The organism is Stenotrophomonas acidaminiphila (genome assembly GCA_002951995.1).
GTDB lineage: Bacteria > Pseudomonadota > Gammaproteobacteria > Xanthomonadales > Xanthomonadaceae > Stenotrophomonas > Stenotrophomonas acidaminiphila_A.
The window spans coordinates 3,526,139-3,583,809 of the sequence record CP019797.1; the positions used below are offsets into that span (position 1 = coordinate 3,526,139).

General features: G+C 68.2%; 27 protein-coding genes and 7 pseudogenes (2 of these 34 running past the window's edge). 7 read left to right on the forward strand and 27 right to left on the reverse strand.

Going from position 1 to position 57,671, the window contains the following annotated elements:
• The 5 genes from B1L07_15715 to B1L07_15735 form a co-directional block, all read right to left on the reverse strand.
• Positions 1 to 2,176, reverse strand: the 5' portion of a protein-coding gene (locus B1L07_15715; protein ID AUZ56286.1) for a hypothetical protein. 1,205 nt of this gene lie to the left of the window's left edge; 2,176 of the gene's 3,381 nt are visible here — the first part of the coding sequence; the start codon lies at positions 2,174 to 2,176; its stop codon lies beyond the left edge, outside the window.
• Positions 2,173 to 10,278 carry a hypothetical protein gene (locus B1L07_15720; GenBank protein ID AUZ56287.1) on the reverse strand — a complete coding sequence of 2,702 codons (8,106 nt, stop codon included), beginning with the start codon at positions 10,276 to 10,278 and terminating at the stop codon, positions 2,173 to 2,175. Before B1L07_15720 ends, B1L07_15715 begins: the two co-directional genes overlap by 4 nt.
• Before the next feature lie 300 nt (positions 10,279 to 10,578).
• Positions 10,579 to 11,295, reverse strand: coding sequence for a hypothetical protein (locus B1L07_15725; protein ID AUZ56654.1), 717 nt, complete (start codon positions 11,293 to 11,295; stop codon positions 10,579 to 10,581).
• A 194-nt stretch (positions 11,296 to 11,489) separates the two neighbouring features.
• On the reverse strand, positions 11,490 to 12,188 hold the full coding sequence (locus tag B1L07_15730; protein AUZ56655.1) for a hypothetical protein: 699 nt from the start codon (positions 12,186 to 12,188) through the stop codon (positions 11,490 to 11,492).
• Between the two features lie 198 nt (positions 12,189 to 12,386).
• The gene (locus B1L07_15735; protein ID AUZ56288.1) at positions 12,387 to 14,531 is read right to left on the reverse strand and encodes a serine protease; all 2,145 of its coding nucleotides are present in this window, start codon (positions 14,529 to 14,531) and stop codon (positions 12,387 to 12,389) included.
• A 94-nt stretch (positions 14,532 to 14,625) separates the two neighbouring features.
• On the opposite strand from B1L07_15735, the gene B1L07_15740 reads away from it, so the two are divergent.
• Entirely contained in the window at positions 14,626 to 15,918 is a 1,293-nt protein-coding gene (locus B1L07_15740) for a hypothetical protein (protein AUZ56289.1), read from the forward strand.
• A gap of 122 nt (positions 15,919 to 16,040) precedes the next feature.
• On the opposite strand, the pseudogene B1L07_15745 reads toward B1L07_15740, so the two are convergent.
• The 8 genes and pseudogenes from B1L07_15745 to B1L07_15780 all read right to left on the reverse strand — a co-directional run bounded on the left by B1L07_15745 (position 16,041) and on the right by B1L07_15780 (position 32,513).
• Positions 16,041 to 16,388: pseudogene (locus B1L07_15745) on the reverse strand (hypothetical protein).
• 16 nt (positions 16,389 to 16,404) lie between these two features.
• Positions 16,405 to 17,098 (reverse strand): annotated as a pseudogene (locus B1L07_15750) (transposase).
• Positions 17,099 to 20,395: 3,297 nt separating this feature from the next.
• On the reverse strand, positions 20,396 to 22,183 hold the full coding sequence (locus tag B1L07_15755; protein ID AUZ56290.1) for a hypothetical protein: 1,788 nt from the start codon (positions 22,181 to 22,183) through the stop codon (positions 20,396 to 20,398).
• Positions 22,144 to 23,496, reverse strand: coding sequence for a hypothetical protein (locus B1L07_15760; GenBank protein AUZ56291.1), 1,353 nt, complete (start codon positions 23,494 to 23,496; stop codon positions 22,144 to 22,146). Before B1L07_15760 ends, B1L07_15755 begins: the two co-directional genes overlap by 40 nt.
• Positions 23,497 to 23,556: 60 nt before the next feature.
• Entirely contained in the window at positions 23,557 to 24,705 is a 1,149-nt protein-coding gene (locus B1L07_15765) for a hypothetical protein (protein ID AUZ56292.1), read from the reverse strand.
• 829 nt (positions 24,706 to 25,534) lie between these two features.
• Positions 25,535 to 26,478: pseudogene (locus B1L07_15770) on the reverse strand (IS481 family transposase).
• 379 nt (positions 26,479 to 26,857) lie between these two features.
• A pseudogene (locus B1L07_15775) lies at positions 26,858 to 30,636 on the reverse strand (pathogenicity protein).
• 92 nt (positions 30,637 to 30,728) lie between these two features.
• A complete protein-coding gene (locus tag B1L07_15780) occupies positions 30,729 to 32,513 on the reverse strand; it encodes a hypothetical protein (protein ID AUZ56293.1) in 1,785 nt (594 codons plus the stop codon).
• Positions 32,514 to 32,713: 200 nt separating this feature from the next.
• Here B1L07_15780 and B1L07_15785 point away from each other — a divergent pair, with 200 nt between their 5' ends.
• Positions 32,714 to 35,488 carry a TonB-dependent receptor gene (locus B1L07_15785; protein ID AUZ56294.1) on the forward strand — a complete coding sequence of 925 codons (2,775 nt, stop codon included), beginning with the start codon at positions 32,714 to 32,716 and terminating at the stop codon, positions 35,486 to 35,488.
• A gap of 51 nt (positions 35,489 to 35,539) precedes the next feature.
• Here B1L07_15785 and B1L07_15790 read toward each other — a convergent pair whose 3' ends face one another.
• The 3 genes from B1L07_15790 to B1L07_15800 are packed head-to-tail and all read right to left on the reverse strand — an operon-like array spanning position 35,540 to position 40,086.
• Positions 35,540 to 37,102 (reverse strand): sulfotransferase family protein, encoded by a 1,563-nt coding sequence (locus tag B1L07_15790; GenBank protein ID AUZ56295.1) that lies wholly within the window; start codon positions 37,100 to 37,102, stop codon positions 35,540 to 35,542.
• Between the two features lie 3 nt (positions 37,103 to 37,105).
• A complete protein-coding gene (locus B1L07_15795) occupies positions 37,106 to 39,178 on the reverse strand; it encodes a glycine--tRNA ligase subunit beta (GenBank protein AUZ56296.1) in 2,073 nt (690 codons plus the stop codon).
• Entirely contained in the window at positions 39,175 to 40,086 is a 912-nt protein-coding gene (locus B1L07_15800; GenBank protein AUZ56297.1) for a glycine--tRNA ligase subunit alpha, read from the reverse strand. Before B1L07_15800 ends, B1L07_15795 begins: the two co-directional genes overlap by 4 nt.
• Before the next feature lie 76 nt (positions 40,087 to 40,162).
• Here B1L07_15800 and B1L07_15805 point away from each other — a divergent pair, with 76 nt between their 5' ends.
• From B1L07_15805 to B1L07_15815, 3 genes are all read left to right on the forward strand, one after another.
• The gene (locus B1L07_15805) at positions 40,163 to 41,977 is read left to right on the forward strand and encodes a type II secretion system protein E (GenBank protein AUZ56298.1); all 1,815 of its coding nucleotides are present in this window, start codon (positions 40,163 to 40,165) and stop codon (positions 41,975 to 41,977) included.
• 16 nt (positions 41,978 to 41,993) lie between these two features.
• The gene (locus B1L07_15810; protein ID AUZ56299.1) at positions 41,994 to 42,692 is read left to right on the forward strand and encodes a GMP synthase; all 699 of its coding nucleotides are present in this window, start codon (positions 41,994 to 41,996) and stop codon (positions 42,690 to 42,692) included.
• 140 nt (positions 42,693 to 42,832) lie between these two features.
• Positions 42,833 to 43,726, forward strand: coding sequence for a hypothetical protein (locus tag B1L07_15815; GenBank protein AUZ56300.1), 894 nt, complete (start codon positions 42,833 to 42,835; stop codon positions 43,724 to 43,726).
• An 11-nt stretch (positions 43,727 to 43,737) separates the two neighbouring features.
• On the opposite strand, the gene B1L07_15820 is transcribed toward B1L07_15815, so the two are convergent.
• The 7 genes and pseudogenes from B1L07_15820 to B1L07_15850 form a co-directional block, all read right to left on the reverse strand.
• Positions 43,738 to 44,721, reverse strand: coding sequence for a diguanylate cyclase response regulator (locus B1L07_15820; GenBank protein ID AUZ56301.1), 984 nt, complete (start codon positions 44,719 to 44,721; stop codon positions 43,738 to 43,740).
• Positions 44,672 to 46,144 carry a hypothetical protein gene (locus tag B1L07_15825; protein ID AUZ56302.1) on the reverse strand — a complete coding sequence of 491 codons (1,473 nt, stop codon included), beginning with the start codon at positions 46,142 to 46,144 and terminating at the stop codon, positions 44,672 to 44,674. The genes B1L07_15820 and B1L07_15825 overlap by 50 nt, the downstream gene beginning before the upstream one ends.
• Positions 46,129 to 49,733, reverse strand: a pseudogene (locus B1L07_15830) (hypothetical protein). The gene B1L07_15825 and the pseudogene B1L07_15830 overlap by 16 nt, the downstream one beginning before the upstream one ends.
• A gap of 96 nt (positions 49,734 to 49,829) precedes the next feature.
• Positions 49,830 to 50,587, reverse strand: a pseudogene (locus B1L07_15835) (twin arginine-targeting protein translocase TatC).
• On the reverse strand, positions 50,584 to 51,018 hold the full coding sequence (locus B1L07_15840; protein ID AUZ56303.1) for a twin arginine-targeting protein translocase TatB: 435 nt from the start codon (positions 51,016 to 51,018) through the stop codon (positions 50,584 to 50,586). The pseudogene B1L07_15835 and the gene B1L07_15840 overlap by 4 nt, the downstream one beginning before the upstream one ends.
• 16 nt (positions 51,019 to 51,034) lie before the next feature.
• A complete protein-coding gene (gene tatA / locus B1L07_15845) occupies positions 51,035 to 51,262 on the reverse strand; it encodes a Sec-independent protein translocase TatA (GenBank protein ID AUZ56304.1) in 228 nt (75 codons plus the stop codon).
• 75 nt (positions 51,263 to 51,337) lie between these two features.
• Positions 51,338 to 52,236: pseudogene (locus B1L07_15850) on the reverse strand (ligand-binding protein SH3).
• 304 nt (positions 52,237 to 52,540) lie between these two features.
• Between B1L07_15850 and B1L07_15855 the strand changes: the two are divergent.
• Both B1L07_15855 and B1L07_15860 read left to right on the forward strand, forming a co-directional pair.
• Positions 52,541 to 53,503, forward strand: a complete 963-nt coding sequence (locus tag B1L07_15855) for a ferrochelatase (protein AUZ56305.1) — start codon at positions 52,541 to 52,543, stop codon at positions 53,501 to 53,503.
• The gene (locus B1L07_15860) at positions 53,500 to 54,357 is read left to right on the forward strand and encodes an alpha/beta hydrolase (GenBank protein ID AUZ56306.1); all 858 of its coding nucleotides are present in this window, start codon (positions 53,500 to 53,502) and stop codon (positions 54,355 to 54,357) included. Before B1L07_15855 ends, B1L07_15860 begins: the two co-directional genes overlap by 4 nt.
• Positions 54,358 to 54,398: 41 nt before the next feature.
• Here B1L07_15860 and B1L07_15865 read toward each other — a convergent pair whose 3' ends face one another.
• From B1L07_15865 to B1L07_15880, 4 genes are all read right to left on the reverse strand, one after another.
• Positions 54,399 to 55,187 carry a hypothetical protein gene (locus tag B1L07_15865; protein ID AUZ56307.1) on the reverse strand — a complete coding sequence of 263 codons (789 nt, stop codon included), beginning with the start codon at positions 55,185 to 55,187 and terminating at the stop codon, positions 54,399 to 54,401.
• A gap of 52 nt (positions 55,188 to 55,239) precedes the next feature.
• Positions 55,240 to 56,148 (reverse strand): recombination-associated protein RdgC, encoded by a 909-nt coding sequence (locus B1L07_15870; protein AUZ56308.1) that lies wholly within the window; start codon positions 56,146 to 56,148, stop codon positions 55,240 to 55,242.
• Positions 56,149 to 56,242: 94 nt separating this feature from the next.
• Positions 56,243 to 57,184 (reverse strand): tRNA 2-thiocytidine(32) synthetase TtcA, encoded by a 942-nt coding sequence (locus tag B1L07_15875; protein ID AUZ56309.1) that lies wholly within the window; start codon positions 57,182 to 57,184, stop codon positions 56,243 to 56,245.
• Between the two features lie 57 nt (positions 57,185 to 57,241).
• On the reverse strand, positions 57,242 to 57,671 hold the 3' portion of the coding sequence (locus B1L07_15880; protein ID AUZ56310.1) for a hypothetical protein. The gene runs 431 nt beyond the window's last position; only the last 430 of its 861 coding nucleotides appear in the window; the start codon falls outside the window, past its right edge; its stop codon occupies positions 57,242 to 57,244.

The following is a 57,671-nucleotide window of genomic DNA, read 5'->3' on the forward strand; positions in this document are numbered from 1 at the left end:
AGCCCAGGCCGATGCGGGCGCTGTCCGATTCCAGCCTAGTGCCGATCGGCAGGTCACTGGTGATGGGGCTGCCGGACGACGGGCCGTTGATGACCATCAGGCCGGTAGCCGGGTCCAGCGCCTGCTGGCCGTAGCCCAGCGCGCCGCCGCCGGCACCGGTGGCGAAGCCGCCGGTCAGGCCGCCGGTCTGCCCGAACGGCGCGCCCATCGACCACGGCGAGGTCACCCCGATGGTCTCGCGGATGCTGCGCAGGCCGACGTCCAGGGTCAGCCGTTCGGTGGCGCCCACGCGCACGCCGGCGCCGCCGGCATCGCGCTTGCCGCCATCGGGATTGCGGTCCTCGCTGCGCAGGCCTTCGACATACAGCTCCAGGCGCGGTCCGACCGCGTAGCCCAGCCGCGCGTTGTACTCGCCGCGGCCGCCATACAGCGGCGACGCCGGGTTGTTGAACGCCGGGTCGGTGCGGGCGGCGAACAGGCGCGCATCGAACCGGTCGCCGTCATGCGCGAACTCCACGCGCCAGGCATCGCCTTCGACCTCGCCCACCACGTCCTTCAGGCCCTGCGAGGTGAACTGGTTGAGCGAACTGGTATTGACCTCGCTGTGGGTGCGCGCGAACTCGGCCACCAGCATCGTGTTCTCGCCGAAGCGGTAGGCGGCGTTGGCGCTGCCCATGCGGAACTCGGCGTACGGGTTGCGGTCTTCCACCGCCGAGGCGCCCACCTCCAGCCGGTCGGTCAGCTTGAACTGGCCGTCGGCGCCGAACACCCAGAACTTCTCGGTCTGCTGGTCCAGCTCGTAGGTGATGCGCAGCGACACCGGGTTGAGGTCGCTGTCGAAGGACGGCATGAACTGGTTGAGCAGGATGCGTCCGGAGAACGGCTCGAAGCTGTAGTCGACGAGCCTGGCCAAGGGGCGGACCGAGACGATGCGGGTGGGCTGGTTGCGGTCGCGCACGATCACTTCCACCCGCTCGCTGCCTTCCAGCACCGCGTTGTTGCGCAGCGCGTACGGGCCACTGCCCTGGCTGCGGAACTCCTCGATGACCTGGCGCAGCGAGTCCTCGATGGCGAACACGTTGCCGCGCGCGCGCGCGCTTTCGAAATGCCAGCCCAGGCCGGTGGCGGTGCGGTTGTAGGTGCCCAGGCTGCGCTGCGGGATCGGCCCGCTGCCGCCGATGCCGGTGCTCGTGGCCAGCGTGTCGCCGGTCTGGAAATCGCCGTACAGCAGGTAGCTGCGCTTGTTGTCGATGCGCACGTACAGGCGCTCGGCCGAGCGCGCGTCGAAACCGCGCAGCGACGCATCGCCATACACCGGGTAGAACTCTTCGGGCTGGATGTCGCGCAGCAGGCGGCCGCGCACGTCCTTGTCCGAGTCGTAGGCGGCGGTGAGCAGGTACTCGCCCTTGATCCGGCCCTTGACGAAGAACGCGGTGCGCGCGGCGGCATTGGCCTTGCCGTTGTTGAACTGCTTCTCCCAGCGGCGGATGTCGCGGTCGAAGGCGTCGTGGTGCTGCACCGGCGAGATCAGCCCGGCGTTGGACTTGTTGCGGAAGTTGACGATGCCTTCGATCAGGCCGGTGGCCAGCAGCTCGCGCATTTCCGGCAGGAAGCCGATCACGCCCTCGGCGGCCTGGCCGCCGGCGGTGATGCGCAGCACCACGTCCTGCGGCTCGTGCGGGGCCAGCAGGTCGAACTCGGCCACGCCGTCGCGCACCACCAGCTGCACGCCGGGGGTGACCTTGTCGGCATCGGCGGCGCCGGGGCCGAACTCGTCGGTGCGCGAGCCCGGCAGGCGGATGCGGCCGCCGCTGTGCTCGATGGTGGCGTAGGCGGTACCGGACAGCGGCCTGCCCTGCCCGTCGAGCAGCTGCACGCGCACATGCACCGGCGTCTGCCCGTCGGCGGGCACGCCGTCACGATCGACCTCGACGCGGACCCGATCCACGCCGCCGTTGCGGCTGTAGTCCAGCGCGCCCGGACGGGCGGCGACCACTTCCGGCGCCGCGTCCACGCTCGCCGGCGAGCGCGGGTACAGGGTCGAGGCGTCGCCCAGCACCGGGGTGAAACGGGTGCTGCTGCCCACGTTCTGGGCCAGGGCCGGGGTTGCGGCCGTGGCCAGCGCGCAGGCCAGCAGGCTCAGGCGCGGCATCGCGCGCACGCGACGGCGGCTCATGGCTGCACCTCCTGCGAAGCCGATGCGGTGGGCGGGTTGGGTCTGGGTTCCACGATCGGTCTCTGGTTGGCCGAATCCGTGGCCTGCTGCGGCGCACGGACGGGTTTGCTTTCGAAACGCAGCGGCGACTGGCCCGGCTCGCTCTCCGGTGCGCGCACTTCGCCCTGGGTACGGCGCGCCTTGACCTGCTCCAGCAGCGGGTTGGCGCAGCTGCCCTCGATGAAGTCGGCGCGGTGCAGCTCACCGTTCTTCAGGTCCAGGAACAGGCTGTCGGCGTCGCCCAGGTTGCGGTTGCTGCTGGTGGTCAGGCGCGAGCCGACCGGCAGGGTCGACGCATCGACCTTCAGCGTGTGGCTGTTCGGCGGCAGCCCGCAGTAGCTGTACTTGCCTTCCGAATCGGACACCAGCCAGGTGCCGTCGGAGAAGTACAGGCGCACCCCGGGGATGCCCAGTTCTTCCTGGTCCTGCACGTGGTTGTTGTTGCAGTCCACGAACACCTTGCCCAGCACGCAGGCCTCGTCGGTGAACACGCCGCCGGTGACGCGCACGCGGTACTGGGCGTGGTTGGACGGGGTCGAGCCCGGCAGCGGGTTCAGGCCCACCGGGTCGATGCAGCCGCCGGCAATGGAGCAGCCGTGCGCCTGCGCGCGGTTGATGCCGTCGCCCTGCAGCGCGCCCACGCCGATGCGCGCGCGGTAGGTCAGCAGCAGCTGGCCGCCGGCGGCGATCGGGCCCAGGTCGAAGCCCAGGCGCGGCCCCGGCCTGCCCAGCGGTTCGTCCAGCGCACGGCCGTCGACGCGGGCGCTGCCGTCGAGGTAGGTGAAGCCACGCGGCAGCACGTCGACGATGTTCACCGTGCGCGCGGCGCTGCCGGACACGTGGCGCACCTCGATGGTGTACTGCACGGTGTCGCCGATCTCGGCCATGGCGCGGTCGCCGCGCTTGCTGATCACCAGTTGCGTGTCTTCCGGCGCGTCCTGCACCTCGTTCGGCACCCGGCACAGGTTCTGGCTGATCTGCGGGTCACACAGGTCGAGCTGGCCGGGGGTTTCCTCGAACTGCTTCCACTGCTCGTCGGAGGGCTTGCGCTGCGGATCCTCGCCGCCGCCGGACACGATCACCGCGTTGTTCACGGTGCCCTGGCCCACGGCTTCCGGCAGCACGTCCACCGGCACCTTGATCGCGCCCGGATGGCTCGCGCCGGCAGCCAGTTCGCGCGCGCTGGCGCATGCGAAGCGGCGCTCGCCCACGCTGCCGGTACAGGCCCAGCCGTCACCGGCGGGCAGGCCCGACAGCACGATGCCGGCCGGCAGGTGTTCGCTGACCACGTACTCGGCGTCGGTGGCGCGCTCGCCGATGTTGCGCACCCGGATCAGGTAGCTGGCCGGCTGGCCCACGGTGAACACGGCGCTGTCGGCGGCCTTGCTGACCACCACGTCCGGCCATGCCTTCACCAGTTCGCTCGGCAGGCGGCAGGCGTTGTGCACCACCTCGGCCCCGCACACCGGCAGGATGCCGACGTCGCCGCCTTCCAGCGCCTGCGCTTCTTCCGGCGTCGGGCGGTGCGATTCCGGCTCGCCGCCGCCGGCGACCAGCACCGCATTGTTGACGGTGCCGGCGCTGGCATCGGCGCCCACCCGCACCGGCGCGCTGAGGGTCGCGGCCGAGGTCTGCCCGGCGGCCAGCACGGTGCTGCTGCGGCAGCTGAAGCGGGTGTCGCCGGCACTGCCGGTGCAGCTCCAGCCGTCGCCCGTGGGGACAGCGGCCAGGGTCACGCCCTGCGGCAGGCGGTCGACCACCTCGTACTCGCCGCTGGTCGCGGCCAGGCCGGCATTGCGCACCACGAGGCGGTAGCTCGCGGTGCCGCCGGTGACCAGGGTCGCCGGCTCCACCGACTTGCTGACCCGCAGGTCGGGCACGTCGGTGTTGAGCTCGCCGAAGTTGTTGGACTGCGAGTGGATGCCCGGCTCCAGCGTCAGCCCGCTGATCACCGAGACCGGCTCGCTCTTCGGCGTGCCGTCGCCACCGGTGGTTCCCGGCACCGTCTGCCCGCTCTGCGTCTGCGGCGGCTGGTTGGGCTGGGTCAGCTTGTAGCGGCCCGGGCGCAGGTCGGGGAAGTAGTAGCGGCCGTCACCGTCGGTGACCGCGGTCACGCGGACCGGGTTGCCGAGGTCGTCCACGCCTTCCAGCACGATCTCCTGGCCGGGGATGCCGGTTTCACCGGCGTCAACGCGCCCGTTGTCGTTGTCGTCGTACCAGACCTGGCCGGCGATGGATGCCGGCGGGATCTCGCCGAAGTTGTTGGCCACCGAGTTCTCGTTGGCGCCCAGCACGATGCCGCTGATCGCCGACGGCGTGGTCGCCACCGCGGTGGCGTCGCCGCCATGGCTGCCGGCGCGGGTACGGCCATTGAAGGTGCCGGCCGGCTGTTCCGGCTCGGTCACGGTGTAGGTGCCCGGCGCCAGCCCGTCGAACAGGTAGTCGCCGTTTTCGTCGGTCCGCACCTCGGCCACCACGGGCATACCCTGGGCGTCGGTGCCGGTCAGGCGCACGGTGACGCCGGCAATGCCGGTCTCGCCGACGGAGATGACGCCATCGTTGTTGCGGTCCAGCCACACCCGCCCGGCGATCGAGCCGTTCATCGGGATCTCGCCGAAGTTGTTCTGCACCGCGTGCTGGTTCTCGCCCAGCACGATGTTGCCGATCGCCGACGGCGTGGTGGCCTTGCCGGTCGCGGTGGCGCCGGCCAGCGGCACGCCGCCGATGTTGCCCGCCACGGTCTTGCCATTGAGCGTCAGCGGCGGCTGGTTCGGCTCGGTGAGCGCATAGGTGCCCGCCGGCAGGTCGGCGAACAGGTAGCTGCCGTCGGTGCCGGTGGTGGTGGTCCGGGTGATCGCGTTGCCGTTGACGTCGGTACCGGTCAGTTCGACCGTGACTCCGGCGATGCCCTGCTCGCCCACGTCGATGACGCCATTGTCGTTGCCGTCCAGCCATACCCGGCCGGCGACGGTGCTGCGGGTCGGGATCTCGGCGAACAGGTTCTCCAGCGACTTCTGGCCCGGGGCCACGGTGATGGCGGCGATCTGCGACGGGGTGGTGTTCACCCCGGTCGCGGTGCCGGTGGTGATGCCGCCGACGGTGCCGGCGGTGGTGATGCCGTTGGCGGTGCCGGCCGGCTGGTTCGGCTGGTGCAGGGTGTAGGTGCCCGGCAGCAGCTGGGTGAACGAGAACGTGCCGTCGTTGGCGGTGGTCGTGGTGGTGACCACGGTACCGCCGGCATCGCGCAGCTCGATGGTCTGGCCACCGATGCCGCCGTCGCTGCCGTTCTGCACGCCGTCGTTGTCGTAATCCATGAACACGCGGCCGTGGATCTCGGCGCCTTCCTGCTCGCCGAAGTCGTAGTTCTCGCCGTTGCCGGTGAGCCGGATGCCGCTGATGCGGTCGGTGGTGGGCGCGTCGCCGGCCACGCCGGTCTGCGCGCTGCCGGCGCTGCAGCCGGCGCCACCGCAGGTGCCGGGCTTGACCGCGCTGGGGCGGTTGAGGTGGCCGGCCGGCAGTACTTCGCGCACGGCATAGGTCCTGGCCGGGTCCAGGCCCACGAACTTGTAGAAGCCGTTGGCATCGGTCAGCGCGGTACCGGTCGGGCCGGTGACGGGCACGTAGTCGCCGCCGACCAGCTCCAGCAGTTCCAGGGTGGCGCCGGCGATGGGCTCGTCGGTACCCGGGTCGCGCACGTCGTTGACGTTCTTGTCCAGGAACACGTGGCCGGACAGCGTGTACAGCGTGACCTCGGGGAAGTCGAACTGCACGCCCTGGCCGCCGCTGCCCAGCACCACGCCGCTGATGACGCCACCGCTGGCGACGATGCCGGCGCTGCCCTTGTCGGTCACGCCGGTGCTGGCGCCGTTGCGCACGCTGCGCGCGCTGTTGGGCTGCGGCATGCCGTTGTTGTAGCCGCCGGACACGGTGCCCTGGTCCTGGCTGAGGGTGTAACCGGCGGCATCGGACGGCGCCAGGCCGTTGAACGCATAGTCGCCGTTGGCGTCGGTGGTGACGGTGACGTCGATCGCGTTGCCGTACACATCGGTGCCGGTCAGGCGCACGCTGACATTGGCCAGGCCGGTGTCGCCGGCGTCGGTGTCACCGTTGTTGTTCTGGTCCAGGAACACGCGGCCGGCGATGCTGGCGTTGCGCACCTGCACCGGGCCGTCCTGCTCGTTGTTGTTGGGGTTGCTGTCCTTGGCCAGGTCCTCGTTGGCCGCGTCCTTGCCCGGCTGCACGGCCGCGTGGTTGTCCACGTCGGTCAGCCACGGCCCGGCGTACACGCCCGCCTTGGGACGCGCATGCAGGGTCAGGGTGTAGCCGCTGCCCGCCGGGAAGTTGCCGTTGACGTGGCAGGTCACCTGCTGCACCGGGGTCGCGGCGGTGACGCTGGCCACGCCGTTGGAGACGTAGCAGACGTCGGCCGCGTCCGGCGCCGGCGGGCCGGGCTGCACGGCCAGGGTGCCGCCGGCCGCGGCCAGTGTGGCGCCACCGGTGGCGCTGCCCACGCCCGGGGCGGTGCCGGGAATCCACTCGAAGCCGGACGGCAGCGTATCCACCACGCGCATCTGGGTGGAGGTGGAAATGCCGTTGTTGCGCAGCACGATCTGCCACGGCACGGCCTGGCCAACGTCGGCCGGCGAGACCATGGCGGTCTTGCTCACCACTTCCAGGTCGGTGCTCGGGAACAGCACGTTGTTGATCGCGGCCAGGTTGTTGCCGGCCTGCAGCGGATCGGCGGTGCACTTGCCGGAGGATTCGTAACTGTTGGTCTCGTCGGCGCAGACGTGCACGGCATTGCCGAAGATCACCGGCGCGGTGGACACGCCGGTGGGCCGGAACACCAGCTCGAAGTTGACTTCCTCGTTCACGTCCAGGGTGCCGAACGTACACACGGTCGCGGCGTTCGGCGCCGCCTGGGTGCAGGCAACGGTCTTGCTGGCCAGGCTGTAGCCGGCGCTTGCCGCGGCGGCGTTCAGGTTCTGCGGCGTGCCCTGCAGCGCCAGGGTGAACCCGGACGGCACGGTCAGGGTGTCGGTCATTTCGATGTTTTCGGCGATCGACGGGCCGGCGTTGCGGATGCTGAAGCGGTAGCGCAGGTCGTCGCCGGCGCGGAACTCGCTCTGCCCGGCCGGGAACACCGGCACCTTGCCCTGCTGCAGGTCGAACGACGGCACGGTGACGTCGAACACGGCCGAGGCGGTGTTGTTCGCCAGCGCGTTGGCGTCGCCGCAGGCATTCGAGTTGGCCACGCCATCGGCGCGGTATTCGCACATGTTGTCCAGGTGGACCTGGGCGGTGTTGGTGACGTTCTCGTACAGCTTGTCGCCCAGTGCACCGGTGTAGCTCGGCGGCTTCTTGACGCGCGCGCGCACGGTGACCGTCTGCACCTCATGGCGGGAGATGCTCGTGACGTTGACGCAGGAGATGGAACCGCTGGCCAGGTTGCTGGCCGCGCAGCTCATCTTGGCCACGTCGGCCGGCTTGACTTCCAGCACCTCGAAGGCCGGGGTGGACAACGTCGCCGCGCCGGTGAACAGGCTGTCGGTGATGCGGAAATTGCCGGCGGCGATGTGGTCCTGGCCCTGGTTGCGGGCGACCAGGGTGAACAGCACGGTCTCGCCCACCGATGCCATCGGGTTGTTGCCGCCGCTGGCCGGGATGCTGGTCGTCACCGTCTTGCTGGCCATGGCCACGTCGGCCCGCGGCAGCACCCGCACCCGCGCGGTATCGCTCATCACGTTGCCGCCGGACAGGTCCTTCAGGAACGCATTGGGCGAATCCAGCGTGGCGGTGTTGTCCAGCTGGCCGGTGGGCGCACCCAACGGGCGCGACAGCGTGGCGGTGACCACGATGGTGGCGCCGGCCGGCACGTTGTTGAAACTGCAGACCTGCTCGGTGGTATTGCCGGATTCAATGGTACTGCCGCCCTGGCCGTACGAGTTCGGATTGCCGGGGATACTGGCGAGGCAGCTGTGCGTCGCGCCCGCGGCCTGGCTCAGGTCGTAGTTGAAGCTGATGTTCGGCGTGACATAGGTCGGTGCCGCGGCGGCGGCACGCATCAGGCCGCGATAGATGTCCTTCACCTGCAGGGTCGGGATCGTCGCCTGCGCCGCGGCGGTGGTGATGGTCATCCGCCAGTGCATGTCGTTGTCGGCGGCGGCCAGGGTCGGCGCGTCGGCGACGTCGTCGTGCCAGGTGGTGCCGTCCACCGAGGATTCCTTGCGGATGCCCACCCGCACGTCTTCCAGGGTGGTGCCGATACCGTTGGCGGACTGGCAGTCCTGGCCGTTGGTGCCGTTCTCGGCGATGCCACCGGTCGCGCCGGCCTCGTCGGGGTCGGCCGGCTGCGGGCCGTTGCCCGCGTTCAGCCCCAGCAGGCGCAGCACCTCGCTGCCGGTGCAGGCGATGTTGGTCAGCGTCACCGGGTTCGGCCCCAGGGTCGCGGCGTCGGCGATGGTGTGGGCGAAGCTGAAGGAACGCGACTGGCCGACGTTCATGGTGCCGGGGCCGGGCAGCTCGCACGAGACCTGCGTCGTCTGCGCGGGGTTGACGCCATCGGCTCGCGGCGAGGCCGGGGTGACGGTGCACACCCAGCCGTTGGTGGCGGTGACCGAGGCATTGGTGATTTCGCGCGGATCCAGCCAGTCCACCACGCGCAGCGGCTGCGAGGGGCTCCAGCTGACCGTTTCCGGCCCCCGGTTGGTGACGGTCAGGGTGGTGTTGATGGTCTGTCCCGGTGCCACCTTGGCCGGCTTGCTCTTGGTCAGCCCCAGGTCGGCCGCCGACGGCGCCATCCAGTAACGGACGGTGGCGCTGTTGTTGTTCGGCTGGCCGTCGTCCTGGCCGGGCGGCAGGGTCAGCACGGCGGGCAGGTACTCGCCGGTGCGGCGCACGTTGTCCAGGGTCACCGGGATCACGAACGGTGCGGACTGCCCCACGTTCAACGTGCCCGCGGTGCAGCTGACCTTGGTGCCGTTCCAGGTCCCGGTCTGGGTGCCGCCGCTCACCGGCGGGGCGATGGTCAGGCTGCTGGCCGGCGTGGATGTACAACCGGCTGGCAGCGTGCCGAGGGTGAAGCCGGCCGGAACGATGGTCTCCACCACGGCACCGGCGGCCGACACCATGGGCCCGTTGTTGGTCACACCCAGGGTGATGGTCTGGTTGCTCAGGCCCGCCGAGGGCGAGGCCGAGCTGTTGCTGAGCGTGGTGGCGATGGTCGCCACCAGGTCGGTGGCCGGCTCGGTGTTGTAGTTGAGGCTGGCGCTGTTGTTGCCCGCGGCCAGGTCGATGTAGAGCGTATTGGCGGAGCTGATCGACGCCGTGTTGACGAAGCTGCCGTAGCTGCGGGTGGTGCCACTGACCTCGATCCAGCTGCTGTTGAGCTGCGCGGTGCTGATCGCCGAGCCGCCGGCGGTATAGGTACAGGTCAGCACGCGGCTGCTGTTGGCCGTGGCCACCGTGGTGCATGCCGGCGTCAGCGGACCGCCGAAGGTGATTGCCGTGACCACGAAACCGGTGGCCGCGCTGCCGGGCAGGTTGTCGGTGATGACGATGCTGCCGCCCACCGGCACGTTGTTGCCGCCGGCGGCGATGTTCGGCGTCAGCCGGAAGGTGCTGTTGCCACCGGTCAGCGGGCTGCCGCTCGCCGGCACGGTCATGGCCTTGCCGACGGTGAGGTCGCCGGCGTTGCGCACGTTGCCGGAGAACGCGGCGGACGGGCCCGAGGTGCCGGTGGCGGTCAGGTTGAAGCCACCGGCGGTCACGCCGCGCACCGGGAAGCTCACCGTGCCGCTGCTGCCGGCGGTGGTCGAACACACCATGTTCGGCGCGGTGTAGGTGCAGCCGGCCGGGGGCGCGGGCGGGTTGGCGCCGAGCTGGGCGGGGATGACGACGGTGACGGTGTCACCGCCCGCGCTGGTACGCGTCCAGTCGACGGTGACGTTCACGTCCTGGCCGATGCCGATGTCCGCGGCCGTGGTCACCTGGGTCGCGGTAACGGCGGCGTTGGCCGCCGGCGCCATGAAGCCGACCGCGGCCAACAGACCGGCGAGCTTCATCGCGCGGACGGCAGATCCATTTGCGTGCGCGCGCGAAGACATCGCGCGAGCGGCCTGTTCGTGAGATTGGTACACGGGTGTTCCCCTGCGTCTGCAGCTGTTGCGCCCCACCCGGCTGACGGCGTGCCGGGCCTTGCGTGTTGTCGGTGCCTGCCATTGCGGGCAGGCGCGGGACACCCGGTCAGGGCATCCGGGCGGCATTCTCTGCAGCGGGCGCAGCCAAGGCAGTAGCAGTTCCTGACACTCGCTCACACTCGCTCTCAGCGGCGCCGCGCGGCGCCATGCAGCGGGAGCCGGGGATCACGAATGCGTGGGCACCCACAGGTATCCCTGGCCGCGCAGTGCGCGCACCGGCAGGGCCAGGCCGGTGGCGTCGCGGACGCGCGCACGCAGGCGGTGCAGCAGCACTTCCAGGCGGTGCGGATCGAAATCCCGGGGCGTGGGCGTCAGTGCGGCGATCAGCCGCTCGCGGCTGACCGGCGTGCCGGGGCTGGCGATCAGTGCGTGCAGCAGCGCGCGCTCGGCGCTGGACAGGGCCACGGCGTGGCCGCCGGGCGACCCCAGTTCCCAGCCGCCTGCCCGCAGGCTCCAGCCGTCGCCTGGAGGCGGCGCGGGCTCCGGCGCCGGGCACGGCGGTGCAGCGGTGCGTGCGGCCATGCGCCGATGCAGGCTGTGCAATGCCGCCACCAGTACCGGCAGCTCCAGTGGCTTGGGCAGGTAGACATCGGCGCCCACGGACAGCCCATGGGCCATGTCGGCGGCGGCGCCACGCCCGGTCACCAGCACGATGCCCATGTCGCCGGTGCGGCGCAGGTGGCGGGTCGCGCTGAATCCATCCTCGCCCGGCAGCATGACGTCGAGCACGACGATGTCGCACGCGTCCACCGCCAGCTCGCGGTACAGGGCTTCGACACTGCCAAGGCCACGCACCGCCGCGCCCTGCCGCGCGAGTTCGTCGACCACCAGCGCGCACCACTCCGGATCATCCTCCACCACCCGGATGCGGAGGCCCTGCAGCGGGCGCGGCGCGGTTGGCGGCGGCCCTTCCAGTGTCGTTTCCAATGCCGCTCCCCATGCACGCCGGCCACGCGCTGCGCGGCTCCGGCGTCGGGGTGGGATTCTCGGCAGCAGCCGGCGCAGCGGCAGTATCAGAGAATCTCCGTCGCTCTCCGGCGTTCACCCACAGCAGCCGCTGGAAAGCGGAACCGGAGTCAGGCGGCGGGTTCGGACGCCAGCAGGTAGCCGACGCCGCGCAGCGCGCGTACCGGCAGCATGGCGCCGGTGGCATTGCGTACCCGGGTGCGCAGGCGGTGCACCAGTACCTCGAGCCGGTGCGGGTCGAAATCCCAGGGCTGGTCGGTCACCGCGGCGATCAGCCGCTCGCGTTCGACCGCCTCGCCGTGGGCGGCGAACAGTTCGCGCAGGAAGCCGCGTTCGGCCACGGTCAGGGTGAGCACCTTGCCGTTGGGGGCCTGCAGATCCCATCCGTCCGAGCGCAGGCTCCACGCGGCGACGGTTTCGCCGGCGGCGGCGGCCAGCGCCGGCGCGGACTGCGACATGCGCCGGTGCAGGCTGTGCAGCGCGGCCACCAGCACCGGCAGTTCCAGCGGCTTGGGCAGGTAGACATCGGCGCCCACGGACAGCCCGTGGGCCATGTCGGCGGTGCCGCTGCGGCCGGTGACCAGCACGATGCCCATGCCATCCATCCGCCGCAGGTGGCCGGTGGCGCTCAAGCCATCCTCGCCGGGCAGGCCGACGTCCAGCACCAGGATGTCGCAGCGGTCCACCGCCAGTTCGCGGTAGAGCGCCTCGACGCTGTCGATGCCGCGCACCTCGGCGCCGTGGTACTCGAGCTCGTCGACCACCATGCCGCGCCACTCGGGGTCGTCTTCGACGACCCAGATCCGTATGCCATCCAGCCTGGCGCCGGCCTCGGCCGCCGCCAGTTCACGATCCACCTGCATCAGTGCTTCCCCACGACCTGTCCCGCCCTGTTCGCCCGGCCATTCTAGGCCAGCGGTGTCCCACTACGGCCCGGCCGCGCTGACCCGACGGGGCGGCGCCAAGGCCCGGCCGGCATCCGGCCGGGTCCGGCGTCGCGCAGGCGCCTACTCCCGCGGCAGGCCCATCTCGGCCAGCAGCGCCGGCGCCGGGTAGACCTTGGCCAGCAGCCAGCGCAGGTAGCGCATGTCCACGTGCACGGCGCGCTTGTAGCGCGGGTCGAACCACCAGCTGGCGCTGACCGACTCCCAGTTGGAATCGAAGTTCAGGCCGATCAGCTCGCCGCGCGCATTGAGCACCGGCGAACCGGAGTTGCCGCCGGTGGTGTCCAGGTTGGTCAGGAAGTTGACCGTCTGGGTCTTCAGCGCCGGATCGGCGGTGCTGCCGAAATCACCCTTGGCGATGGCCGCCAGCAGTGGCCTGGGTGCGTCGAACGGCACCGCGTTGGTGTTCTTTTCGACGATGCCGGCCACGGTGGTCACCGGCGAGTAGCTGACCGCGTCGCGCGGATGCAGCGCCTCGACCTTGCCGTAGCTGATGCGCAGCGTGCTGTTGGCGTCCGGGTACACGGCGCGGCCCTGGCTGGCGCGCCAGGCGAACAGCGCCTGCATGTAGGACGGGCGCAGGCGCAGCTGTTCGCCCTCGCGTTGCTTGCTTTCGCGCTCGGCGTCCAGCTGCGCCGCCACCAGGGTGGCGGCCGCCGCCAGCAGCGGGTCGGCCTCGAGTGCGCCGCCCTTGCGTGCCGCCTCGAAGCGCGACAGCCGCTGCGCCTCGTCGCCCAGCCGGGTATCGGCATACAGGGTGTCCAGCGCCTTGCGCAGCTGTTCCGGGGTGCGCCCGAACAACGCGTCGTAGCGGGCATCGCGGCGCGCGTCCGGCAACTGCTGGTAACGGGTGAGCAGCGCGGTGAGCAGCGCCTTCTCCACCGCCGGGTCATAGCGGCGCTGCACCTGCTTGAGCACGCCTTCGATCAGTGCCTGGTCGCGCTGCTGGTAGCCGCTCTCGCGCGCGGCGTCGGGCTTGGCCGATTCGATGCGCAGGCGCTCCAGCAGCATGGCCGAGCGCAGCAGCTGGGTCTGGCTGGACATCAGCGTCACCAGGAAGTCGCCGGCGCCGGCATCGCGCTCGGCGGCCAGCGAGGCGGACAACGCGTCGATGTCGGCCTTGTAGCGGGCGTCGGTCGCGGCCAGCATCGCCTGCTCGTCCTGTGCGCGCTGGGCCTTGGCATCGCTGCGCAGCAGGCCCTCCAGCTCGCCGGCGGCACGCTTGCGGTTGTTCTTCAGCGACTGCAGCTGCGAGGCGTAGCGGGTGCGCGCATCGGCGTTGCCCTTGCCCTGCGCCTCGATCACGTCGATCAGCTGCTGGAACACTTCCACGCGGCGCGGCAGCACGGTGTCGATCTGGTTGGCGAACTCGGCGGCGGTGCGCAGCCGGTAGGTGGTGCCCGGGTAACCGGCCAGCATCGCGTAGTCGCCTTCCCTGGGACCGTCCAGCGATATCTTCAGGTGTGCCGGCGGGTGGTACGGCACATTGTCCTTGCTGTAGGGCGCCGGCTTGCCGTCCTTGCCGACGTAGGCGCGCAGCAGGGTGAAGTCGCCGGTGTGGCGCGGCCACATGAAGTTGTCGATCTCGTCGCCGTAATTGCCGATCGCGCGCGGCGGTGCGTAGACCAGGCGGATGTCGGTCAGCTCCAGCTGGCGGATGCGGTAGAAATCGCTGCCGTAGTACATGTTGGCCACCGAGCAGCGCACCCCGCCCTCGGCCTCGCAGTCGGCGACGATGCGCTTGCGCGCGTTCTCCACCGCGTCGTAGTAGGCGCGGCCGGTCTTGCCGCGCGCCTCCTGCAGCACCTCGTCGGTGACCTTGTCGAAGCCCACCGTCACCAGCACCCGGTAGTCCGGGTTGGCGGCCCGCTCGTCATCGCGACCCTGGGCGATGAAGCCGTCGTTGATGGTGTCGTGCTCCTTGCTGGCGTTGTACTGGATCACCCCGTAGGCAACGTGGTGGTTGGTCAGCAGCAGGCCATCGCCGGAGACGAACGCGCCGGTGCCGCCGCCCACCCGCACCACCGCGCTCAGCGGCGGTGCAGTGACGTCGGCCAGCGTCGACGGGTCACCCTTGAAACCGGCCTCCTTCAACGTCTTCGCCAGTGCCGGCAACTGGGTGGGCATCCACATGCCCTCATTGGCGTTGGCGGCGGCAGCCAGGCTCATGCCCAGCGCCATGGCGGCGGCAAGCGGTGTGCGCTTCATCGGAACTCCAGCAGGTACAGAACAGGCGGCGACAGTAGCCGGGCCCCGGTGGGCGGGCAACCGCCAACGGTCACGATGCCGCTATCCTGCGCGCATGCGCATCTTCCCCGCTTCCCTCGCGCTGGCGTGCGCGCTGCTCGGTGCATGTTCCGGCGATGTGCAAGCGCCGGCGCCCACGGCGCCGGCCGCCGGCCCGGCCCTGCGGCTGCACGCCGAACCGTGGCCGTTGCCGGCCGATGCGAGCGCCGCGCAGCCGGACCTGGTGGCCGCACCCGACGGCAGCCTGCTGCTGTCGTGGCTGGCGCCGGACGCGCGCGGCCACCAGCTGCGCTACGCGCGCTTTTCCGCTGGCCGCTGGCAGCCTGCGCGGCAGATCGCACGCGGTAACGACTGGTTCGTTAACTGGGCCGACACCCCGCACCTGCGCGCCAGTGCCGATGGCGCGCTGTGGGCGCAATGGCTGCGCCGGTCCGCCGGCAACCCGCATGCCTACGACGTGCTGCTGGCGCGCTCAGCCGATGGCCGGCAGTGGTCGGCACCGGTCACCGTGCACGATGACCGGACGGCCACCGAGCACGGCTTCGTCTCGTTGTGGCCCGAAGGCGCCGATGGCATGGGCATCGCCTGGCTGGATGGACGTCGCACCGCAGGCACCGGGCACGGCGACGGCCACGGCCACGGCCAAGGCAATGGCCAAGGCGCGATGACCCTGCGCAGTGCGCGCTTCGATGCCCGGCTGCGCAAGCACGACGAGCAGGAGCTGGACGCGATGACCTGCGACTGTTGCCAGACCGGCGCCCACGCCGGCGCCAGCGGCATCCTGCTGGTGTATCGCGGTCGCGACGCCGGCGAGGTCCGCGACATCCACCTGCGCCGCCGCGTCGCCGGCGGCTGGCAGCCGGCACGGCGGGTCCATGCCGACGACTGGGTCATGCCGGCGTGCCCGGTGAACGGCCCCGCGGTCACCGCTTACGGGGACGAGGCCTGGGTGGCGTGGTACACCGCGCCGCAGGGCGAACCGCTGCTGCGCCTGGCCCACAGCGGCGACGGCGGCGCCACTTTCGGCGCGCCGCGGGCTCCGGACCGCGGCACCGCGGTGCAGGGACGGGCGCAGGTAGCGGCCGACGCCGATGGCCTTTGGCTGGCATGGCTGCGCGAGGATGCGCGCGGGCAATCGCTGTGGCTTGCCCGCTACAGCCCCTCGCTGGAGCGCGAGCTCGGCCGCCTGCAGGTTGCGCTCCTGCAGGGCCGCGGGCGCGGTACCGGCTTCCCGCGCCTGCTCGCCGACCGCGGCAACGCACGCCTGGTATGGACCGACGTGGTCGCCGGCAGACCGGTGCTGCGCGGGGCGGTCGTCTCCCCCGTCGCCGCCACGTCCGCGCCGTGAACCGGCCGGCGCGGCGGCATGGCGTTGCCCGCCGCGCATGCGCCTGGCCATGCCGCGCCCGGTCGGCGGACCGGTAGCCCGGGAGACCGCGGACACGGCACGCGGGCCCGGCGCTGGCCCGGCTACTTCTCCTTGCGCCAGTTCACCGAACCGCGGTTCTCCACCGTGCTCGATTCGACCTCGATGTCGAAGCCGCGGCGCAGCAGGTACTTGAGGGTCAGCACCGAGCCGCTGCCGATCAGCGATACGCCATAACCGATGTACAGCTTGGGGGTGATGAACTTGCCCACGCCGATCACCGCGCCACCCAGCGCGCGCGACTGGCTGACCCCGGCGTCGTCCAGGCCGAGCCTGGCGCCGACCTGCGCGGCGAGCAGGCCGCTGCCGGCCGACAGCGCCGCGGAGGCAGCGTTGACCTGCTGCGCTTGGTCGCTGCTGGCCATGCCGGCGGTGACCTCGCCAATAACCAAAATGGGACGGAGGTAATTAAACCGGCTTGGACCTGGGCCGCCCACGATTACGGCATTCGGCAGGTCGGCCCAATGCCTTCTGGACCATAGTCAGAAATCGTGTACAACCAAACGCCCGCTCCTTGGCAATGTAGTTGCGTATCGTAAATATCTCCTCGTCTTCCATCCTGGCAGGCAGCCACCTGCCATATTCAATGGCCCACTCTTCCCATGCAGCGCCAAGCGCCAGAATAGATCGAATCCAGCGTAACCAGCGGTTCACGGGCTTTCCCGATATGGGAGTGCACGCTGGACCAGCGATATTCTTGCGGTAACGCAACCATCGCGGCGCGCACCGTATTCAATTCGACATATCGGCATACCATCAGTGCGTAACGATCAGATTCGACCGAGCAGGAATTGAACCTACCTTGCCACAAGGTACCCGTCCGACCAGGACGGTCGTTGAAGAACTGGACGTAGCTTTGGCCAACAGCACGCATCGCAACCGCCAGTGCTTCCGCCCGCGGTGACGTCAACAGCAGATGGACATGATTGTCCATCAGAACGAAGGCGTGAACGGCAATGTCGTTTTCGAGGCAGGCTTCACGCAGCAGTCGCCGGTAGTGATGGCGATCCTCGTCGTCAATGAAGATCGCCGCCCGATTCACGCCACGCTGGATGATATGAAGCGGAACATGTGGCAGGACCAGGCGTGCGCGACGGGGCATGGAATGAAACCGAACCAGTGAGGCGTCCAGCCTGCATTTCCGTTGCACCGCAAGAAGTCAGCCAAGGCCGGGCGACAATGTAGCGGAATATTGTTTAATTTCCTCCGTCCCCTTAAATCCATTGGCGGCGGCAGCCAGGCTCATGCCCAGCGCCATGGCGGCGGCAAGCGGTGTGCGCTTCATCGGAACTCCAGCGGATTCAGAAACAGCCGCCGACAGTAGCCGTGGCCGGCAGCAGTGACAACCACCAGATGCTGTGTCACAAAGACAATGGGGTTGGCGACACAGTCCGACCTGCAAAAAAGACAACTACACTGAAACTATGGTGTACTGGCCGACGTTATCTTCGTCGGGCGTGCGAAGATATCGAAGCAATAAGATGTTCCGTTACAATCCGCGGCCACTTTCCATGTAAAGCTCTGCCCCTGTTGGGATATCACGCTCTGCTTCAGCGGACGCAGCCATGCACTGGCGAGCAGATCGCTCCACATACGGGGATCCTCTCCGACGCTCGGGGAAAGTTCTGTGTCGCAGCTTCGACATTGCTTACATATGAAGATTGCTGGGACGACAGTATCTGGCTGGGGCCATATCCCTTTTCCACATTCAACAACTGCCCCTCGTTGAGGTTGTAGCCTGTACCGTAGGTGTAACGCGAGTAGGTACCGTCAGGGCCTGATACGGCATTGATCTTCGTGTTTGCGCCAGGCGTGAGCAGATCAGGCTGACCGTAGGTGTAAGTCCATGTCGCCGACGTCATACCAGGGCCGGAAACGCTCTTTGACATGAGGGTCAAGCTCCAATAGAACCTTGGCGTTTTCATGAACCAGTATTGTGGGCTATTGATATAGCAGGCATGTTCGGGGATGTTGCTCCGATGATGCTGCCAAGCAGAAAAACTGTAGGATGCTGTGGCCCCAGAAGGTGCAGTGATTGTCAATGCATAGGTACCAGTGGACTCCTCGATGGGATCAGGGCAGCCAGTAGGGTCCTCATAGGCGGGAGTCCATGCAGGCGCATAGACAGCGAGCGCGCCAGTGGACGAATACTGCCACTTGCTCGCGTCTGGCAGGGTAACACTGGCCAGCTTTTCTCCTGCGTATGCATAGCTCAGATTCCCCATGCTGGAAGAGGCCGACATGATCTTGTTGCCGGACCATGACAAGGAGATCTGGCGACCATCGCTGGAGGTCATCCCAATAAGGTTGTCGCCAGAATAGGCGTAATCGACCCAATTGCCGAAACGATCCTCCACCCGGGATACAAGAAAATGCACAACCTGGCGCGCCACGCTGCCTGAGTTCAGTTCGCCCTTCACCCCTGGATGCATCTTCACCACCACCCAATCCAGATGATAAATCATGCCAGCCGGCGAGGTTGCAACGAACGCCTGACCGGCATAGCCATTCTTCGTAGTGCTTTTGCAGCTGATTCGCCACATGCCCTTGGTGATCCAAGGGTAGACCGTGCCATTGCCGGGACTCGGTAGGGAGGGAGCCGGGGCCATGAGCAGTGCTTGATCGCCCGCACCAGGAATATGCAATTTGTACCCATCCCAGTAGTCTTCGGACGCAACTGATGCGGTGTCATCCAGTGGACCCGGCTGGCTGCAGCGCTCGTTCACCGTCCAACCCGCCGGACGCCAACCCTTGGCAATCGCCACGACGCTCGACAATCTGGGCAGGTCCAGATCCCACTCAGCGAAGCCGCCAAGGTGGTTGCCATTGACCCGCGAGCGGTCATCCACAGCAAGCACGCGCCGCAGCTCCATCGCTAGAGCATTATTTCCGTGGATGGTGATATCGGCACTTTCAAACTGCGTTCCACCGTTGAACAGACTCACCTGTTCGCCAAACAGGGTATCGACTTCCAGCGGGCTGACGGACCGCGCCTGATTCAATCGTTCGATACCTTTTTCATCCAGGCGATAGTCGGCGGCCTGCGTGGAAATACTACAAGCAAAAATTGGAAGAGCCATGTAGCGCGCTACATATCGCCGACCAAGATATGCAATTCCACTATTGAAGCCATCAAGCGAAGTAGCCATAGAAATCTCCATGAACAACATTCCAATAGAACTAAACTGATGCCTTCACCAACAGTGCAATGAAGGTACGTCGCCACATCTACAAGAACATCTAGCCGACCTGTTGACTTTCCGAGGCATCTAACAACCAGCAGCCTCAAGAATTATCCAACATTGGTGACGGAAAAATACATGATGAACGATCTACCAGCCACCCATCGCGCCGTCACAATGGGTTCCCAGGCTGCAATTTAGCTGGGTATCGCAGAGATTTTCTCACCTTCTATCCCGGCACGCAGCCACCTGCCATATTCGATGCCCCGCTTTTCCCACGTAGCGTCAAGCGCCGGACAGGTCGAATGCAGCGTAATCAGCGGATCACGGGCTTTACCGAGATGGGAGTGCATACTGGACTCGCGCTACTCTTCCGGCAGCGCAACCATCGCGGCGCGCACCAGATTCAATTCGACATATCGGCATACCATCAGTGCATAACGATCAAATTCGACCAGGCAGGACTTGAACCCACCTTGCCAAAAGGTACCCGTCCGACCATGACGGCAGTTGAGGAACTGGACTTAGCGTTGGCCAACAGCACGCATCGCAGCCGCCGGTGCTTCCGGCCGTGGTGGCGTGGCTTTTTTCTTTCCAGCTCTGATTGCCGGTAGGGTGCATTGCGAACGACCCCGGGTGCGCTACGCTTACCCGGGCTACTTGCTACGCGACCAAGGGGTTCGTATTCGCTGCTTTTTTGTTGGGCTTAGGGGCTTAGGAGTGTAGCGAGCTCTACTTCCCTTACAGTGCGAGGAGAGTGCTGGCTGCCGGTAGAAAATCGCCTTCCCGAGAATACCCTGACAGCCAAATAACTGGAGCGGTCATATGCAGAAATTGGCTTACATTGGCTGCTGATATCTGATAATTGAAAATAACTGATTTGTCCCCTTGTGTGGTGACTAGACAGCCTTGCCCTCTCACCAAACGAGGGGATGCAGCCTTCGCTTCAGTAAAACTGCGCCCGCAATTTCTGGCAGGCGCCTCTCGGATCAAGATATTGATTTGCGCGCCACTTTGATAGCGGACCACCAAGTGCTTTGTCGCCTGTGGCTGAACATAAACGTAGTAATCCTTCAGCTGCTCGGAGTGGTGCCTTGTCACCGACCAGCAGAAATCATCCTCACATGCCCTATCTGCTTCAACAGACGCCATTACGGACAACGGGAGCAGTCCGAGTAGCATCGCAAAAAAAAACTTTCGGCAACGTAAAATTATATTCATTTAGATAGCTCGCGATCAAGGCGTTTTGAATCAATGCGACCATCAACTCGAAAGATCCCCTGAAATCCGCTCAGGCTCAGCTTCTGGGTGGAGTTGTTTTTCGTAATACCATCAATATCACGAGCGGTTAGCGAGTTACCGCGTCGGTCAGCCATGATGTTGCCTTGGTTGTAGCCATCAAGATATGCAGACTTTCGGTTGCCAAAAGTCCCTCCCACATCTCGATAACCATCTGGGGCGCCTGCGAAGTGAAAAATATCATGGGCTGCTGCGTCAACCCAATCAGATGATGAGGAATTTATATGCCCAAAGTTGCCACCGACGCCTCCATAGACACCCTCGCCGGCGGTCGGGAACAGGCTTTTATTATAACTAGGCGATAGATTCATTGTGTTGGTTCCCGCGCCTCCGGGTTGGCTCAAAACTTGCAAGATGGATCGCATATTTCCGAACTCAGACTTGACGGAATCGAACTTGCTTTTGATGGCTGCAATATTTCCTGGTGTGGCGGCCGACCCCGTGAAGTACACAGGTACAACAAGGATATTCTTGTCGGTGAAAAGAAATGCATCCCGCCCATCCGGATCCGTGAACTTGTACGGGTTGTTGTTGGCATACCTGTACCGATTAAACGCCCCCACCGGATTGCTGTAGGCGGTAATGGGGTCCACGCTCAGGAAGCGCGGGATCAGCGGATCGTAGTAGCGCTGCTGCATGTAGACCAGGCCGGTGGCCTTGTCCATCATGTGCCCGGTGTAGCCCGGACGGTTGTCGTTGGTCCGGTTGAGCATTTTTCCGTACGGCTCATGCTCGGTCGTCTGCAGCGTATTGCCCAGTTCGTCCGTCGCCGCAATCGGGCTGCCCAGCGCGTCGGTATGCCGGTAGATCGTTCCGTATACCGTCTCCCCGATCGGCATCCGTCGCGACGCCACCAGACTGCCGCCCAGGTAGATGTGCTGGAAGCGCAGACCCAGCTGCTCATCGCGCTGCCACAGCAGCTTGCCGTCCAAGCTGTACATTTCGTACAGCAGTCCGTCCGAGCCGGCCGTACGCACCCGGCGCCCCTGCGCGTCGTAACGGTAGGTGTCCGTCCCCTGTGCCGTGCGCAGCCGGTTGCCGTGGTCGAACACGAACAGGTTGCCGTTCTTGTTGATCACGTTGCCGCGGATGTCATAGCCCAGCCCGATGATGCTCGGACCACCGGGGCCGTTGAGCACATTGGTCAGGCGATTGTTCGCGTCATACCAGTACACATGGTCCCGGCTGCCGACCGTGGCCCGGGTGACGTTGTCCAGCACATCGTAGGTATAGCTGGCTCCGCCCGGGTACAGCAGCGAGCTCACCGAGGTCAGCCGGTCGCGCTCGTCGTAGCCCATGCTGCGCGTCTGCCGCGCCGCCGACGTATAGTCGGTGATCGACGAGACGTTGCCGTTGGCATCGTACGCATAGGCCAGATCCAGCACGCCGCCGCTGTCGGTGCTGCGTGCCGGCAGCTGCCGCGTGTTCTGCGACATCGTGTGCACCAGGCCGTTGCCATAGGTGAACCGCTTGATCGCCCCGTTCGGGTAGTACTGCACCCCGGTGGCGAAGGTGCCCGCCTGGGTCGGCTGGCCCAGCGCATTGGGCAGGTAGTCCACCGTCAGGTTCTGCGGATACACCAGGCTGGCCAGGTGACCGTTGCCGTTGTAGCCATAACCGATCGACCACACGCCCTGCCCGGCCGTCTGCGACTGGCTCTCCCCGGTCAGCAGCCGCCGCTTGTTGTACGCGTAGCTGTTGGACACATAGGTACTGCCGCCCTCGTTCCAGGTCGTGACCGTGTCCGGCAGGCCGTCGGCTGTATAGGTCCAGCCCTGGTTACCATTACCCCGGGGAACGTCAGGGTCACCAACCGGTTACGTGCGTCGTAGCTGCGGCTCACCTTCTGGCTGCCCGCCACGCTGGCCGTATCGCAGCTGCTGGCCGAGGGCAGGGCCTGGCCGCTGGCCGACCAGGCCAGGTTGCCGGCGTTGTCGTAAGCCATCACCGTGCTGCCGGTCTCCGGCTCGATGCTCTTGCACAGCTGCTGGTAGCCGTCATACACGTAGCGCCGCGTCACCGACACGCCGCCGGAGCTGTTGCGCTGGGTGATCGCGGTGGGCTTGCCGAACACGTCGCGGGCGATGTCGGTGTACACCCCGCCCGGCTGCTCCACCGCCACCGGATAATCGGTTGTCGGCTGGTCCCAGGCCATGTAGTGGGTGACGGTCTGGTACCCACGCGGGTTGGTGATGCGGGTACGGAAGCCGGTCAGGTACTCGGTGGTCGTGGTCAACACGCCGGATTCGGCGTTCTGCGACACCGCGACCGGGCGGCCCAGCGCGTCATAGCTGGTCCGGGTGCCATTGGTGAGCGCATCGCTGCTGCCCGGATACGAGGCGAAGGTGACCCGGCCCTCATGGTCGTAGGTGAAGCGCTGGAAGCGCTGGGTACCGCTTACGTTGGCGGTGTCGTACTCGTGGGTGAGCAGTGGCCGCCACAGTGCGTCGTAGTAGGTCAGCTTGCGCGCGTTGCCGGTGCTTACCGTCTGCCGCCAGTGCCCGGCCGGGATCCCGTATTCGGCCACGTTCACCGATTGGAACACCTGCGTGGTGCTGTTCCACGCGGTACTGTCGCCGCTCGGGTAGGCGATGCTGGCCAGCCGGCCCATCGCATCGTAGCTGTAGCTGGTCGCGTAGCCGTTTTCGTCGGTAACCTGGGTGATCCAGCCGCTGTCGTTGACCACCGCCGAGCGGCTCTTGCCATCCGGATACCCGATGGACTGCGGAATGCCTCGTTTCCACGAGGACAGTGTGGTCTGGTAGTTGTTGCCGTCCTTGACCGTGGCCACGGTGCCGTCGGCGTTGTAGGTCAGGGTCTGCTGCAGCTTGCCGTAGGACGAGTACGTCAGCGGCTGCGCGGTGGTGGCGCTGAAGGTCGTCGATTCGACAACCGTACCGTTGATCGCGCGGCTGGCTACCTGGCCCAGCACCCATTTATTGGTGTTGTCATGGTAGGTGATGACTTCCGTGCGGCTGTAGCTCTGTGCCGATACGGCTGCTGGCAACAGGGCGGTCAATAGCGCCGCCAGGGGAAGCGGACGGAAACAGATCCTTTGTTTTCTCATGTCCTGGGTCCTTTAGGGCGATGGGGCGCTGGACTGCGTGACGTTTACCGGGCGGGCAAATGCATCGAAAGTGCTGGCATGCCAGAGATGGTTGACTCCGTCCTGGACGACGCTGCGCATAATCACGGGCCGGATCCTTGCACTGGCGGGATCGTTCATGCCACCGAGAATCGAGCCATACTCTCCATGAAAGGGCTGGCCGGCAGCGTTGGATTCGGCCATGTAGCTGCTAGTTTCAGTGCGCACAATCGTGCCGGCGGCACTGAGCGTTTCCACTCTCAGCTGTCGCCCGTCGTTGTCGTAGTAACGCATGCCGAAGTAGTGACGCTTCTTGACGCCGTCAGGATTGGTGACCGTGGTGCTCTTCTCCGCCGAGCAGGTTGTACAGGGATACGAAGGCATCTGCGTAGGCATCCCCCATAACGTGGTGAAAGGGCTGGAGTAGTCGTAGGACCATATCAAGGGAGAAGTCATGCCCGATCCGGAGAGCGTCTTGCTGTTTAAACTCATGACATCGAAATAGTGCGGGACCAGCAATGTGTACTCTGGATCAAGTGGATCGCCGCCCTGCACGCACTCGGTCACATGGACACCACTACGAAAGTGCCGCCTATTGTCGAACGCAAATATGCCCGCCATCCCTGAAGGGTGCGTCGCTGTCAGGGTGTAATTGACGGATAGCGCTGGCGGGGTATGGCTGCACCAAGGCATGGCGGCCATGCCGACAGGCTCCGCAGGCGGCATCAAGCTGCCACTGTAGGAATACCGCCACTGGCTCCCATCGGGGTTGGTCACCTGCGTCAAATCGCCGTGCGCGTCGTATTGGTACGACCATGTACGACCATGCGCGAACACGCTGCTCAATCGTCCATTGGCATAAGTCAAGGTTATTTCCCGGCCATCGGAGGACCAGATACGAATCGGATGACCGTTGCTGTTGTACTGAAACTCTACGGTATTGCCGAAGCGATCTTCCACCCTGCTTGCCAACAGGTAGTACTTCTGGCGATCGAGATAGACCTCGACAGGAAACTCACCTGAAGCGGGCTTGACATACTTCATCAGCCTGGCCGCCGTTCGGATCACACCCACGTCAAAGAAATAGCGCACTCCCGAACTGGTGGTCATCCGGAGCCCCTCGCCCGCGAGCCCACTTTTCATTGGAATGCAATCAAAAACATCACGTTCCGCAGTAGTGAACCTATACGTTCCACTGGAGGGGCGCGGCACTGAAGCCTGAATACCCATGACGCTCGTCGTACCCCTGCGGGGAACATGCACCGTAATGCCCTGCCAGTACTCAGCGCGATAGAAATTGCTTGCCACTGTCGCTGGAACACTGCCGACGGAGCAACGTGTGGCGGACCATCCCGAAGATGATGGATACACCGCTGCGACATAGGGCACATCGATATCCCAGTTGCCCATGCCCAGCAGCCGCCCATCATACGGCGCGAGGTTGTTCTGGGGCTGCAACTCGACGGACAGGCGCCTACCAAGCTGCACAGCAAGTGCGTTGTTTCCAGGAACATCGATATCGGTGACGGAGAAGTCGGCCGCACCGTTATACAGACTTACCTGATCGCCAAAGACTCCGTTGTCGAGCGGAGAAATGTTCTGCGCAGTTTCGACGCGCTTCCTGTAATCGAGATAGGGGTGTATGCCTTCTGAACCCGATGCCGACTCCTGACGAGCGGGCAGCTCCATATCGGACGCGCCGGACAGACTCCCATCACCTTGATCCTGAGCGAAAACCAGTCCGCTCACCAGGATCAGCGGGTAAAACACCTGGCGTACCTGTGCGCTACGTACCGACATATCCACATCCATGCGTGACGGTCAAGTGGCCCCAGCATCCATCAACCTCTATCGACATTCAAGTCCATTGGCCACTTGTCGGAGACGATGGCGAAAACACATATGCGTCGGCACCCCGGATCCATCACCGGGAAAAGCCATGGACTTGTGTCATTCCGGTGACATTGGGCACCTAGCTGTGTAAACCCAGCAGGTTGTTCAGTGGTATGCGGGAGATGGGTGGTTTGTAGCCAAGACTGGCGTGAGGGCGGTGCCAGTTGTAGTGGTGCAACCAGCCATGGAGGGCATCGGCGCGCTGCCCGGAGTTGTCATAGGCGCGGGCATAGGCCCATTCGCGCAGGCTGGTCTGCACCAGACGTTCGGCCTTGCCGTTGGTGCGGGGCGTATAGGGACGCGTGCGCAGGTGGCGCAGGCCGAGCCGACGGACCAGGCGCTGGAAGCGGCGCGACCTGTAGCAGGTGCCATTGTCGGTCAACACCCGCTCGAAGCACACGCCCAGGCTGCGGTAGTAGCGCACCGTACGGATCAGGGCCTTGCAGGCACTGGTCCCGCGCTCGTCCGGCTCGATGGAGGCGAAGGCCACGCGCGAGTGATCGTCGATGGCCAGGTGGACGTATTCCCAGCCGATGCCCCGGTGCCGGCGCGACCGGTCGCCGGTGACACGGTGGCCGGGGAGCCGATCCGCCCCAGCTTCTTGATATCCAGATGCAGCAGTTGGCCCGGTAGGGCGTATTCGTAGCGGTTGTGCGGCAGCGCCGGTTCCAGTTCGGCCAGCCGATGCAGGCCGGCGCGGCGCAGCACCCGGGCGATGGTGCTTGGCGCCACGGACAGGCGCTGGGCGATCTGGCGATAGGTCTGGCGTGAGCGGCGCTGCTCCAGCACCTGCGCCACGATCACCGGGGATAGGGCGTGGGGACTGGAATGCGGTCGGGAGCTGCGGTCCGTCAAACCACCCGGACCCTCCTCCCGGTAGCGCTTGAGCCACTTATAGGCCGTGCGTACGCTCACGCCGGCCGCGTGGGCGGCCTCTTCGATGCGCAGGCCCTGTACCAGGATGCGGTCCACAAGCAGGGCTCGACCGCGTGGGCTCAAACGGGCATGTTTATGCAGGTTCATCCGGGGCTCCTGGGGGCTGGTTGGCTTCGTAACCCCCATCTTCCAGCGATGCCCCGGATGAACAACCTACTGAGAGATCACACCTAGCGCCCCTTATCAAATAGCTGCTCCACTCCATCGCACGTCGGAACTCAACACAGCCCAAATAGATGTGAACAACTGGCTCTGCACGTTTCGCTCCACACCCTGTCCGTTTATGGCGCGCCAGTCGCGCACAGTACATTGGCGGCTGTAGAGACGGCGATGGCGCAGCACTTTGCTGTCGTAGCGCCTGATTGCGCAGATAAACCACGACCGCGCTACACTTCCTCCCACCCAGACTTAACAATTGGCACTAAGCAGACGAAAGCAACTCTGGGTCTTCTTCTGCCAGATCTCGCTACTTCTCCTTGCGCCAGTTCACCGAGCCGCGGTTCTCCACCGTGCTCGATTCGACTTCGATGTCGAAGCCGCGGCGCAGCAGGTACTTGAGGGTCAGCACCGAGCCGCTGCCGATCAGCGATACGCCATAACCGATGTACAGCTTGGGGTGATGAACTTGCCCACGCCGATCACCGCGCCACCCAGCGCGCGCGACTGGCTGACCCCGGCGTCGTCCAGGCCGAGCCGGGCGCCGACCTGCGCGGCGAGCAGGCCGCTGCCGGCCGACAGCGCCGCGGAAGCGGCATTGACCTGCTGCGCCTGGTCGCTGCTGGCCATGCTCAGGCTGCGGCCGAGTACCAGGTAGGACAGTGCCTCGGACTGCGACATCGCCGGGTCGGACCACACGTCCACGCGCGGCTGCTGCGCGCGGCCGGTGACGACGATGCCGGCGGTGACCTCGCCGATGCCGCGCTGGGCGCGGATGTTGATGCGCGGGTCGGAGACGATGCCGTGGTTCCACAGCAGTTGGCCCTGGGTGATGGTCAGGTCCTGGCCGTAGGCCTTGTAGCGGCCGCTGACTTCCAGCCCGCCGTTGGCGGTCATCTCGCGGCCGGGGCGGGCGCGCACCTGCATCTTGCCGGTGAGCGCGCCCTTCAAGCCGAAGCCGCTCATCTTCACCTTGTCGCCGAGGCTGACCGCCAGGTCCATGTCCAGCGGCGAGGCACGCGATTCCTCCGGATCGACCGGGTCGAGCACCACCACGTCCTCGGACACCGAAGTGCCACGGTCCAGGCGCTCCAGGTCGATCGCCGCCTCGGGCACGTGCACGCTGCCGCGCAGCTCCATGGCGGTGCCGGCCAGGGTGAAATCGAGGTCGGGGTTGGCGACCACGCGCAGTTCGCTGGTGTTGGACACCAGCACCCTGTCGCCACCGATGTGCAGCTGCAGCGGCTGCGCGTCACCGAACCAGGACAGGCCACCCTGCACCTTCAGCGCGCCTTCGCCGCCGGTCTTCACCTCCGCGGCGATGCGCGCCGAGCCATCCGGCTGCGCGGTGAAGCTGCCCTTGCCTTCGCTCAGGGCCAGGCCCAGCGCCGGGAACTCGCCGCTGAAATCGCTGAGCCTGGCCTCGCCGCCAAGCGAAGGCTGGGCACGCGTGCCGCGCAGGCTGACATGGCCTTCGACCAGGCCCTTGGGCCGCACCAGGTCGGGCGAGAACAGCTCCATCCAGTACAGCCGCGACATGTTCAGGTACAGCTCGCCGTTGAGCGCGGCGCTCGGCTCCCAGCCGGTCCGCACCTTGGCATCGACGAAGCCGTCGCCCTGGAAACCGACGCCGAGGTAGCCGTTGATGCCGCCGGGCTGCATGTCCACGTTGATGGAGAAGTGGTCGTAGCGCACCAGTTCGCCGCGGGCGTTGTCGCCCAGGCGGATGCCGCCTTCGGCCGAGGCGACCTTGAAGCTGCCTTCCCAGGCCTTGCCGCGCGGGCGCAGCTGGCCATCGAGGGTGACCTCGCCGCGCAGGTAGATGCGCCGGCCCGCGTTCGGCGGCAGCCACGGCTGCACCAGCGCCAGCGGCAATGCATCGCCACGCAGGTAGACGCCTTCGCGCGGCCAGTTGGCGCCCACGCACAGCGCGCCGCCGGTGTCCGAACCCAGGCAGGTGTCGCCCAGGGCGATGTTGCCGCCCTGCACGCTGAAGGCCGCGGCCTGGCGCAACTGCCAGGGCGCGCCCTTGGCCGGGGCCACCCGCAGCGCCGCCAGCTCGCCGCGCCATGCCGGCCCGGCCTGGCGCACGCTGCCGCCCAGGGCGAGCGCCGCCAGGTCGTTGCGGACATCGGCGTCGAGCCGCAGGTTCTGCACGCTGCCACGCACATCGATGCGCACGCTGTCCAGCAGCATGCCCGCCTCCACCGCGCTGGCCTGCACCTGCAGCGCTCCGTTGTCGCCCTTCCACGGCAGGTGGCCGCTGATGCTGGCCTGGCCGGCCTTCCAGTCGTCCCAGCGCAGCCCGTCGCCGCGCAGGTCGGCGGTGACGTCCGGCTGGGCCGGCGTGCCCCGCAGCTGCAGGGTCCCGGCCAGGCTGCCGCTGGCGCCGGGCAGCAGGTCGGACAGGTGCAGCGGCTGCAGCCGCGCATCCACGTCGAGGCGGTCGCCCACCTTGCCCTTGGCCTCGATGCGGCTGTCGCCCATCACCAGGCGCACGTCGCCTTCGCCCTGGGTGCCCTGAATGGCCAGCCGGGCACGCGCGTCGACGCTGCGGCCACGCAACCTGCCCTTGAGCTGCGGCACGTCCAGGGTGGCCTCGAACCGCATGTCCGCGTCGCCGGCCGGCGACGGCAGCTGCTTGCCGCGCGAGGCAAGCGTGCCGGACAGCTTGCCTTCCCAGCCCGGCACGAAATAGCCCGGGTCGAAGCTGGCCAGGCGCGCATCCACGTCCCACGACAGCGCCGGTTGCCAGGCCGCCGAACCGGTCAGGCCGAGCGAGCCGCCGGGCGTGGTCGCCTCGAGCTTCTCGATGCGCGCCTGCTGGTCGCTGCCGCGCAGGTCGAAGTCGAGGCGGGCGTCCTGCGCCTCGCGCGCCACCTCGGCCTTGCCGATCGCCGCCCAGTTCTTCAGGGTGCCAGCCACGCCCAGGCGCGCTTCCTTCAGGTGCAACGGCACCGGCGTGACGCCGGGCGCCGACGGATCGGGCGCGGGGGTCCAGGTCAGCTGGTTGGCGACCACCGCGAAGCGGAAACCGGGGTTCTGCGTGTCGCTGAAGTCGGCGCTGCCCTGCAGGCGCAGCTCGCCACCGAAGGCCTCCGCCACCAGCGGCGAGACGGTCAACACCTGGTTGTCGATGACGATATTGGACGGTGCCAGCACCAGTTCCTGGTCGCCCTGGCGCACGCGGCCCTGCAGCCGCGCGCTGCCGCCACGCCCGCGTGCGTTGAAATCCAGCGCCAGTGGCGCGGGCGCCTGCGCCAGATACTGCGCCGGCACCAGCTGGCCCAGGTCCAGTTCCTCGCTGCGCGCGGCCACGCTCCACACCGGGTCGTCGCGGCCGTCCAGCACCAGGCTGGCATGCAGCGGCCGCGGGGCGTAACCGGCCAGCGCCACCTCCATGTGCGCCAGGTCGCCGCGCGCGACCAGCCCCAGCCGCGCCCGCGGCTGGCCCGGACGCGCCGGCATCAGCGCGCGCACGGTAAGGTCGGTGCGGTAGTCCTGGCGCGGCAGGTAGTGGCCGTCGATGCGGAAATCGCCCAGGTTGCCATCCACCTGCAGGCCGATGGCGCGGAATTCGCCGTCGGCCGCTTCCAGGCCACCGCGGATGCGGGTGATGTCGATCGGCGGCGCATCCTGCTGGACGATGCGCAGGCCATCGATCTCGATGGTGTCGGCCTGCAACGCCAGCGGCAGGGTGATGGCCGGCAGCACGTCCGGCCAGCGCGGCAGCTCGAACGGCTTCTCCTCCGGCGGCCCCAGTTCCAGCTGCGCGTCGGTGATGCGCAGCAGGTCCAGGCGCAGCTTGCGCCCCAGCAGCGGGCGGATGTCCGGGTCCAGGTAGGCCTGGGCGGCGCTGAAGTGGATGTCCTGGTAGCGGAAGTCCAGGTCGTGCAGCACCAGCGGCCCGGCCAGCGGGCCTTCGACCTTGCTCCAGGTCAGCGACGAATCGGCCGGCAGCCGCGCCACCACCTGCGCCAGCAGCACGTCGCGGCCGGCCACGGTCTGCAGCAGCCAGTACAGCGCCAGCGACGCCAGCACCACCAGCACGCCGATGCCGATGCCGCTGCGGATCGCCAGCGTGCGCATCCGCGCGCGGCGCCGCGCGCGCAGTTCGGCGATGCGCGCCTCGCGTTCCTCGGGGGTGATGTCGGCAGGCGCGGCGGACGCGGGACGGCGGCTCACAGGTCGGCTCCGATGTTCAGGTACAGCTGGAACTGCGAGTCGGGGTGGTTCAGGCCATGGGCGATGTCGATGCGCACCGGCCCGACCGGCGATTTCCAGCGCACGCCCAGGCCCACGCCGGTATGCAGGTCGATGGTGTTGTCGAAGGCGCTGCCGGTATCGACGAACACCGCCGCGCCCCACGGGCCGCCACCGAAGTAATGCTCGTACTCGGCCGAACCGACCACCAGGTGCTTGGCGCCGAGCGCGTACTTGTCCGGGGCGGGCGTGCGCGGCCCCACCTCACGCCATGCGTAGCCGCGGATCGAACGGTCGCCGCCGGCGAAGTAGCGCAGGCTCGGCGGCATCGCCACCAGGTCGCTGGTCCAGGTGGTGCCAGCCTGGCCGCGCAGGATCAGGCGGTCGCTGTCGCCCAGCGGCACGTACCAGCGCAGCGTGGCGTCGGCCTGGATGAAGCTGGTGTCCGAACCGGCGCCCTCGATGCCGCCGCGCAGGGTGGCGTTGCCGCTGAAGCCGCGGCGCGGGAACGCCTTGTCGTCCACGTCCACGTAGTCGGCGGTCAACTGTGGGTACACCAGCGTCGAGTACTGGTAGACCGCGTCGGTGAACTGGTCGCCGGAGCTGTAGCGCCAGCGCTCGCGCAGTGCGTTGACCGAGGCGATGGCGGTCCAGTACTCGTTGATCTCGCCGCTGCGGCTGCCGATCAGCTTGAAATTGCGCATGTCGATGTAGCGGGTCTGCTCGTCGTAGGCGCTGACCGCGAAGGTGTACCAGCCGTCGAGCCAGCGGAACGCGGGTATCCGGTAGCTGGTGACCAGGCTCTTGCGCTTCTGCGCGTAGTCCAGCTGCGTATTGAGCTTGTGCCCGCGGCTGTTGACGTAGCGCCGCTCCACCCCGCCGCGCACACCCGGGCCGCTCTCGCTGCCGTAGCTGAGGCCGGCGGTGTAGATGGTGCGCTTGGCCAGGGTCAGGTTCACGTCCACCGGCACCTCGCCGTCGCCATAGGCGTCTTCCGGGCGCGGCTGGATGTCGATCGTGCTGAAGTAGTCCAGCTTGGTCAGCGATTCGCGCAGCCGGTCGAGCTTGCCCTCGTGCCAGTAGCTGCCCTGCTCCCAGTACACCAGCGGGTCGAACAGGCCCGGGCGGAAGTAGTCCTGGTTGAAGGTGATCCGGCCCATGTTGTAGCGGCGGCCGCTGTCCCAGCTCAGGAAGATGTCGGCCGCGTTCTGCGCGCGGGTGATCTCGACCTTGCGCTGGGTGAAGTCCGAGTCGAAGTAGCCGCGCTCGGACAGGCGCCGGGTGATGACGACCTTGCTGGCCTCGTAGGTACTGTGGTCGAACGGCTCGCCCTCGCGCGGCTGGAAGTCCTCCAGGTCCCGCTGCAGGTAGCGGTCGCGCGCGGCCGGGCCGGTGATGACCACCTCCGACTGCCGTACCCGCACCGGCTCGCCCTTTTCGACCTCGATCACCACCCGCACGGTGTCGCCCTCGCGCGGGGCGTCCACGGTGATGGTCGGGTTGTAGTAGCCGAACGGCTCCAGCGCCTGCCGGGTCTGCCGCTCGGCCTGCGACAGCAGGTATTCCAGGCGCGATTCGCCCTGCACCTTGCCGATGGTGTCGTACAGCGACAGCGACACCTCGATGTTCTCGATGATCGCCGCGTCGTCGCCCTTGTCCAGTCCCTTGATCTGGACCTTCTCGATCGTGCCGCGGGCATGGGCGAAGGGAACGGCGGCGAACGTCGCCAGAACAAGGGCAAATGCGGGGGTCTTGGGCAGCATAGCGACAGCATACCGGGCGCTTGTGAAGGCCGGAATCATCACGGCGATTTCATCTGGACGGTTAAATTATCGTGAACGCATCCAGCCACTCCGGTCATGCATGCGTCGTCGCGGCACCGCCGCGGGCGAGCCCGCTCATGGAAGAGCACCGGTCCGACTGGGTTCCACCGTCCACCCGCCCCGAGCCAGGAATCCATCCGATGAAACGCCAGCTGCTGAGCGCCGCGATCTGCGCCGCCATCACCGCCTATTCGCCACTGTCCTTCGCCCAGTCCGACGACAGCGGCGACAAGAAGGGCGTCGAGACCCTCGACCGCATCACCGTCACCGGCTCGCTGATCCCGCAGGTCCAGGTGGAAACCGCCACCCCGATCACCTCGATCAGCGCGCAGGACATCCAGAAGCAGGGCTTCAAGGACGTCTACGAGGTGCTGCGCTCGCAGCCGCTGGCCACCGGTGCGGTGCAGGACAGCCAGTTCTCCGGCGGCTTCACCCCCGGCGCCAAGCCGATCAGCCTGCTGGGCCTGGATCCGGGCTTCACCCTGGTCCTGATCGACGGCCGCCCCATGGCCGATTACCCGCTGCTCTACAACGGCCAGAGCAATTTCGTCGATCTGGCCAGCATCCCCACCTCGATGGTCGAGCGGATCGACATCGCCCCCGGCAACCAGTCGTCGATCTACGGCTCCAGCGCCATCGCCGGCGTGGTCAACATCATCCTGAAGAAGCGGCTGGACGGCACCCAGATGAGCTTCCGCATGGGCAGCTACGACGGCGGCGGCGGCGGCAACCAGCGCTTCCAGCTGACCAGTGGCCACAGCTGGGACAAGCTGGACCTGACCGCCGGCCTGCAGCTGAGCAACCAGGACCCGATCTACGGCTTCAACCGCAAGGATTTCGACTCCACCAACGACAATCCCAACCCGGCCGCGCGCTATGGCAGCCGCACCTTCGTCCACAACGCCAGCAATGGCGCGTACATCGATCCGGGCGCCGCTGCCTGCGCGCCCCTATCCGGCCTGTTCGGCGGCACCACCATCTATGACACCCGCCCCGGGCGCGGCAACTACTGCGGCAGCCGCTACGAGCCGGGGTATTCGACCATCCTCAACAAGGAACGCAGCGCATCGGGCTACGCCAACCTGAACTATGCGCTCAACGACAGCACCGACCTCTACGCCACCGTGCTGCTCAACCGCACCAAGAACGAGAGCAACTCCGGTTCGCGCTTCTGGCAGCCGTCGATCGATACCAGCGGCTACATCTTCAACAACCTCACCGGCGACCTGGAAAGCTACCAGCGCATCTTCTCGCCGGAGGAAACCGGGGACCGCGATTTCAACAACGAGCGCCAGACCGCCGATTCCTACAACGTCGCGCTGGGCATCAAGGGCACCGTGGGCCAGTCCAACTGGGACTACAACGCCTACTACGCGCGCTCGGAGTACCACATCGACAGCCGCCAGTGGTGGCCGTTGAAGGACAAGATGGAAGACTTCTTCCGTGAGCACTTCCTGGGGCCGCAGCTGGGCGACTATTACGGCTACCCGATCTACGAGCCCAACGATGCCGGCTTCTACAAGCCGCTGACGCCGGAACAGTACCGCAGCTTCCAGGGCGAGATCCGCACCAAGTCCAAGACCTGGACGCAGAATGTCAACCTGCAGTTCACCAACACCTCGCTGTTCTCGCTGCCGGCCGGCGACGTCGGCTTCGCCGGCGTGCTGCAGGCCGGCCAGCAGTCGTGGAGCAACCCCACTGACCCGCGCGTGGTCAACGACCAGTTCTGGGGCCTGAGCGGCACCCAGGGCGCGGGCAAGCGCGACAACTGGGCCGCGGCGGTGGAACTGCGCGTGCCGATCTTCAGCCGCCTCACCGCCAGCCTGTCCGGCCGCTACGACGATTACAAGAACAAGGGCGGTGGCAGCGATTCGCGCGCGACGTGGAAGGCGGCGCTGGAGTTCCGGCCGCTGGATTCGCTGCTGTTGCGCGCCAACTACGCCACCGCGTTCAAGTCGCCGGACATGGCCTACGTGTTCGCGGGCGACAGCGGCTTCTACACCTTCGTGCCCGACTATTACCGTTGCGCCACCGAGGAACCTGGCGTGCCGATCAGCCAGTGCTCCTACAACGACGAACAGGTACGCGGCTCGCGCGCGGGCAACCCCGACCTGAAGTCGATCACCGCCAAGTCGTGGGGCGGCGGCGTGGTGTGGTCGCCCAATGCGCAGTTCACCGTCAGCGCCGACTACTACCGCATCAAGATCGACAACAAGGTCGCCGATCTCGACCTGGACCTGCTGCTGCGCAACGAGGCGGCCTGCCGCCAGGGCCAGCTGGACGCCAGCTCGCCCACCTGCGTCGATGCCCTGCAGCGCATCGGCCGCGCCGGGCCCAACGCGCCGCAGCCGAACCAGATCAACACGGTGGCGGTGAACCCGATCAACGTCGCCAAGGAGGACGTCAGCGGCATCACCGCCAACATGGACTACCGCTGGGCCACCGATGCGTGGGGCAGCTTCATGCTGGGCGCGCGCTACAACGTCACCCTCAAGCATGAGAGCCAGCAGTATCCGGAAGACCCGGTGATCGACCTGCTGCGCGATCCGTACTATTCGTCCGAGTTCAAGAACATCTTCAGCGGCACCGTGGGCTGGCAGATGGGCGACTGGACCACCACCCTGTACGGCATCCGCTACGGGCGCACGCCAAACTTCGCCGCGCAGGACAGCACCCAAGGCTATGCCGCCAACAACGCCGGCCGGGTCAAGGCGTGGACCACCTTCAACCTGACCGTCGACTACGCGGTGACCGACGACGTTTCGCTGAGCCTGACCGCCAACAACCTGACCGGCGAACGGCCGCCACGCGACCGTACCTACACCAGCTATCCGTACTACAACATCTTCAACTACAACGGCTACGGCCGCTCCTACATGCTCGAGGTGAACTGGCGTTTCGGGCGCAGCCAGTAATCCGCGCGGCCAGGGGAACGAACAGGGGCGGCCATGGCCGCCCCTGTTTTTTCATTCCGCCGCCTGCAGGCGCCCGCGCAGCGGCGCGAGCCGGTCGGCGTAACGCCGCCACTCCTCGACATTGCGCGCATGCACGGGCTCGCGCACCTGCACGCTGCTCAGCGTGGCGGTGGCCGCGGCGTTGCGGGTCAGGTCGCTGGCACCCTGCTCGGGGGCCAGCCCGCAGCGGGCCAGCACCTGCGCCAGCGCGGCGTCGGGATCGCGCACCATCGCTTCGTAGTCGATCTCCAGCACCCGCCCGGGCAGGTGCCGCTGCCAGGCGCGCATCAGCTGCGCGTGGGCGTGGTGGTGGGCGGCCAGCGCATCCAGGTCGTAGCTGTAGCCGTAGGAGTCGCCGAACATCGCCCGGTAGTTGGAGAAGCACACCGCCATCGGGTCGCGGCGCACGTACACGATCAGCGCCTGCGGCAGCGCGCGGGCAATGGGCCCGGCCAGCAGGTAGTTGGGCGGCAGCTTGTCGATGAAGCGGCGCTGGCCCTGCAGCCGCCAGCGCACCTGGCGCAGGTAGCCCCGGCCGATGCCGCGGTAATCCAGTGTCGCCAGCGCCTGCAGCAGCGGCGGGTCCAGCAGCGCGCGCCCGGCCTGGTCGGCGGCCCAGCGCAGCTGCTGGGCGAAATCGCCGAGTTCGCCGGCCGCGGCCACCTGCGAATGGTTGCCGAGCATGCGCTCCAGCACCGTGGTGCCCGAGCGCGGCATGCCGACGATGAAGATCGGCTGGGCGCCGCCGTCGGCCTCGGCACCATCGGCCGCGGCGAAGACACCGTCGGCCGCGAGCCGCGCCATGGCCGCGTGCTGGGCGGCATCGGCCAACGGGTCGTGGCGCAGCCGCCGCCACATCACCGCGTTGCCCTGGCGCAGCGCTTCCCAGGCGCCGTCGAGATCGCCCAGGTCCTCCAGTTCCTTGTACAGCGCGAACCACAACGCCGCCGCGTCCTCGCCGTCGGCCGCCACCGCCTGCAACTGCCGGCGCAGTGCGTCGACATGGTGTTCGCCGGCGTCCCAGCGGCGCAGGCGCGCACGCGTCAGCGCGGCGCGGCCATGGCCCGGGCGCAGCTGCAGGCAGCGCGCCAGCGCCTGCCCGGCCGCCTCCAGCTCACCGTTGAACTGCAGCTGCACGCCAAGGAAGTAGTGGAAGTCGGCGTTGTCGAAACCGGCCGCGGCGGCGCGCCGCATCAGCCGCAGCGCGTCGGCGTGCAGGCCCAGCGACTGCAGCACGTGGGCCAGCGCCGCCAGGGTGGACGCATCGTCGCAGCGCGCCACGCAGGCCTGCCGCATCAGCGTGGCCACGGCTTCGCTGTCGCCCACCCGCAGCAGCGCCTGCGCCACCCGCAGCAGCAGCGCGGGATCGTCATACACCTGTGTGGCAGCCTGCTGCAGCTGCTGCACGGCCTCGCGCACGCGCCCCTGGGCCAGCACGGTGCCGGCCAGCATCACCCGCGCGTAGGCGTGCGCGGGCTGCCGCTCCAGCACCGCCAGCAGGTGCCGGCGCGCCTCCGGCATGTCACGACGGGCCAGGGCGGCCTGCGCGGACTGCCAGGAGGCGGCCACGTCCATGCGTCAGCCGGACAGGTGCTCGATCGCCGCGACGCTGCCCAGGCGGTCGCCCAGGGTGCGCAGCAGCGCCAGGCGGTTGCCACGCAGCGCCGGGTCCTCGGCGTTGACCATGACCCCGTCGAAGAACGCATCGACCTGCGGCCGCAGCCGCGCCAGCCGGCCCAGCACGCTGACGTAGTCCTTCTGCGCCAGTGCCGCGCCGGTGTCGTCGATTGCGGCGACCACCGCCTCGGCCAGTTCGCTCTCGGCCGGCTCGCGCAGCAGCGCCGGGTCGATCGTGCCGGGGATGTCGCCCTCGGCCTTGCGCAGGATGTTGCGGATGCGCTTGTTGGCCGCGGCCAACGCCTCGGCTTCCGGCAGCTGGGCGAAGGTGCCGATGGCGTCGATGCGGCGGTCGAAGTCGTACAGCGAGGCCGGCTTCAGCTCGGCCACGGCGTTGAAGTGCGTGGCCGGCACGCCCCTGTCGGCGTAGTAGCCCTTAAGGCGGTCGAGGATGAAGTCATAGAGCTCGCCCGCGTCGGCCTGCACCCCGCGCCCGGCCAGGCCGGCGTTGGCGGCGGCCAGCAGCGCCGGCAGATCCAGATCGAACCCCGACTCGATGATCGTGCGCGCCAGGCCCAGCGCATTGCGGCGCAGCGCGAACGGGTCCTTGTTGCCGGTCGGCTTCAGCCCCGCGGCGAAGCCACCGGCCAGGGTGTCCAGGCGCTCGGCGATCGCCAGCACCTTGCCCAGCGGCGAGGCGGCGATGTCGTCGGCGGCGAAGCGCGGCTGGTAGGCCTCGTCGATGGCCAGTGCGACCGCGGGCGATTCGCCACCGGCCACGGCGTAGTGGCGGCCGGCGATGCCCTGCAGTTCCGGGAACTCGCCCACCATGCGCGACTGCAGGTCGTTCTTGGCCAGCTCGGCGGCACGCCTGGCCTGCACCGGGTCGGCGCCCACCTGCGGCGCGATCACCTGCGCCAGCGCGCCGACCCGCTGCACCTTGTCGGCCACCGTGCCCAGCTTGGCCTGGTAGGTGACGCTCTTCAGGCCTTCGCCCATCGCCGCCAGGCCCTGCTTGAGGTCCTCGTCGAAGAAGAACTTGGCGTCGGAGAAGCGCGGGCGGATCACCCGCTCGTAGCCCTTGGCCACCTCGGCCACGTCCTTCGATTCGATGTTGGCGATGCCGATGAACTTCTCGGTCAGCCTGCCGGCGGCATCCAGCACCGGGAAGAACTTCTGGTTGATCTCCATCGTTTCGATCAGCGCTTCCTGCGGCACCGCCAGGAACTCGCGCTCGAAGCTGCACAGCACCGCCGACGGCCATTCGACCAGGTTGACCACCTGCTCCAGGTTGTCGTCGGTGATGCGCGCCACCCCGCCGGCCTGCGCCGCGGCGGCGTTGACCTCGTGCACGATGCGCTCGCGGCGCGCGTCGGCGTCGACCAGCACGCAGGCCGCCTTCAGCGATTCGACGTAATCGGACGGGTGGCTCAGCCACACCTGCTTGTCGGCCATGAAGCGGTGGCCGCGGCTGAAGCGGTCGGACTTCAGGCCGAGCAGCTCGGCGTCGACCACGTCGTTGCCGTGCAGCAGCACCAGCCAGTGCACCGGGCGGGCGAAGGCGTATTCGTGCGCGCCCCAGCGCATCGGCTTGGGGATCGGCATCGCGGCGATGGCCTCGCGCACGATCTCCGGCAGCAGCGTGGCGGTCTTCGCGCCCGGCGTCACCGAGCGCAGCACGAAGCGTTCGCCCTTCGCGTCGGTGGTGCGCTCCAGCGCGGTCCAGTCGATGCCGGCCTTGGCGGCGAAGCCCTGCAGCGCCTTGGTCGGTTCGCCATTGGCGTCCAGCGCGATGTTCAGGTACGGGCCGAATACTTCCGAGTGCTGCTCGGGCTGTTCGGTTTCCACGCCCGGCAGCAGCACCGCCAGGCGGCGCGGGGTGGACAGCGGCTTGGCGTCGTCGCGCTCGAAGGCGATGCCGCGCCGGGCCAGCCCGTCGATCACGCCGTCGAAGAACGCCTGCGCCAGGCCCGGCAGCGCCTTGACCGGCAGCTCCTCCACGCCCAGTTCGATCAGCAGCGGCTGCATGCTCATGCCTGCACCTCCTTGGCCGCCACCGCTTCCAGGCGCTTGGCCTCGTACAGTTTGGCCACCGCCTGGGCCAGCGCGCGCACGCGCAGGATGTAGCGCTGGCGTTCGGTCACCGAGATGGCGCGGCGCGCGTCCAGCAGGTTGAACGAATGGCTGGCCTTGCACACCTGCTCATAGGCCGGCAGCGGCAGCCCTGCCTCGACCAGCTTCTGCGCTTCCTGCTCGCAGGCGTCGAAGCGATGGAACATTTCGGCCACGTCGGCATGCTCGAAATTGTAGGTGCTCTGCTCCACCTCGTTCTGGTGGTAGACGTCGCCGTAGCTGACCGGGGTGCCATCCGGACCGTAGGTCCACACCAGGTCGTAGACGTTGTCGCAGTTCTGCAGGTACATGCACAGCCGCTCCAGGCCGTAGGTGATCTCGCCCAGCACCGGCTTGCACTCCAGGCCGCCGGCCTGCTGGAAGTAGGTGAACTGGGTGACCTCCATGCCGTTGAGCCACACTTCCCAGCCCAGGCCCCAGGCGCCGAGGGTCGGCGATTCCCAGTTGTCCTCGACGAAGCGCAGGTCGTGCACCAGCGGGTCGATGCCCAGCGCCTTGAGCGAATCCAGGTACAGCTGCTGGATGTTGTCCGGGCTCGGCTTCATCGCCACCTGGTACTGGTAGTAGCGCTGCAGGCGGTTGGGGTTCTCGCCGTAGCGGCCGTCGGTGGGGCGGCGGCTGGGCTGCACGTAGGCGGCGTTCCAGCTTTCCGGGCCGATCGAGCGCAGGAACGTGGCCGGGTGGAAGGTGCCGGCGCCCACTTCCAGGTCCAGCGGCTGGATCAGCACGCAGCCCTGCTTCGCCCAGTAGTCGTTGAGGGTCTGGATCAGGCCCTGGAAAGTGATGGGAACGGTGGGAGTCGCGGACATGCTGCCTGGGCCGTACGGATGGGTGCGCTAGTATAGCGAGCGACCGCGCGGCGGCCGCGCCAGCAAGGAGTTTCAGGTGGAACACACGGCCGCATCGAGCGTCCCGACCCCGCCATCCCCGGTGGCCATCGCCCCCGGCCGGCTGCAGTTCGCCAACATCGCCGCGGCGGTGCTGGGCGACGGCCTGGTGGCCGCGCACGACCAGGAGCGCATCCGCTTCTCCGCGCAGGGCGCGCGCAACGCCAGCGAGGTGCACCCGCTGGTGCTGCTGGCCAACCTCAAGCTGGCCGCGGCGCCCCCGGCTTCCGGCGAACTCGGGCTGGAGCGGCTGACCGAGTGGCTGGCCGGCCGCACCGGGGTCCGCTACCTGCGCATCGACCCGACCCGGGTGGACGTGGCCAACGCCACCGCCGTGGTCTCGCACGCCTATGCCCGGCGCCACCGGATCCTGCCGCTGGCGATGGACGCCGAACGGGTGCTGGTGGCCACCAGCGAGCCGATGGCGCGCGACTGGATACCCGACCTGCAGCACCTGACCCGGCGCCGGATCGAGATCGTGCTGGTCAACCCGCTGGACCTGCACCGCTACTCGATGGAGTTCTTCGGCGTCACCCGCTCGGTGCGCAGTGCCCGCAGCGACGCGCGCGGCGACGGCAGCAGCCTGCCCAGCTTCGAGCAGCTGGTGGAACTGGGCCGCGCCGGCGACGTCAACGCCGACGACCACCACGTGGTCAGCATCGTCGACTGGCTGCTGCAGTACGCCTACGAGCAGCGCGCCAGCGACATCCACCTGGAACCGCGCCGCGACATGGGCCGGGTGCGGTTCCGCATCGACGGCGTGCTGCACAAGGTGTTCGAGCTGCCGCCGGCGGTGATGACCGCCGTGGTCAGCCGCATCAAGGTGCTCGGGCGCATGGACCTGGCCGAGCGCCGGCGCCCGCAGGACGGCCGCATCAAGACCCGCTCCCCGGGCGGGCGCGAGGTCGAGATGCGCCTGTCGACCATGCCCACCGCGTTCGGCGAGAAGTGCGTGATGCGCATCTTCGACCCGGACGCGGCGTTCAAGAGCATCGAGCAGCTGGGCTTCAGCCCGGAGGAGGCCGCCGGCTGGAACGAGCTGGTCGCCCGCCCGCACGGCATCGTGCTGGTCACCGGCCCGACCGGCTCGGGCAAGACCACCACCCTGTACTCCACGCTCAAGCGGCTGGCCACGCCGGACGTCAACGTGTGCACGGTGGAGGACCCGATCGAGATGATCGCGCCCGAGTTCAACCAGATGCAGGTGCAGACCAACATCGACCTGGACTTCGCCAGCGGCGTGCGCACCCTGCTGCGCCAGGACCCGGACATCATCATGATCGGCGAGATCCGCGACCTGGAGACCGCGCAGATGGCGGTGCAGGCCTCGCTGACCGGCCACCTGGTGCTGTCCACCCTGCACACCAACGACGCCCCCTCGGCCATCACCCGCCTGCTCGACCTGGGCGTACCGCACTACTTGATCGCCTCCACCGTCAACGGCGTGCTGGCGCAGCGGCTGGTGCGCACGCTGTGCCCGCACTGCAAGCGCGCCGACGTGCTCGACGACGAGGACTGGGCACCGCTGCGTGATGGCAATGAGGCATTACCTGATGCCATCCACGCCTGTGCGCCGGTGGGTTGCCTGGAGTGCCGGCGCACCGGCTACCTGGGCCGGATCGGCCTGTATGAGCTGCTGCCACTGGGCCCGCGGCTGCGTTCGCTGATCCGCGCGGACATGGACCTGGCCGGTTTCAGCCATGCCGCGCGCGCCGAGGGGCTGCGCACGCTGCGCCGGACCGGGCTTGAAAAGGTGGCGCAGGGGCTGACTACAATCGAGGAAGTCCTGTCGGTCCTGCCCCCAGCGGAATGAACCCCCGCCGTTCCTCATCATCGAAACCGGGCAGCCGTTCCCGAGCCTGCGCCGTTACGGCCGTTTCCCGCACTGGATCCGCGTCGCCGCGGGCCTGGAGCAGGCCGAGACCGTGGTGGTCAACGTCGAGCAGGGTCAACGCCTGCCCGCGCGCCAGGGTTTCGCCGCCACCATCGTCACCGGCTCGGCCGCGTTCGTCACCGACCGCGCCGAGTGGAGCGAGCGCAGCGCCGACTGGCTGCGCGACGCCGCCCACGCCGGGATGCCGCTGCTGGGCATCTGCTACGGCCACCAGCTGCTGGCGCATGCGCTAGGCGGGCAGGTGGACTACAACCCGGCCGGGCGCGAATCGGGCACCATCCGCCTGGAACTGGACCCGGCCGCCGCCGCCGACCCGCTGTTCGCCGGCCTGCCCCCCAGCTTCCCGGCCCAGGCCACCCACCTGCAGACCGTGCTCCAGGCGCCGGCCGGCGCCACCGTGCTGGCGCGTTCGGCGCAGGACGGCTGCCACGCCTTCCGCTGGGGCGAGCACGCCTGGGGTCTGCAGTTCCACCCGGAATTCGCCACCCACCACATGCGCGGCTACGTGCGTGCCCGCGCCGACTGCATTGCCCGCCACGGCGGCTGCGCGCGCGCCGTGGCGCGCCAGGTCAGCGCCGCGCCGCAGGCGCGCCAGCTGCTGCGCCGTTTCGTGCGCCACGCCCGCGCGGTGTGATGCCCGCGCCGGCGCGCGCACCGGCTCCGCGCCGCTGGCGGAATGCGGGGTTCCGCGGCGCGACTCGCCCGTCAGCCGGGTTCGGGCGATAATCCGCCCACGCCGGCGTGGTGCCGGCGCTCCCCCTTTTCGGAACTGCAATGGGCGATATTCGCAAGGTGCCGGCCTCCGCCGGCGCGGAATGGCTGCTGGCCGGCTTCGGCCTGCTCAGGCGCGCGCCGCTGGCGCTGGGTTCGCTGGGCATCCTCTGGGGCGTGGGCGCTTCGCTGGTGCTGTCGCTGTCGCTGCTGGTGCCGGCGCTGGGCACCCTGGTGCAGTTCCTGCTGCTGCTGGCCGGGCCGCTGTTCATGGGCGGCCTGCTGTGGGCGGTGCGCGAAGTGGACCAGAACCGGCCGGCGCGGCCGGCGCACCTGCTCGAGGGCGTGCGCGAAGGCCGCGCCCCGCACCTGCTGGTGGCGCTGCTGCCGCAGCTGGTGGCCGCGCTGCTGCTGGGCACGCTGCTGCTGGTGCTGGTCGGCAGCGACGGCCTGCAGCGGCTGTCGGAAGTGATGCTGCGGATCAACGAGCTGAGCCAGTCCGGCGCGCAGCCGGACCCGGCGCAGATCGAGGCGCTGGTGGCGACGCTGCCGGCCGGACGCATCCTGCTGTGGCTGCTGCTGATGCTGGCCACCTTCGCCGCACTGACCCTGGCGCTGTTCGTGATGCCGCCGCAGGTGATGTTCCAGCGCATCGGCGGCTGGCATGCGCTGCGCCGCAGCCTGCGCTCGAGCCTGCGCAACCTGCCGGCGATGCTGGTGTTCTTCGTGCTGGCCTTCATCGCCATCTTCGCGATCTACTTCGCGGTGATGATCCTGGCGATCATCGTCGGCCTGGTGGCCGGCCAGACCGTGGCCATGGCGTTGGCGCAGCTGCTGCTGATGGCGGTGCTGATGCCGGTGTTCGCCGGCGCGGTGTACGCGGCCTGGAAGCAGATGCTCGGCCCGGCCGCGGTGGTACCGCCACCAGCCGGCGGTGGCCACGTTCTGGAAGCCTGAGCGCGCGCGGCTCAGCGGGCGCGCTTGACCAGGTACATCGCCTGGTCGGCCGCGTGCAGCAGCGTCTCCACCACGGCGCCGTCGGCCGGATAGGTCGCAAGGCCGATGCTGGCGGCGATGGCCAGGGTGACGTCTCCGCCATCGCCGGCGTAGGTCATCGGCGCCTGCAGGCAGTGTCGCACTTCCTCCAGCCGGCGCCGGGCCGCGTCCAGGTCCTCCAGGTCCTCCAGCACCAGCGCGAATTCGTCCCCGCCCAGTCGCGCGACGGTGTCGTTCTCGCGCAGCGAGCCGCGCAGCCGGCGCGCCAGTTCCACCAGCAGCGCATCGCCTGCGGCGTGTCCCCAGGTGTCGTTCACGCCCTTGAAGCCGTCCACGTCGACGTAGACCAGGGCGAACATGCCGCCGTTGCGGGCCGCGCGGTGGTGCGCGCTCTGCAGGCGGTCCATGAACAGCGCGCGGTTGGGAAGCCCGGTGAGCATGTCGTGCATGGCCAGATGGCGCATCTCCTGCTCCATCTGCCGGCGCTGCTCGACCTCGATCTCGAGCTGGCGGTTGCGCTCGGACAGTTCGCGCAGCGCCTCGCGCAGCGCGACCCGGTGCCGGTACAGCTCCAGGAACACCTGCACCTTGGACAGCAGGATGGTCGCGTCCAGCGGCTTGGCCATGTAGTCGACCGCGCCGAAGCCGTAACCCTTGAGCCGGTGCACGTCGTCGGCGTAGGTGGCGGTGACGAAGATGATCGGCGTCTGCCGCGTGCTTTCTTCCTGCGACAGGATCTCGGCCACCTCGAAACCGTTGATGTCCGGCATGTACACGTCGAGCAGGACCAGCGCGAACTCCGCGTCCAGCGTGGCCTTGAGCGCGTCGTTGCCGGAGGCGGCCTCGACCACCTCGACATCGAGCTTGGCCAGCACGCGGCGGATCACCAGCAGGTTGGCGGGGTTGTCATCGACCGCCAGGATCTTGGGACGCGGCGGGGCGACCGGCTTGGTCATTTGCATAGGGCTTCCAGCAGGGGGGAATATCGGACAACGGCAGGCAATGGTCGGCGCCGGCCAGTTCAAGCGCGGCCGCGGGCATGGTCGGGACCTGGGCGGTACCCGGCTCCTGCACGATCACCCGGCCACCGAGTCGGCGCACCCGCAGGCAACCATGTGCGCCGTCGGCATTGGCGCCGGTGAGCAGCACCGCCAGCAGGCGCGCGCGCCAAGCCTCGGCGGCGGACTCGAACAGCACGTCGATGGATGGGCGCGAGAATGCGACGCGTGGATCGACGCTCAGCGCGAAGCGGCGGTCGTGCTCGACGAGCAGGTGATAGCCGGACGGGGCCACGTATACCTGGCCCGGCTGCGGCGCCTGCCGTTCCTCGGCCTCGCGCACCGGCAGTCCGCTGCGGCCGGCGAGCAGCTCGCAGAACAGCCGCATGTCCTCCGAGCCGCTGTGGCAGACCAGCACCATCGGCACCGGCAGCGGGCCCGACAGCCCCCCAGCAGCAGATGCAGCGCCGCCAGCCCACCGGCCGAGCAACCGACCACGACCGCCAGCGGGGGCAGCGGCGTACTCACGATGCCGCCCCGCGTTGCGGTACAGGCGCAGCTCCGCGTCCAGCGGCACGAAGCCGCGCGCGCTCGGCGCGAAGCGGATCGACTCGCGGTTGCCCAGGCACAGGAAGCCGCCGCGCGCCAGGCTGTCGCGGAACAGCCCGAGCACGCGGTCCTGCAGCGCATCGGAGAAATAGATCAACACGTTGCGGCACAGGATCAGCTGCGCCTCGCAGAACACCCCGTCGCAGACCAGGTTGTGGTTGGCGAAGGTCACCCGTTCCTTCAGCCGCGCGTCGAGCTTCATGAAGTCGTAGCGGGCGTGGTAGTAGTGCGACAACGTATGGCGGCCACCGGCGGCCAGGTAGTTCTCCGAGTACAGGCGCGCCTCGCGGATCGGGAAGATGCCTTCCTGGGCGCGCGCCAGCGCCTCGTCGCTGAAGTCGGTGGCGTAGATCTGGCAGCGTTCGTACAGGCCGGCCTCCTTGAGCAGGATCGCCAGCGAATACACCTCCTGCCCGTGGGCGCAGCCGGCCTGCCAGATGTTGATCTGCGGGTAGGACGCCAGCACCGGGAACACCTCGTCGCGCAGCTTGCGGAAGACGGCGGGGTTGCGGAACATCTCCGACACCGGCACCGACAGCCGCGCGATCACCTGCGGCACCAGCGCGTCGTCGCGCAGCACGCGGGCGGTGAGTTCGCCGACGTGCGCCGCATCCAGCGCCTGCGCCACCTGCAGCACGCGCCGCTTCAGCGAGGACGGTGCGTAGCCGCTGAAATCGTAGCCGTGGCGCCGCGCCATCGCCTGGACGAAGGCGTCCACCTCGATGTCGTCGATGTCGTCGCGGCCGGTGCCGGAGCCTATTTCTGCAGCCATACGCGGATCATCGACAACAGCTTGTCCAGGTCCACCGGCTTGGTCAGGTAATCGTTGGCGCCCGCCTCCAGGCACTTGTCGCGGTCGCCATGCATGGCCTTGGCGGTCACCGCGATGATCGGCAGGTCAGCCCACTGCGGCTGCCGGCGGATCTCGCGGGTGGTCTCGTAGCCATCCATGCCGGGCATCATGATGTCCATCAGCACCAGCTCGATGTCATCGTTCTCGCGCAGCTGCTGCAGTGCCTTGTAGCCGTCCTGGGCCAGTACCACGTTCATCCCGCGTGCGCGCAGCGACTTGGACAGCGCGAACAGGTTGCGCATGTCGTCGTCGACCAGCAGCAGCTTGCGCCCGGCCAGTTGGGTATCGTCCGACGGCGTGGCGCTGGCGCCGCGCGAACCGATGCTGTGCAGGAACAGGCTGACCTCGTCGAGCAGGCGCTCGGTCGAGCGCGTGCCCTTGATCACGATGCTGTCGGTGTACTGGCGCAACTTCAGGCTTTCCTCGCGGCTGAGCTCCTGCGCCGAATAGATCACCACGGGCGGCACCGCCACGAGGTTGGCCGCCTTCTCCAGGAACTCGATGCCGGAGATCCCCCCAGGTTGAGGTCGAGCACGATGCAGTCGTAGCTGTGGGTGGCGATGCGCTCTAGCGCTTCCTCGCCGGACGCGACCTGGTCGATCTCGACGTTGTCGGCCTGCAGCAGCCGGGTCAGGGCCAGGCGCGAATCATCGTCGTCGTCGACCAGCAGCAGCTTGCGCACGATCTTGCCGGCGACCTCCAGCAGGTGGTCGAACGCGGCGATCAGCGCCTTGCGGTCGACCGGCTTGGTCAGGTAGCCGACCGCGCCCAGTGCCACCCCCTTGGCGGCCTCGTCCACGGCGGAAATGAAATGCACCGGGATCGCCGCGGTCACCGGGTCGTGCTTGAGGTGCTGCATGACCGACCAGCCGTCCATGCCCGGCAGCATCACGTCGAGCAGGATGCCGGTGGGACGGTAGCGGCGCGCCAGCTCCAGGCCGCTCTCGCCATCGGCCGCGGCCAGTGCGCGGTGGCCCTTGCGCCGGATCAGGTCGACCAGGATGCGCGCGAACGCCGGGTCGTCCTCGATGGTCAGGATCACGCTTTCGCCGGCGGCGATGGCGTGGCGGTCGTCTGGAATCCAGTCGATCAGCGGCGCGGCGACCGCACGCGCCGGCTGCGGCGGCGCCGGCGGGGCGGCGCGTGCCGAGGCCGGGTCGGCGGCGCGCGGCGGTGCGGCCAGCAGCGGCAGCACCAGCGCGAACGTGCTGCCCTTGCCCGGCTCGCTGTCCACCACCAGGTGGCCATCCAGCAGCTGTGCCAGCCGCCGCGCGATGGCAAGGCCCAGGCCACTGCCCCCGTAGTGGCGGCTGGTGCTGGAATCGACCTGCTCGAACGCGTCGAAGATCGATTCCAGGCGCTCGGCGGGGATGCCGATGCCGGTGTCCTGCACCGCCAGCGCCACGTGCGCGCGGTCGGCGGCCACGCCGATGCGGGTGAGCAGGGCGCTGTCGGCCATGCACAGGCGCAACGTCACCTTGCCCTCGCGGGTGAACTTGAAGGCGTTGCCGAGCAGGTTGTTGAGGATCTGCTGCAGCTTGGAGCGGTCGGTCACCAGCAGCTCGGGCACCTGCGGATCGACGTCGATGGCGAACTCGAGGCGGCTGTCCACCGCCATGTGGCGGAAATGGCGCGTCACCTCGCGGGTGATCGCATCCACCCGCACTTCCTCGCGGTGCACGTCCATCTTGCCGGCCTCGATCTTGGACAGGTCGAGGATGTCGTTGATCAGCCGCAGCAGGTTGGAGCCGGAGTCGTGGATCACCGCCGCCGCTTCCACCTCCTCGGCGTCGAGATGGCCGCTCTCGTTCTCCGCCAGCTCCTTGGAGAGGATCAGCAGGCTGTTCAGCGGGGTACGCAGCTCATGCGACATGTTGGCCAGGAAATCGGTCTTGTACTGGCTGGCGCGCGCCAGTTCCTGGGCCTTGAACTCGGTCTCCCGCTGCAGCGCCTGCAGTACGTCCTTCTGCTCGTTGAGCACCTCGGTCTTCTGCCGCAGTTCCTCGTTGGATGCCTGCAGCTCCTCGGCCTGCACCCGCAGTTCCTCCTCGGACGCAGACAGGCGCTGCGCCTGCTCTTCCAGCTCCACCGTCTTGCCCTGCAACTCCTCGTTGGTGGCGCGCAGTTCTTCTTCCTGCGCCCGCAGCGCCACCTGCGACTGCTGCAGCTCCTCGGCCTGGGCGCGGGTGCGCTCCAGCAGCAGCTGGGTCTGGCCGGCGCGGCGGATGTTGTCCAGGCCCAGCGCCACGGTCGGCAGCACCGCCTCGATGAAGGCTTCCTGGCTCGGCGTGAACGGCTGGAACGTACCGAACTCGAACACCCCCAGCAGCCGGTCCTTGAGCAGCAGCGGGACCGCGACCAGGTGTCGCGGCTGCGCCTCGCCCAGCGCCGAGTGGATGCCGAAGAACTCGTCGGGCACCTGCTGCACGCCGATCCGCTTGCGCTCCAGCGCCGCCTGCCCGATCAGGCCATCGCCCAGGCCGTAGCGCAGGCCCAGGTGCTTGCGCCGCTGGAAACCGTAGCTGCCCTGCAGGCGCAGCTCGCCGGCATCCTCGTCCCACAGGAACAGCACGCCGATGCCGGCACCGATGCGCGGCGCGATCTCCGACACCAGTGCCTGCGCGTAATCGCCCGCGGTCTGCGCCTGCTGCAGCAGCGCACCGACCTCGCCGACGCTGAGCTTGACCCAGTTGGCCTCACGCGAGGCCAGCGAGTTGCGGCGGAAGACGTCCAGTGCCCGCGCGATGGCGCCGATCTCGTCGCCCCGCCGCAGGCCGTCGATGTCCACGTCCAGGTCGCCGTCGGCCAGGCGCGTCATCCGCGCGGTGAGGCGGTTGATCGGCGACACCACCAGCCGCGAGAGCATCCACAGCGTGCCGATGATGATCAGCAGCCCGGCCACCAGCAGGACCAGCGAGATGCGGTGCGCACGCGCGATCCAGTCGCTCATCGCGGCGCGGTCGCCGAGCAGGGTGTTGACCTCGAGGTTGTAGATCTCGCCCAGGGTTAGCGCCAGCGCGTTGCCCTTGCCGGTGCTGACCGCATCCAGGCGGCGGCGCGAGGCGGCCAGGGTATCGGCGCCGGCATCCTGGGGCACGGCTGCGGAGGCCAGCCCGTCGCGTACCTGCGCGTCCCAGCTGGCCGCCTGCGCCAGCGCGCGGCGCAGGCGTTCGTTCTGCAGGGCGCTGCCGGCCTCGAGCGCTTCGGCCATCGCCCGGTCGCGGCGCTCGCGCTGCACGCGCACGGTCTCCAGCGCCTGCTCGCCGTCGCCGAGCAGGTAGTCGCGGATCGCCAGTTGCTGCAAGCGCACCGCCTGGATGGCCTCCTCGACGTGGCGGATCACCTCGATCTGGCGACCCTCGCGCCGGCGCGCGGCGTCGTCCTGGCCGGAGGTGCGGTAACTGACCACGCTGGTGGCCAGGAAGCACAGGAACACCAGCCCGAACGCCGCCAGCATCTTGCCCAGCAGCGGCACGTTGTTGATCCAGCGTTCCTTACTGTCGCTCACGCGGCTCCCCTTGGATGCGGCCTGGCCACCGCCTCCGGTGGCGATTCTGGTTTCAGTGGACGGCAAACACGACCCGGGCCTCCCCGGGCATCCCGCTCATGATGCGCCCTTGGGGGGAACATCCCTTTCACGGTCGCGCGGTTGCAGCCAGCGCGCGGCGTGGATGCCCAGCTCGTAAAGCACGCACATCGGGATGGCCAGCATCAGCTGCGAAACCACGTCCGGCGGGGTCAGCACCGCGGCCAGCACGAAGATGCCGACGATGGCGTAGCCGCGCCCCTCGCGCAGCTGCTGCGGCGTGACCCAGCCCAGCAGCACCAGGATCACCATCGCCACCGGCAGCTCGAAGCTCGCACCGAAAGCGAAGAAGATCGCCAGCACGAAATCCAGGTACGCATTGGCGTCCGGGTGATGGCGATCACCTCCGGGCGGAAGGTGGTCAGGAAATGAAACACCGCCGGCAGCACCAGGAAATAGGCGAACGCGCAGCCGATGTAGAACAGCGCCACCGCCGAGGCGAGCAGCGGCACCGCCAGGCGTTTCTCGCGCGCATACAGGCCCGGCGCGACGAATGCCCAGGCCTGGTAAAGCAGCCACGGCACGGCAATGAACACGGCGGTGAAGAAGGTCAGCTTGAGCGGCGCGAAGAACGCCCCGGCCGGATTGGTGGCGATCATCGACTGCCCGGCCGGCAGCTGCGACACCAGCGGCGTGGCCAGGTGGTTGTAGAGCGTGCGCGCGAACGGCAACAGCGCCAGCAGCACCACGCCCAGCCCCAGCAGCCCGCGCACCAGGCGCGCGCGCAGTTCCACCAGGTGCTCGATCAGCGGGCTTTCGTTGAAGTTCTCGCTCATGGCGCGCGCTCCGGCGGCAGCGGTGCACCCGTCGTTCCGGTCAGGTCCGCTGCCGGGGTCTGCACGGCGTCGGGCGCCGGCAGCGCCTGCGCCGCAGGGTCCGCGGCTGCATCGGCGGCGGGCGGCGCGGGCGCGGCAACGGCATCGACTTCATCGCGCAGCGCATCGACGTCGCCGCGCAGCCGGGTGGCGCCCTCGTGCAGGTCGCGCTCGGCCTGCTGCACCGACTGGCGCACGCTGCGCAGGTTGCGCTGCAGCTCCTCTGCCTGCAGTTCGCGCTCGAGCTCCTGCTTGACCGAATCCCACTGGTTGCGCGCACGGCGCACCCACAGCCCGGCGAAGCGCGCCGCCTTGGGCAGCCGTTCGGGGCCCAGAACCACCAGCGCCACCACCGCGATCAGCAGCAGTTCGCTGAAGCCGATATCGAACACGCGGGGAACCTTCGGTTCAGCGCGTCTCGCGGTCGCGCTCGGCCTGCGTATCGCGGCTGGATTCGCGCTCGCGCGATTCGTCGTTCAGGCGCGCCGGCGGGGTGTCGTCATCGCGCATGCCCTTCTTGAATTCCTTGACCGCGCTGCCCAGATCCTTGGCGCCGCTCGTCAGCCGCTTGGTGCCGAACACCAGCACGACGATGACCAGCACGATCAACCAATGCCAGATGCTGAAACTGCCCATGATCCGCTCGCGTTATTCGGTGTGGAGGCCAGTGAGCATAGCGCACCCGGCCCCGCCGGACGCCCGTGCCGAAGGTCAGTTGCCGCCGTCCAGCGATTCGGTGCGGATTTCGCCTTCGGACACCGGCTGGAAACCCTGCTGCGGCGCGGGCTCCGCGGTGGCCGGCTGCAGCGGCTGGGTGGTCGCCTCGCTGCCCTGCTGCGGGGCGTTGCCGGACACGGCGACCGGCTGGGTGCGCGGCGCCGACGACGCCACCGGCGCGGCGGTGCCCTGGGTACCGCGCTTCTCGCGCGCGGCGTAGGTGGACTCCTCCAGGCGGTCGCGGAAGGCGACCACGTCGGCCGAAGGCGCCGCATTCAGGCGCCCCTCCAGGATCATCCGCGGGTGGTGCCCTGGCCGTAGGCGTCGAGGTTAGCGGCATCGTCGATGGACAGCACCGCGCCATCCAGCGCCACCCCGGCGAACAGCCCGCGGGCACGCGACCACGACCAGATCTCGGCCTTGAGCTGGCCATCGGTGGCGGCGGCGGCGCTGCGGCCGACCGGGCCGGCGGCCACGCCGGCGTCGGCGCCCAGGGTGAACTTGCCGTTGACGATGTTGTCCAGGCTGCGGTTGTTGCGGAACACCAGGATCACGTCGGAAGACTGCACCCCGGCCTGGAAGCCGATGCTGCCGCCGGTGAGCTTGACGAACACCGGGTTGGACCAGCTGCCATCGGGATTCTTGACCGACATCAGGCCATGCCCGCGGCGGCCGCCGAGGACCAGCCCGGCCTTGATCGTGTCGGGGATGACGATGATCGCGCGGCCCTCGTCGAGCAGCTTGTCGGGAATGGCCTGCTCCGGGATCTCCTGGATCTCGCCGAGCACGCGCACGGCGTTGCGGGCGCGCTGGTCCTCCTGCGGCCCGGCCAGGGCAGTGGCGGACAACAGGCTCGCGGACAGCAGCAGGGCGATGTACGGCAGGCGGCGCATGGCGGACTCCACAGGTCGATGCACGGAAAGATACGGCAAGGTGTCGAGATTGGAAGCGGGGCGATGAACGGGCGAGGAATGGACGAGGGCGAGTGAAGAGAAGTGAGGAGTGAGAAAAGGCAGGAGCAGGAGCGATCCCCGCCTGCACGGCGGATGACGACTCAACCTTTTGTCATGGATGACAGCCTTGGTTTTGGGCCGTTGCTTCTCTCTCACTCCTCACTCCTGCCTCCCCACTCCCCTTCCCTTACTCTGCCCTCTCGTCCCTCTCCACTCGTTCCCGGCTTTCAGCCACAATGCGCGCATGTCCGACGCACCCACCACCGCGCTGCTCGCGGTCAACCTAGGCACGCCCGAGACACCCACCGCCCCGGCGGTACGTCGCTACCTGGCCGAGTTCCTCGGCGACCGGCGCGTGGTCTCGATTCCCCCCCTGCTGTGGAAGCCGCTGCTGTATGGATTGATCCTGCCGCTGCGCGGCGGCCGCTCGGCGCACAAGTACGCACAGGTGTGGATGGCGGAGGGCTCGCCGCTGGCGGTGCATACCCGCCGCCTGGTGGCCAACATCGCCCGCGAACTGCCGCACTGGCAGGTACGCGAGGCCATGCGCTACGGCCAGCCGGCGCTGCAGCCGGCGCTGGACGCGCTGGCCGCGGCCGGTGCCACGCGCATCGTGGTGCTGCCGCTGTACCCGCAGTATTCGACCACCACCACGGCCTCGGTCGAGGACAAGGTGCAGGAGTGGCAGGCCCGCCACCGCGACGTACAGGTCCACACCATCCGCGACTATGCCGACGACCCGCAATGGGTGGCGGCGGTGGCGGCCTCGATCCGCGACTACTGGCAGGCGCACGGCCGCGGCGACCGCCTGGTGTTCTCCTTCCATGGCATCCCGCAGCGGCTGGCGGACGCTGGCGACCCGTATCCGCAGCGCTGCGAAGCCAGCGCGCGGGCGATCGCCGCGGCGCTGGAACTGGGCGACGGCGACTGGCAGCTGGCCTACCAGTCGCGCTTCGGCCGCGAGCGCTGGCTGCAGCCCTATGCCGAACCCACGCTGTGGGCGCTGGCCGAGGGCGGCGCGCGGACGCTGGACGTGGTCTGCCCGGGTTTCGCCACCGACTGCCTGGAAACGCTGGAGGAAGTGGCGATGGGTTTCACCGCCACCGTCGCCGAGCGCGGCGCCACCATGCGTTACATCCCCTGCCTGAACGACGCTCCCGCACATGCCCGCGCGCTGGCCGCGCTGGCCGTCGCCCAGGGCGCATGACCTCGCCGTTCGAACTGGACGCCGGCGGCCTGCGCGTGGCCGGGCTCCGCGCCGGCACCCGCGGCGGCACGCCGGTGCTGGCACTGCACGGCTGGCTCGACAACGCCGCCAGCTTCGTCCCGCTGGCGACGCGGCTGCCGGCGCTGGACTGGGCGCTGGTGGACCTGCCCGGCCACGGCCTGAGCGACCCTCTGCCTGCCGACGCGGCGTACACCACGCCGCAGGCGATCGTGCAGGTACTGGCGATCATGGACGCGCTGGGCTGGGAGCGCTGCGTGCTGCTGGGCCACTCGATGGGTGCGGCGATCGCCAGCCTGGTGGCGGCGGTGGCGCCACGGCGGACGCAGGCGCTGGTCGCCATCGAGGCGCTGGGCGGCCTTGCCGCACCCGCCTCGCAGACCGTCGAACGCCTGCGCGCGCACGTGGCGGCACTGGCCGCGTTCAGCGACAAGCAGTTGCGCGTGTTTGCCGATATCGCCGCGCCGGTGCGCGCGCGCATGCTGGCCAACCAGCTGGACGAGGCTTCGGCGCGGCTGCTGGTTGAACGCGGCGTGCGCCCGGTCGCCGGGGGCTGGAGCTGGCGCAGCGACCCGCGGCTGATGCTGCCCACCGCGGTGCGCATGACCGAAGAGCAGGTGCGCGACGTGCTGGGCGCGATCCAATGCCCGGCGCAGGTGATCTACGCCACGCCGGCGCAACCCTACTTTCCCGAGCCCGAGCGCAGCCAGCGCGCGGCATTGCTGGCGCATGGCCGCCTGCATACGCTGCCCGGGCACCACCACCTGCACATGGACCAGCCCGAAGCGGTGGCGGCGGTGATCCGCGATTTCCTCGGGACGATTCCCGGCGGCTGAGACCGCGGCGACCGCGCGCGGATGCGAGCCGGGCGGCTGCGTCAGGCGCCGCGCAGCAACTGCCGCAGGGTCGCCTTGAGCCGGCGGCCTTCCTCGCGCAGGTAGTCGCGTTCGTGCCGCCAGTGCGGGAAACGCGCCTCCACCTCGGCCCAGAAGGCCGGCGAATGGTTGGCCTGCAGCAGGTGGCACAACTCGTGGACCAGCACGTACTCGAACGCCGCCGGCCGCGCCAGCGCCAGCGCCAGGTCCAGCGCCATCGAACCGTCCGGCGCCAGCGAGCCCCACTGCGAGGACATCACCTTCAGCCGCACCCGCGCAGGCGCGCGTGGCAGCCCCGGCAGGTAAGCGGGCAGCCAGCGGCCGACGTCGGCGCGCATCCGCGCCTCGTAGAACTCGCGCAGCACGCGCCGCAGCGAAGCGTCGCCGGCCCGCGCCGGCAGCTGGATGCAGGCGCCTCCGGCATCCACATCGATCCGGGTGAAACGGCCTTCCTGCCAGCACATCGGCAGCAATTCCCCGCGCAGCGGCAGCACGCCGGGCTCGCGCAATGCCAGCGGCGGCGCCAGCAGGCCCTCGCCATCGAACCGCGCCAGCTGCTGCTGCAGCCACTGCCGGTTGGCCTGCAGGAAGCGCTCCCCGGACGCCAGGCTGGCGCGCAGCGGCAGGGTCAGCCTCGCGCCGCGTTCATCGACGCTGAGCTTGAGCCGCCGCGCACGCGGGTCGCGCACGCGCAGCACGTCAATCTCGGCATCGTCCAGGCGCAGCCGCACGGTGTCGCGCTGGATGACGGGCGCGGCGGCGGCGGCCAGGCGGCGGAACAGGGTGGTCATCGCTCCAGCATAGTCCCTGGGCGGCCGCCGGGACGGTCGGCGGATCGCCCGTTCAGCTGTCGGCCTTGCTCAGCTTGAACGCCTGCTCCAGCAGCAGGAACAGGCGCCGGATCTCGCCGCTCTGCAGTGCGAACCGGGCGTCGAGTTCGGCGCGGCGGCCTTCCTCGTCGATGTGTTCGAGCTGGTCCAGGGCGCCGTCGAGGAACTTGAGCTTGCGCACGATCAGGTCGTCGCCGAGCACGAAGGACAGGTTGTCCTCGAACACCAGCGCCAGCTTGGTGACCTGCTTGCCGGCGTCCAGGTGCTTGTCGATCTCGTCGCAGCGCAGTTCCTGGTGCTGGCACTTGACCACCGCGCCGCCTTCCACCGGGTCCTTCATCTCGCACTCTTCGCCCAGGCTCAGGCCGTCGGGCAGGGGCTCGCCGGCGATCCACGCGGTCAGGATCGCGCGCGGCGCGACCTCGGCGTTCAGCGGCATCGCCGGGAAACTGCCGAGCATGCCGCGGATGTCGCTCATCACGTTCTCGCCGGTCTTGCGGCTGGAACTGTCCACCGCGACGTAGCCATGCTGCAGGTCGAGGAAGGCGTCGGTGCGCGAGCTCTTGACGAAGGCGCGCGGCAGCAGCTCGTGCAGCAGGTCGTCCTTGAGCCGCTTGCGCTCGCGGCCGCCGGGCTTGCGCCCTTCCTTCTCCTCGATCTCCTCCAGCTTCCGCGCCAGCAGGTCGTTGACCACCGCGCCGGGCAGGATCTTCTCCTCGCCGCCGACGGTGAGCCACAGCGCATCGCCGATGCGGTGCGAGAACTGCTCCTTCTCTTCGCGCCCGAACGGCGAGATGAAGCCGCGCGAACTCATTTCCAGCGCACCGACCGGCTTGAGCGCGACGTGCGGCAGCAGGGTATCGACCTCGGAGAAATCAACCGAGGTGGGGAAGCGGAACAGGGTGAGATTCTTGAAGAACATGGATGTCCTGCGAAATGCGTGATCGGCGGAAGGAATCCTCCCGCCCGGAAAAAGCGCCGCGACGCGGCGCATGAATCATGACGGCCGCGCCGCCTCAGTCCTCTTCCTGCGGAAGCGCGGCCTGCTTGTCGCCGCCGGCCAGCCATGCGTGCGCATCGGGCAGCGGCGCGTCGTCGCGGCGGCCCAGCGCCATGAAATCGAACAGGTTGGGATCGGCCATCTGCGAGGGGCGGATGTCGCCCAGCGCGCGTGCGATCTGCTCGATGCGGCCGGGGTGGTCCTTTTCCCACTGCTGCATCATCAGCCCGACCTGCTTGCGCTGCAGGTTCTCCTGGCTGCCGCACAGGTTGCACGGGATGATCGGGAACCGGCGCGCCGCCGCGTAATCGATGATGTCGCTCTCGCGCACGTAGGCCAGCGGGCGGATCACCACGTGCTTGCCGTCGTCGCTGCGCAGCTTGGGCGGCATGCCGGAGATCTTGGCGTGGTGGAACAGGTTCATGAAGAACGTGGCCACCATGTCGTCGCGGTGGTGGCCCAGCGCGATCTTGGTGAAACCGTTGGCCTCGGCGTAGCTGTACAGCGAGCCGCGGCGCATGCGCGAGCACAGCGAACACATGGTCTTGCCTTCCGGGATCACCCGGCTGACCACCGAATAGGTGTCCTGCTCGATGATGTGGTAAGGCACGCCGATGCCGGCCAGGTACTCCGGCAACACATGCTCGGGGAATCCGGGCTGCTTCTGGTCCAGGTTCACCGCCACCAGCTCGAACGGCACCGGCGCCTTCTTCTGCAGCTGCAGCAGGATGTCCAGCAGGGTGTAGCTGTCCTTGCCGCCGGACAGACAGACCATGACCTTGTCGCCGGCCTCGATCATGCCGAAGTCGGCGATGGCCTGGCCGACCTGGCGGCGCAGGCGCTTGCCGAGCTTGTGGTGTTCGCGTTCGGCCACGCGTGGATCGCGGGCGCGCGGGGCGGGATCGGGAAGGGGAATGACGGCACTCATTCCCCTATTGTAAGGTCGTGTGGACGGCATGTTCGGCTGGACAACACCTTATTCGCCGATCCACGTGGCCGCTCGATCAACCACCGCTCAGGGCTTGTACCAGGTGTACAGGTGGGCCAGCGGAGCATGGTCGCCACCGCGCCGCGACAGATACAGATTGCCCGGCAGCGACAGCGTCTTGCGGATGCCGGGCTCTTCGTCCGGCAGCGGCGCCATCGTGTCGACCTGCGCATCGCGCGGATCCACTTCTGCAGCCACCGGCAGGCGACCGGCGTACAGGTCAGCGAGCAACCTGCCAAGTTCGGCATTGTTGGCCTGCAGTGCGTCGGCCAGCGTGCGGCAACCATCGGATGACCACATCCGGCTGCGCATGACCGCGGCGTTGGCGGGGGTCCAGTCGGCCAGCTTCGCCTCGCGCAGCCGTTTTTCATGATCCTTGATCAGCGGAACGACCGCTTTGCGGGCCTGTATGTCACCCGCATTCGCCTTGGCGATCAGCTCCCTGGCCGGACCACTG

Bases quoted from the DNA above. Each gene is read 5' to 3' on its own strand.
- B1L07_15795 (AUZ56296.1), bottom strand. From the start codon at position 39,178: ATGAGCATGCAGCCGCTGCTGATCGAACTGGGCGTGGAGGAGCTGCCG.
- B1L07_15815 (AUZ56300.1), top strand. From the start codon at position 42,833: ATGGGCGATATTCGCAAGGTGCCGGCCTCCGCCGGCGCGGAATGGCTG.
- B1L07_15785 (AUZ56294.1), top strand. From the start codon at position 32,714: ATGAAACGCCAGCTGCTGAGCGCCGCGATCTGCGCCGCCATCACCGCC.
- B1L07_15790 (AUZ56295.1), bottom strand. From the start codon at position 37,102: ATGGACGTGGCCGCCTCCTGGCAGTCCGCGCAGGCCGCCCTGGCCCGT.
- B1L07_15825 (AUZ56302.1), bottom strand. From the start codon at position 46,144: ATGGCTGCAGAAATAGGCTCCGGCACCGGCCGCGACGACATCGACGAC.
- B1L07_15860 (AUZ56306.1), top strand. From the start codon at position 53,500: ATGACCTCGCCGTTCGAACTGGACGCCGGCGGCCTGCGCGTGGCCGGG.
- B1L07_15800 (AUZ56297.1), bottom strand. From the start codon at position 40,086: ATGTCCGCGACTCCCACCGTTCCCATCACTTTCCAGGGCCTGATCCAG.
- B1L07_15780 (AUZ56293.1), bottom strand. From the start codon at position 32,513: ATGCTGCCCAAGACCCCCGCATTTGCCCTTGTTCTGGCGACGTTCGCC.
- tatA (AUZ56304.1), bottom strand. From the start codon at position 51,262: ATGGGCAGTTTCAGCATCTGGCATTGGTTGATCGTGCTGGTCATCGTC.
- B1L07_15720 (AUZ56287.1), bottom strand. From the start codon at position 10,278: ATGAAGCTCGCCGGTCTGTTGGCCGCGGTCGGCTTCATGGCGCCGGCG.
- B1L07_15740 (AUZ56289.1), top strand. From the start codon at position 14,626: ATGCGCATCTTCCCCGCTTCCCTCGCGCTGGCGTGCGCGCTGCTCGGT.
- B1L07_15765 (AUZ56292.1), bottom strand. From the start codon at position 24,705: ATGAAAAGTGGGCTCGCGGGCGAGGGGCTCCGGATGACCACCAGTTCG.
- B1L07_15870 (AUZ56308.1), bottom strand. From the start codon at position 56,148: ATGTTCTTCAAGAATCTCACCCTGTTCCGCTTCCCCACCTCGGTTGAT.
- B1L07_15875 (AUZ56309.1), bottom strand. From the start codon at position 57,184: ATGCCGTCCACACGACCTTACAATAGGGGAATGAGTGCCGTCATTCCC.
- B1L07_15865 (AUZ56307.1), bottom strand. From the start codon at position 55,187: ATGACCACCCTGTTCCGCCGCCTGGCCGCCGCCGCCGCGCCCGTCATC.
- B1L07_15855 (AUZ56305.1), top strand. From the start codon at position 52,541: ATGTCCGACGCACCCACCACCGCGCTGCTCGCGGTCAACCTAGGCACG.
- B1L07_15735 (AUZ56288.1), bottom strand. From the start codon at position 14,531: ATGAAGCGCACACCGCTTGCCGCCGCCATGGCGCTGGGCATGAGCCTG.
- B1L07_15820 (AUZ56301.1), bottom strand. From the start codon at position 44,721: ATGACCAAGCCGGTCGCCCCGCCGCGTCCCAAGATCCTGGCGGTCGAT.